At 33.0% G+C, this 57671-nt stretch carries 48 protein-coding genes (1 of these 48 running past the window's edge); 15 read left to right on the top strand and 33 right to left on the bottom strand.

Features of this window, described 5'->3' with window-relative positions:
* The 6 genes from B8T70_RS10240 to B8T70_RS10215 form a co-directional block, all read right to left on the bottom strand.
* A protein-coding gene (locus tag B8T70_RS10240) for a choice-of-anchor I family protein (protein WP_086894774.1) crosses the window boundary here: on the bottom strand, positions 1 to 2085 show its 5' portion. It extends 951 nt beyond the left edge of the window; 2085 of the gene's 3036 nt are visible here — the first part of the coding sequence; it begins with the start codon at positions 2083 to 2085; its stop codon lies beyond the left edge, outside the window.
* A gap of 212 nt (positions 2086 to 2297) precedes the next feature.
* Positions 2298 to 3050, bottom strand: coding sequence for a triose-phosphate isomerase (gene tpiA / locus B8T70_RS10235; RefSeq protein WP_039117635.1), 753 nt, complete (start codon positions 3048 to 3050; stop codon positions 2298 to 2300).
* A 42-nt stretch (positions 3051 to 3092) separates the two neighbouring features.
* Positions 3093 to 3587: a TlpA disulfide reductase family protein gene (locus B8T70_RS10230; protein ID WP_039117636.1), complete on the bottom strand. Its 495-nt coding sequence runs from the start codon at positions 3585 to 3587 to the stop codon at positions 3093 to 3095.
* Between the two features lie 305 nt (positions 3588 to 3892).
* A complete protein-coding gene (locus tag B8T70_RS10225) occupies positions 3893 to 4558 on the bottom strand; it encodes an alpha/beta hydrolase (protein ID WP_123912094.1) in 666 nt (221 codons plus the stop codon).
* A gap of 129 nt (positions 4559 to 4687) precedes the next feature.
* Positions 4688 to 5788 carry a BT_3928 family protein gene (locus B8T70_RS10220; RefSeq protein ID WP_086894772.1) on the bottom strand — a complete coding sequence of 367 codons (1101 nt, stop codon included), beginning with the start codon at positions 5786 to 5788 and terminating at the stop codon, positions 4688 to 4690.
* A gap of 30 nt (positions 5789 to 5818) precedes the next feature.
* Positions 5819 to 6367, bottom strand: coding sequence for a DUF1599 domain-containing protein (locus B8T70_RS10215; RefSeq protein WP_086894771.1), 549 nt, complete (start codon positions 6365 to 6367; stop codon positions 5819 to 5821).
* Between the two features lie 162 nt (positions 6368 to 6529).
* Here B8T70_RS10215 and folP point away from each other — a divergent pair, with 162 nt between their 5' ends.
* The 5 genes from folP (at position 6530) to B8T70_RS10180 (ending at position 11144) form a co-directional block, all read left to right on the top strand.
* Positions 6530 to 7354 (top strand): dihydropteroate synthase, encoded by an 825-nt coding sequence (gene folP / locus B8T70_RS10210; RefSeq protein WP_086894770.1) that lies wholly within the window; start codon positions 6530 to 6532, stop codon positions 7352 to 7354.
* A gap of 161 nt (positions 7355 to 7515) precedes the next feature.
* The gene (locus tag B8T70_RS10205; RefSeq protein ID WP_039117640.1) at positions 7516 to 8142 is read left to right on the top strand and encodes a hypothetical protein; all 627 of its coding nucleotides are present in this window, start codon (positions 7516 to 7518) and stop codon (positions 8140 to 8142) included.
* Positions 8143 to 8333: 191 nt separating this feature from the next.
* Positions 8334 to 8987: a hypothetical protein gene (locus B8T70_RS10200; RefSeq protein WP_086894769.1), complete on the top strand. Its 654-nt coding sequence runs from the start codon at positions 8334 to 8336 to the stop codon at positions 8985 to 8987.
* 1065 nt (positions 8988 to 10052) lie between these two features.
* Positions 10053 to 10346 carry a hypothetical protein gene (locus B8T70_RS10185; RefSeq protein ID WP_086894766.1) on the top strand — a complete coding sequence of 98 codons (294 nt, stop codon included), beginning with the start codon at positions 10053 to 10055 and terminating at the stop codon, positions 10344 to 10346.
* Between the two features lie 303 nt (positions 10347 to 10649).
* Positions 10650 to 11144, top strand: coding sequence for a hypothetical protein (locus tag B8T70_RS10180; protein ID WP_242667449.1), 495 nt, complete (start codon positions 10650 to 10652; stop codon positions 11142 to 11144).
* 161 nt (positions 11145 to 11305) lie between these two features.
* Here B8T70_RS10180 and rlmH read toward each other — a convergent pair whose 3' ends face one another.
* The 14 genes from rlmH to B8T70_RS10110 form a co-directional block, all read right to left on the bottom strand.
* Positions 11306 to 11779: a 23S rRNA (pseudouridine(1915)-N(3))-methyltransferase RlmH gene (rlmH, locus tag B8T70_RS10175; protein ID WP_035628752.1), complete on the bottom strand. Its 474-nt coding sequence runs from the start codon at positions 11777 to 11779 to the stop codon at positions 11306 to 11308.
* Positions 11780 to 11891: 112 nt separating this feature from the next.
* On the bottom strand, positions 11892 to 12194 hold the full coding sequence (locus B8T70_RS10170; protein ID WP_086894765.1) for an antibiotic biosynthesis monooxygenase: 303 nt from the start codon (positions 12192 to 12194) through the stop codon (positions 11892 to 11894).
* 3 nt (positions 12195 to 12197) lie between these two features.
* Positions 12198 to 13616: an adenosine deaminase gene (locus B8T70_RS10165; protein WP_086894764.1), complete on the bottom strand. Its 1419-nt coding sequence runs from the start codon at positions 13614 to 13616 to the stop codon at positions 12198 to 12200.
* A 414-nt stretch (positions 13617 to 14030) separates the two neighbouring features.
* Positions 14031 to 14315, bottom strand: coding sequence for a GNAT family N-acetyltransferase (locus B8T70_RS10160; protein WP_035628749.1), 285 nt, complete (start codon positions 14313 to 14315; stop codon positions 14031 to 14033).
* A gap of 5 nt (positions 14316 to 14320) precedes the next feature.
* The gene (locus B8T70_RS10155) at positions 14321 to 14716 is read right to left on the bottom strand and encodes an OsmC family protein (RefSeq protein ID WP_086894763.1); all 396 of its coding nucleotides are present in this window, start codon (positions 14714 to 14716) and stop codon (positions 14321 to 14323) included.
* A gap of 4 nt (positions 14717 to 14720) precedes the next feature.
* Positions 14721 to 15602, bottom strand: a complete 882-nt coding sequence (locus tag B8T70_RS10150) for a pirin family protein (RefSeq protein ID WP_039114549.1) — start codon at positions 15600 to 15602, stop codon at positions 14721 to 14723.
* Between the two features lie 15 nt (positions 15603 to 15617).
* Complete coding sequence (locus tag B8T70_RS10145) at positions 15618 to 16496, bottom strand: pirin family protein (RefSeq protein ID WP_086894762.1); 879 nt, start codon at positions 16494 to 16496, stop codon at positions 15618 to 15620.
* 622 nt (positions 16497 to 17118) lie between these two features.
* Positions 17119 to 19134: a heavy metal translocating P-type ATPase gene (locus tag B8T70_RS10140; RefSeq protein ID WP_086894761.1), complete on the bottom strand. Its 2016-nt coding sequence runs from the start codon at positions 19132 to 19134 to the stop codon at positions 17119 to 17121.
* Positions 19135 to 19136: 2 nt separating this feature from the next.
* Positions 19137 to 19748: a trans-aconitate 2-methyltransferase gene (locus B8T70_RS10135; RefSeq protein ID WP_086894760.1), complete on the bottom strand. Its 612-nt coding sequence runs from the start codon at positions 19746 to 19748 to the stop codon at positions 19137 to 19139.
* Positions 19749 to 19755: 7 nt separating this feature from the next.
* Positions 19756 to 20979 carry an efflux RND transporter periplasmic adaptor subunit gene (locus tag B8T70_RS10130; protein ID WP_086894759.1) on the bottom strand — a complete coding sequence of 408 codons (1224 nt, stop codon included), beginning with the start codon at positions 20977 to 20979 and terminating at the stop codon, positions 19756 to 19758.
* A gap of 11 nt (positions 20980 to 20990) precedes the next feature.
* Positions 20991 to 25307, bottom strand: a complete 4317-nt coding sequence (locus B8T70_RS10125; protein WP_086894758.1) for a CusA/CzcA family heavy metal efflux RND transporter — start codon at positions 25305 to 25307, stop codon at positions 20991 to 20993.
* A gap of 104 nt (positions 25308 to 25411) precedes the next feature.
* Positions 25412 to 25741 (bottom strand): DUF6660 family protein, encoded by a 330-nt coding sequence (locus tag B8T70_RS10120; RefSeq protein ID WP_086894776.1) that lies wholly within the window; start codon positions 25739 to 25741, stop codon positions 25412 to 25414.
* Between the two features lie 247 nt (positions 25742 to 25988).
* Positions 25989 to 27086 carry a DNA alkylation repair protein gene (locus B8T70_RS10115; RefSeq protein ID WP_086894757.1) on the bottom strand — a complete coding sequence of 366 codons (1098 nt, stop codon included), beginning with the start codon at positions 27084 to 27086 and terminating at the stop codon, positions 25989 to 25991.
* Positions 27087 to 27308: 222 nt separating this feature from the next.
* Positions 27309 to 28643 carry a triacylglycerol lipase gene (locus tag B8T70_RS10110; protein WP_086894756.1) on the bottom strand — a complete coding sequence of 445 codons (1335 nt, stop codon included), beginning with the start codon at positions 28641 to 28643 and terminating at the stop codon, positions 27309 to 27311.
* A gap of 415 nt (positions 28644 to 29058) precedes the next feature.
* Between B8T70_RS10110 and nadC the strand changes: the two genes are divergently transcribed.
* From nadC to priA, 5 genes are all read left to right on the top strand, one after another.
* Positions 29059 to 29916: a carboxylating nicotinate-nucleotide diphosphorylase gene (gene nadC / locus B8T70_RS10105; RefSeq protein WP_039114538.1), complete on the top strand. Its 858-nt coding sequence runs from the start codon at positions 29059 to 29061 to the stop codon at positions 29914 to 29916.
* Positions 29917 to 29992: 76 nt separating this feature from the next.
* A complete protein-coding gene (locus B8T70_RS10100; RefSeq protein ID WP_039114536.1) occupies positions 29993 to 30922 on the top strand; it encodes a YihY/virulence factor BrkB family protein in 930 nt (309 codons plus the stop codon).
* Between the two features lie 88 nt (positions 30923 to 31010).
* Complete coding sequence (locus B8T70_RS10095; protein ID WP_039114535.1) at positions 31011 to 31439, top strand: DUF2147 domain-containing protein; 429 nt, start codon at positions 31011 to 31013, stop codon at positions 31437 to 31439.
* A gap of 22 nt (positions 31440 to 31461) precedes the next feature.
* On the top strand, positions 31462 to 32217 hold the full coding sequence (gene bla-B1-FLAV / locus B8T70_RS10090; RefSeq protein WP_086894755.1) for a subclass B1 metallo-beta-lactamase: 756 nt from the start codon (positions 31462 to 31464) through the stop codon (positions 32215 to 32217).
* A 72-nt stretch (positions 32218 to 32289) separates the two neighbouring features.
* Entirely contained in the window at positions 32290 to 34740 is a 2451-nt protein-coding gene (gene priA, locus B8T70_RS10085; RefSeq protein WP_086894754.1) for a primosomal protein N', read from the top strand.
* Between the two features lie 4 nt (positions 34741 to 34744).
* Here priA and B8T70_RS10080 read toward each other — a convergent pair whose 3' ends face one another.
* Positions 34745 to 35443: a LytTR family DNA-binding domain-containing protein gene (locus B8T70_RS10080; RefSeq protein WP_035628734.1), complete on the bottom strand. Its 699-nt coding sequence runs from the start codon at positions 35441 to 35443 to the stop codon at positions 34745 to 34747.
* Between the two features lie 167 nt (positions 35444 to 35610).
* On the opposite strand from B8T70_RS10080, the gene rpsF reads away from it, so the two are divergent.
* The 4 genes from rpsF (at position 35611) to B8T70_RS10060 (ending at position 37377) form a co-directional block, all read left to right on the top strand.
* On the top strand, positions 35611 to 35952 hold the full coding sequence (gene rpsF, locus B8T70_RS10075) for a 30S ribosomal protein S6 (protein WP_035628733.1): 342 nt from the start codon (positions 35611 to 35613) through the stop codon (positions 35950 to 35952).
* A gap of 5 nt (positions 35953 to 35957) precedes the next feature.
* A complete protein-coding gene (gene rpsR, locus B8T70_RS10070) occupies positions 35958 to 36254 on the top strand; it encodes a 30S ribosomal protein S18 (RefSeq protein ID WP_002987043.1) in 297 nt (98 codons plus the stop codon).
* Between the two features lie 64 nt (positions 36255 to 36318).
* The gene (gene rplI / locus B8T70_RS10065) at positions 36319 to 36759 is read left to right on the top strand and encodes a 50S ribosomal protein L9 (RefSeq protein ID WP_039114527.1); all 441 of its coding nucleotides are present in this window, start codon (positions 36319 to 36321) and stop codon (positions 36757 to 36759) included.
* Positions 36760 to 36903: 144 nt separating this feature from the next.
* On the top strand, positions 36904 to 37377 hold the full coding sequence (locus B8T70_RS10060; RefSeq protein WP_086894753.1) for a DUF6495 family protein: 474 nt from the start codon (positions 36904 to 36906) through the stop codon (positions 37375 to 37377).
* A 39-nt stretch (positions 37378 to 37416) separates the two neighbouring features.
* On the opposite strand, the gene B8T70_RS10055 is transcribed toward B8T70_RS10060, so the two are convergent.
* The 8 genes from B8T70_RS10055 to B8T70_RS10020 all read right to left on the bottom strand — a co-directional run bounded on the left by B8T70_RS10055 (position 37417) and on the right by B8T70_RS10020 (position 50298).
* On the bottom strand, positions 37417 to 38055 hold the full coding sequence (locus B8T70_RS10055) for a helix-turn-helix domain-containing protein (RefSeq protein ID WP_052259481.1): 639 nt from the start codon (positions 38053 to 38055) through the stop codon (positions 37417 to 37419).
* Positions 38056 to 38572: 517 nt separating this feature from the next.
* The gene (locus B8T70_RS10050) at positions 38573 to 40030 is read right to left on the bottom strand and encodes a SusD/RagB family nutrient-binding outer membrane lipoprotein (RefSeq protein ID WP_086894752.1); all 1458 of its coding nucleotides are present in this window, start codon (positions 40028 to 40030) and stop codon (positions 38573 to 38575) included.
* A gap of 11 nt (positions 40031 to 40041) precedes the next feature.
* Entirely contained in the window at positions 40042 to 43236 is a 3195-nt protein-coding gene (locus B8T70_RS10045; RefSeq protein WP_086894751.1) for a SusC/RagA family TonB-linked outer membrane protein, read from the bottom strand.
* 630 nt (positions 43237 to 43866) lie between these two features.
* On the bottom strand, positions 43867 to 45162 hold the full coding sequence (locus B8T70_RS10040) for an aminopeptidase P family protein (RefSeq protein WP_086894750.1): 1296 nt from the start codon (positions 45160 to 45162) through the stop codon (positions 43867 to 43869).
* 4 nt (positions 45163 to 45166) lie between these two features.
* Positions 45167 to 46402 (bottom strand): FAD-binding oxidoreductase, encoded by a 1236-nt coding sequence (locus B8T70_RS10035; RefSeq protein ID WP_039114378.1) that lies wholly within the window; start codon positions 46400 to 46402, stop codon positions 45167 to 45169.
* 77 nt (positions 46403 to 46479) lie between these two features.
* Positions 46480 to 47490, bottom strand: coding sequence for a 4-hydroxyproline epimerase (locus B8T70_RS10030; protein WP_039114377.1), 1011 nt, complete (start codon positions 47488 to 47490; stop codon positions 46480 to 46482).
* 3 nt (positions 47491 to 47493) lie between these two features.
* Positions 47494 to 49077 (bottom strand): aldehyde dehydrogenase (NADP(+)), encoded by a 1584-nt coding sequence (locus B8T70_RS10025; RefSeq protein WP_039114375.1) that lies wholly within the window; start codon positions 49075 to 49077, stop codon positions 47494 to 47496.
* 300 nt (positions 49078 to 49377) lie between these two features.
* Positions 49378 to 50298 carry a dihydrodipicolinate synthase family protein gene (locus B8T70_RS10020; RefSeq protein WP_039114372.1) on the bottom strand — a complete coding sequence of 307 codons (921 nt, stop codon included), beginning with the start codon at positions 50296 to 50298 and terminating at the stop codon, positions 49378 to 49380.
* 163 nt (positions 50299 to 50461) lie between these two features.
* Here B8T70_RS10020 and B8T70_RS10015 point away from each other — a divergent pair, with 163 nt between their 5' ends.
* Entirely contained in the window at positions 50462 to 51328 is an 867-nt protein-coding gene (locus B8T70_RS10015; protein WP_039114369.1) for an AraC family transcriptional regulator, read from the top strand.
* Positions 51329 to 51361: 33 nt separating this feature from the next.
* On the opposite strand, the gene B8T70_RS10010 is transcribed toward B8T70_RS10015, so the two are convergent.
* The 4 genes from B8T70_RS10010 to B8T70_RS09995 form a co-directional block, all read right to left on the bottom strand.
* A complete protein-coding gene (locus tag B8T70_RS10010) occupies positions 51362 to 53731 on the bottom strand; it encodes a mechanosensitive ion channel family protein (protein ID WP_086894775.1) in 2370 nt (789 codons plus the stop codon).
* A gap of 456 nt (positions 53732 to 54187) precedes the next feature.
* A complete protein-coding gene (locus tag B8T70_RS10005; RefSeq protein WP_039114368.1) occupies positions 54188 to 54934 on the bottom strand; it encodes a succinate dehydrogenase/fumarate reductase iron-sulfur subunit in 747 nt (248 codons plus the stop codon).
* A 15-nt stretch (positions 54935 to 54949) separates the two neighbouring features.
* Positions 54950 to 56860, bottom strand: coding sequence for a fumarate reductase/succinate dehydrogenase flavoprotein subunit (locus B8T70_RS10000; protein WP_369827392.1), 1911 nt, complete (start codon positions 56858 to 56860; stop codon positions 54950 to 54952).
* A 7-nt stretch (positions 56861 to 56867) separates the two neighbouring features.
* Entirely contained in the window at positions 56868 to 57524 is a 657-nt protein-coding gene (locus B8T70_RS09995) for a succinate dehydrogenase cytochrome b subunit (protein ID WP_086894748.1), read from the bottom strand.
* Positions 57525 to 57671 lie beyond the last annotated feature (147 nt).

The following is a 57671-nucleotide window of genomic DNA, read 5'->3' as shown; positions in this document are numbered from 1 at the left end:
AATTAATACTTCACCGTTGTTATCCGATACATCAAATCCATTTCTAGGAATACTGATATCTTTTGTTCCTAATGCCCAGATATCGGTTATGGTATTATTGGTTAAATCAATCTCGGCAATAGCATTGTTTTCCTGCAAGGTTACCCATGCTTTTTTAGAGTCAGAATTTATAGTAACGTATTCTGGTTCTAAATCCTGAGATAGAGTACTCGTTAATTTCAGTTTTCGAACGCCTGACGCAATTAAAGTAGCTTCCTGAGCATTGTAAGCTGTAAATAGTAATGTTGTAACATTTGATTGGTTTAAAGCGGTAATTCCACCAGAAATATCAATTATACTTACAGAACCTTCTGGATCTACAGTATAATCAAGATTTGGTTGTCCTTCATTGGCGGTCATAACCTTTTTTCCATCTGGTGAAAATGTAATCATATCCGGTAAAGCACCTACGATTACTTGTTTTTGAAACACACCATCGGTATCAAAAAATACTACTGAACCATTAAGGGCTTCATTTGTATTTGGAGAAGCAACAGCTACAATTCCGTTTTTTACAGCAACACTTGTTACGCCACCATAAACATTCATATCTATGGATTTTATCACTTTTGGAGCCGTAGGGTCACTAAAGTTTATTACATCCAGGAATCCTGCAACTGCACTTGTAGTAAATAAGCGTTGAGAAGTTTTATCATGAACTACAATCTCGCAGGTACTAGTATTACTTCCTGATGGATCAAAACTGCCTATATAATTTAGTTCGATTTCTTTATTAGGAACAGGAGCTAAACGATCATTATCTTTAATGTAAATTGTTGCTGTTGATGTTCCTGTAATCGTAAAACCAACAGGATTTTCTAAACTCAATACGAAATATTCAGCTTGTTGTTCTTCTAAATTATCATCGATAATAGGAATTGTAATAGTTTGCGTTAAAGCGCTTAAATTGGTAAAATGCAAGATTTGTGTACTTAAAGTAAAATCATTTGCATCAGCGGTACTAAAAGGTGCTCCTTTTACAACTAAATCGACAGAACCAGTTATCGGACTTCCTAAATTGATTATAAAATTCAAGTTTCCTGCATTTTCGTTTACTGTAACAAAGTTGGAAGCAAATGAAACAGTTGGACTAGCGGTTGTAAATAATGATGATTGTGTTGTGGTAATTGCATTGTTGCTTAAATCTTCGATAGTATTTGGTAGTAATGCCAGATAATAGGTTTGATTATTAGCCAATGCTTGTGCTGGTACAATTGTGATTACCTTATCATTTACTGTTGCGGTAAATGGAATTAGGGTTCCAGTTGCATTATTTAAACGTAATTCTAGCAAAGATGCTACATTAGCGTTATCTATAGTATTATCATTGATTAAACGGATACTTTCGTTAAAAGTTATCGTAGGATTAACTGTAGTACTAATAGCTGTGCTTGCGTTTGCAGGCAAAATAGTTGCGACAGGAGCGTTTGTATCTCCGCCACCATTAGGAGTTCCTTCGGTTGTGAAATTATCAAAACGATTATTTCCGCCAGTTCCGCCAGGACCTTGAACAAATTCGACCTTTAATTTAAAATTCGGATTGTTGTTTGCGCCTGTAATTGCTGTAAAATCTAAAGTAGCTAAACCAGGATCACCGTTATTTGGGGTGACTGGAATAAAGGAGATATATGTATTTCCGTCAAGAGAGTAGAACCAATTTTGTGTTCCTGCTCCTTGTGCAGAGCGGCGTGTAGCAAATTTTACAATTATATCTTTATAGCCTGTGGTTGGTAAAGCAAATACTAGTGCGCCACCTATAGGATTACTAAAGCGGAGGTGAGTTCCTGAAACTTCACTATTACGTGAGTTTAGATTTAAGAGATCAAAATTTTGTCCAGTTCCTCCATTAAATTCTATAAAACTAGTTCCTCCTGCAATGGCAGATATAGTAGTTCCAGAAACCAGAGCAACATTTGGAGTTGTTATAGTTGCTACAGATGCAGGATTATTAAATGACCAGTAATTAATTAATGTTTGACTCCAAGAGTAAGAAGAGGTTAGGAGTAAGAAAAAATAAAGTAATCTTTTTGTGTAAAGTTTTTTCATAGTTTGTAGTTTAGTAATAGACTACAAACATCACTTAAAACTGTTATAATAAGATTAATATAAAAACAAGGAATGATTAAATCAAAGACCTGAACGTTTTACTAAAGGTTATTATTTGTAATTGTTATTCAGGTAATTATAAATTGATTGAATAAAAAAATGGTTTGAAAGTTTTACACTCTCAAACCATTTTATATGATATAACAGAAGTATTAAAGTGCAGTTACAATTGCAACAAAATCATCTGCTTTTAATGCAGCTCCACCAATAAGACCACCGTCTACATCTGGTTTAGAGAAAATTTCTTTTGCATTGTCAGGTTTTACACTTCCTCCGTATAAAATAGAAACTTCTTCAGCAATTTCTTTTCCAAAAGCTTTACGAACAGTTTCTCTAATAAATTCATGCATTTCTTGTGCTTGTTCTGGCGAAGCAGTTTCTCCAGTTCCGATAGCCCAAACTGGTTCGTAAGCTAGGATAACATTAGCCCAAGATTCTTTTTCTATTTGAAACAAACCATCAGTTAATTGGTTTTCAACCACATTAAAATGATTTCCTGTTTGGCGGTCTTTTAATTCTTCTCCAAAACAGAAGATAACTGTTAACTCATGTTTTAATGCAGTATCAACTTTATTAGCAATTAGAGCATCAGTTTCTTTAAAAATAGCTCTACGCTCAGAGTGTCCAAGAATAACGTAGTTTACACCAACACTTTTTAGCATATCTGCAGAAACTTCCCCTGTAAAGGCTCCGCTTTCTGCTTGGTGAACATTTTGTGCAGCAACCTCAATAGTTGTAAACTCTAAATGTGCAACTGCAGAAGCTAAGTTTACAAAAGTAGGAGCTACAATTACTTGAGCCTCACTTACAGTTGGTAATTTAGCAATTAATTCGTTTAATAAATCTTCAGTTTGCTCTGCGTTTTTATGCATTTTCCAGTTTCCTGCAACAATTTTCTTTCTCATCTCGGTTCGTTTTATTTTTTTATTTTTTGAAATTCTATACTTTTATTTTAAGCTTTGTAAAGTTTGATTGATTTTTTCAAAATCCTTTTCGATTGCACGATACAAAACAATTTTACCTTTTTTGTCCACAATGATATATCTCGGAATCCAATCCAAATCAATTGCTTTTCCAAAAACACCTTTCATACCATCATTCATCATAAAATGATCGCCTTTTATTTCGTGTTTTTCAATTCCAGCTTTCCATTTATCAGCAGTTTTATCCGCCGAAAGGAATAAGTAAGATACATCTGGATTGTTTGCTTGTAATTCTTTTACTTGTGGCATTGCTTTTACACAATCTCCGCACCATGAAGCCCAAACTTCGATAACCAAAGTTTTTCCTTTGTACTTTTTTAAGATGTCTTTAAAAGCAACCTGACTATTATCAGTCGCTAATAATTTTTCTGATAGCGCTTCTTTAGAAAAAGCAGTTTTTTGCGCATTTGTACAAGAAAACGTAACAAAAGCAATAAGCGATAGAACTATTTGTTTCATGGTTAATTATTTTTTACCAAAGTTAAACAAACAAATCGAAACAGAAATAGAGATTAACAAAATTTGAAGGCGTCCTTATTTTGTCACAAATTGAGAAGTTTTGGTTACAAAAAGGAAAATGAAATCGTAATAGTTACACCTCAAAACGAGTTTTTGGAGTGTTTTTTATTCAAGAGATTTCATGAAGAGGGAAAAAAAGCTGTTTTTTTATTTATTTAGATGATTTTTAAAAGTCAAAAAACGTCTAGGTAAGCTATAAAAAATGTCCAATAAATTCTCAGTCAGAATTATATTGAACATTATATTTATTTTAATTCGTAATTGCCATTTGCCCATTTTTTGCAAGGCACAATCCAATCATTTAAAGCTTTATATAAAAAACCATGTTTCAGACCTGTATTCAATTCAATTTCCTTGAAATGATTAATCTTTAATTTTGAAGTTTCTTTTCGCTTTATGGCTGAAACTCCGTAGATATCTGATTTCTCATAGATTGTCAAGATATTTCCACAATAATTTATAACTGGAATATTTTGAATATCAGATTCTGTAAAACAGCCGATAAATACAAAATTAACATTGGGATTTGCTAAATAAGTAGAAACGTATTGTGCAAGATAGCCTCCTTTAGAAGTTCCTATTACCGTTATTTTATTTGGTTTAACTCCTTTTTTAATTAAGCTTTTAATTTGCTTAACAACTTTTTTAGCATATCCATCAAAATCGGTATTCTTATTTCTTAGCTCACTAAAAACGATGAAGTTGTCATCTTTAAATGATTTAATGATTTCATTGTATTCTGCTCTTCCATATTCAGGATGCACAGCATTTAAATCATTTTCTTCAAGAAATTTATTATGTAAAAAAAAGATATAGGCCTGGGTTGTATCTTGTGCTTTGGCTTGACCAAAACTTAAAGAACTCAAAAGCATAAAAAATAAAATAAACACCAAATTATGTATTTTGCTCATTATGTTTTCGTTTTTTAAGTAAGAATGTTATTGACTTTGGTATTAAAAAAAACATAATAAGTGATGTAAATATAAGCATGACTAATCAGCATAAAACTTACACTACTTATTATGGTTAATCTCTTTATTTTATAATTTCAAATCTTTAATGTCGTTATAATGTACTTTTTGAGTAATAGTTCCATCATTTAAGATTACGATACTAGGATTTGCTCTTTCGATTGTTTTCAGCGTTATAGCATCACAAAAGTAAAAATCGACATTTAGTTTATATTGTTTTTTTGCAGCAGCAATTTCATCTTGTCCCGAAGCTGTCATGGCAATTACTTTATATCCTTTTGCTTTAGCTTCCTGATTTAGTTTTTCTAATTTTTCCATTCCAGATGGCTCAGAACGAGTTAAATCATAAGTAACAAAAATCATAAGTTTAGGCTCTTTTAGTAATTGATCTTTATGATCTTCACCATCTTTTTCCATGCTAAAATCATGAATTGGTGGTACATAACCTTCAGTGATTACTTTGTCTTTTCTGTCAACAAAAGTAGCTCCTTCTGGAATAGCCATTAAATCTTTCTCAGTAAATTCTTTGTTTACACCATTTACATTGTAAATAAAAATCATTTCTACAACAGATTGTGGTGCTCCTTCTGGAATTTCCATTCCCTTCTCGATGTTTGAACCTACTTTGTAAGGACGGAAATCTTTTATCGGTAAATGGTTCAATACCCAAACTCCCATAAAAATGCACAAAAAGATAGTTACGTAAGCAACAATGTTTTGAACAGGGTTGGTAAATAATGGTTTAATCAATTCTTTATTAATGAACAAAATCAAGATGAAGAATAATAAAACAATATCTTTTGTAAATGATTGCCAAGGTGTTAAATGTAAAGCATCACCAAAACAACCACAGTCTTTTACTACATCAAAATATGCCGAATAAAAAGTAAGGAATGTAAAAAGTATAATCAGGATTAATAAACTCCAGATTGTAGCTTTAGATTTGTATCCAATAAGTAACATTACACCTAAAACTACTTCTAAGATTACTAAGAATAAAGCCAAAGCCAAAGTTATTGGCTCTAAAAAAGGCATATTAAATACAGGTTCGCTAAAATATTCTGCCAGTTTATATGAGAATCCTACAGGGTCGTTTAGTTTTATTAATCCAGAAATAATAAATAATACTCCAACAAAAAGTCTAGAGAATTGGGTAATTATATTTTTCATAAAAAGTTTTTTTTATTTACAAATTGCAATTTATTTTTTTGTGTCCAAAGGGTTTAATATCAGCGCAAAAACAGCATAATTGATCATATCCTGATAATTAGCATCGATACCTTCAGATACTAAAGTTTTTCCTTTATTATCTTCGATTTGCTTAACGCGAAGTAGTTTTTGAAGAATGATATCGGTTAAAGAACTCACACGCATATCACGCCAAGCTTCACCGTAATCATGATTTTTGGCTAGCATTAATTCTTTGGTAAGTTTTACTTTGGTATCATATAATTCGGTAGCTTTTTCTACGTCTAAATCAGGCTGATCGACAACCCCTAATTCTAATTGAATTAATGCCATTATGGAATAATTGATGATTCCAATGAATTCTCCTTTTTCATCTTCGTCAACTTTACGAATTTCATTTTCTTGTAAACTTCTAATTCGTTGCGCTTTTATAAAAATTTGGTCGGTTAATGAAGGCAATCTTAATATGCGCCATGCACTACCATAGTCTTTCATTTTATTGATAAAAAGCGAACGACAAATCGCAATTACATTATCGTATTCTTGAGAAGTATTCTTCATTATTGATGTATATTTGTCTAAATTTCTTCAAAAATAGGGATAAATTTTTGAAAGAGTTTAAAGTTTCAGGTTTAAAGTTTTAAGTTGTTGAAATAGTTAATCTTGATTTCTAGGCCTCAAACTTTAAACCTGAAATAAAGAAAACATTAAACAAAATACAAAATGACAATTAACTGCAAAGGGCAACTTATTGATTTGTCAGTTCCTAAAGTAATGGGAATTTTAAATGTAACGCCAAACTCTTTTTTTGATGGCGGAAAATATGATAGCGACGAAGCTATAATAACTCAAGTAGGAAAAATGCTTGCCGATGGAGCAACGTTTATAGATCTTGGAGCTTATTCGAGTAAACCAAGTGCCGAATTTGTTTCGGGAGAAGAAGAACTAAACCGAATTGTTCCAGTTGTAAAGCTGATTTTGCAGCATTTTCCAGATGCATTACTTTCCATAGATACTTTTAGAAGTGAAGTTGCACAAGCTTGTATAGAAAATGGAGCGGCAATTATTAATGATATTTCGGGTGGAAATCTAGATGATAAAATGTTTGATGTTATAGCCAAATATAATGTTCCGTATATCCTGATGCATATGCGAGGTACGCCACAAACGATGCAAACCTTGACTGATTATGATGATATTGTAAAAGAGATGCTTTTTTATTTCTCCGAAAAAATAGCACAAGCCAGAAGTTTAGGTATAAACGATATTATACTAGATCCTGGTTTTGGCTTTGCTAAAACACTAGATCAAAATTATGAAGTTCTACAAAAAATGGAATTATTCAATATCTTGGAATTACCAGTTTTAGCTGGATTTTCAAGAAAATCTATGATATACAAGTATTTAAATACAAATCAGCAAGAAGCTTTGAACGGAACAACAGTTTTGAACACGATTTCTTTAACAAAAGGAGCTAAAATTTTACGTGTTCATGATGTGAAGGAAGCAATGGAATGTGTGAGTTTGTTTAATAAAATAGCAGTTTAGCGAATAAATTTAATTCAACACTTGTGAAAGGAACGCGGATTAAACGGATTTTATTCCGTCCCGACATTCTGGGATTTGCGTTCCCTTATAGACAATACTGAAAGTCGTACAGACAAAATAAATTTGTGACAAAAAATAAATAAAAACATAGAATTTAAAATATGAAATACCTTAGTCTTATTCTCGTTTTACTTCTTTTTTCTTGTGGAAAAAAAGAGGATGTTCTGTTGCCAAAATCGAATGTGTCTGTAGTGAAAGATGTGCAAGACCATTCGCCTATTTATATCTTTTTTAGAGTAAATGGAAAAGATACTTTGGCGGAAGTAAATAGAAAAAACAGTATTATTTCGACCAATTGGTTGTTTAATATAGACAAGCGTTTGCCTTTACGATTAGTTATTCCAGAAGTAGCAAAATTGCAAGAAAAGAAACGAGCTGACAAAGCACATGAAAATAAAAAAGCCGAAAATTATTATTCGTACGCAGATAGCATCGGAAAGAATTTAGCTTTTGTACCTTTTACGGAAGTGTATTATAAACTCGAAAAACCAAAACAAGAAGGATTAATCATCTTTTTTGAAAAGAATAATAAAATGGTTAAGGTGAATAACGAAACAATTAAAAGAGAAGAATTACTCAATTATATTGCGAGTCTTGATTTTGCGGTTAAACCAAAAATGCAATTTTGCTTTGATAAGAATATGAGTTATGAAAGTTATATTCAGGATAAAGTTTTAATTAATAAGTTGCAATCATTTGCAATGGTTATAGATGAATTTATCTATTAAAAATGAATAAATCTAGCTGTACGAAATCTTCAGGTTTTGTATTGGCAAAGAGAATTAAAAAGGAAAACCTTGCAGGTATGCAAGGTTTTTTTTTTTATGTCTTATTTTATTATAAATAAAATTGTAAGTAGTTTATTTAGTGTTTGTTAATTGATAATTTTGCAAGAATTTAGATAGATTCTATATTCACAATGGTAGCATGGTTTTTTTGTGCTAGAAATAGAATTTACAAAGAAAAAGAGAAAATCAGGAGTGTGAAGTCTGGTTTAATGGTTGGTTTGCTATTGATAAAATTCAGTATTATGGTAATGAAAAAAATAATGATTGCAGTTAGCATTCTTTATATATTTAGTTTTAGTATAGATGGAAATGCACAGTCTTCTGTTGTAGATTCATTAGAAAGTGTGACTATAAAATATTTGGATAAATATAGTAATAATATTAATAGGCAAACATATGTGGTAGTTAGATTTTGCTCTTTGTTTGGTAAGTATATAATATACATTGAACCCAGGCATGATAAATTGTGTAGAGACAGTGATGGTATTTACAAAATACAAAACATAGATGGATTTAAGAATGTCTATTTTTTTAATGATTTTATGAATTCTATTAAAATAGATGAAGAAAATAATCATTTTTTTCTAAATGATGAAGAATGTGAAGAAGCTAAAGGAACAATGTACCTCACAAATTTAATAATGTTATTGGTTGACAATAAATTTTCTATAGAAAAAGAAGTTAAAGGAATTAGTTATAGTGCTTTAAAAGAAGATTTATTATGTCCAACAGCACCTGGGTCTATACAAAGAGCTCGTATAATAAAAAAATATGGACATCTGTAAGTGTCAATCTTATGGCTTGGATGTGCACGCTATTAGCGTATAAAATCTCCTTGCTGATAAAAAACGATAAAGAATGAAAAAGAATGCAAAAAGAGGTTAATGCTTTTATAGATAAACATCCTGAGTTTATCTATATAATAATTGGAGTAATTGGATTTGTAATAATCGGAATTATCGATGATAGTTTAGATACTATGTTTATACTATTTTTAAGTGTTTTAGTGCTCGGTACCTTAGTAGGATTAATATCTTTTTTGATAAAAATATTTTTAAAATAGGATAATTTATATCGTTGTATAAGGTCTCCCGATTTGATACCGACTAAGAAAATAGAAAGTAAAACAGCGTATTATTAATAAGAGTAAAATATGATATTCATAAAACTGTTGTATTCAATATTATTTATTGTATTTACCTATATTTTATATTTAAAATACAATTATAAGGTAGAGATTAAGTACAAGTATATAATTGTGCTATTAATTTTTAGTATTGCACTATTTGTAATTAATAGTATATACGATGGATTATCGATTAAGTTATTACTTTTATTGTTCTTGTTTTCTTTTGCTCAAGTAATAATGCATTTTATGAAGAGGATGATAAGTATTAAAAATTCAAGTAATATTTTAAATGAAAATTTGCAGCTTAATAAAAACTACCTAGATTTTAAGGATTTTATTTTTGATAAGATTTTTATAATACTGATTTTGGGTTATCAATTATTACTCATTTGGTTTCCAGCAATTTTTAATAGAATGATTAGCGAATAAGTTGATATGGAATTATCATTAATATATAAAATACAATTAGTAAAAAACTAGAAATGATGAAAGAAAAGATCTATATTTTGGAGCATGTTTATACTGAAGATGAAATAGACGAGATAAAATTTATAGGAGTATTTTCTTCTAAAGCAAATGTTCAACTAGTAATATTAGAATTGAAGGACAAACCTGGATTTAAATAGGATCCTGTAGAATGTTTTATTATAAGTGAAGATATTTTAGATAATTATGGATGGAAAGAAGGGTTTGGATGGTAATAAATAAAATATAGTAATAAATGGAAAATAGTAAGTATTTATACAGTTTTATAATGCAATATGATGGGGGAACTTATATTGCTCAGGTTTATGCAACTAATGAACATGAAGCAATGCGTGTATGGTTAAATGAATTAGATGTTAAGCCTATAGACAGTTTCACGGAAAAAGATAAAAAAAGATTAATTATGGAGGATTTTGTTGATGAAAATCCTATTCTGATTTCAGGTTGTAAAAACATTTGGAATATCGGATTAAGAATAAGAAAAAATAAAATGTTAGCCATGATTAATATAGTAAAAACTATAGAATGAACGAGATTAAAGGATAGGGGTAATTCGTTTATAATAACGAGAAATTAGATAACCCAATGTCTCGGATATACCGCCCGATTGCGCGGAAATTTTTTCCGTGTCCACAAAGAGAATCTATAAAGAATAAAAAAAGAAAAACCTCACTGTGTGCAGTCAGTTTCAGGAAACAAACTGTACATAGTTTCTCGGCCTTGTACTAATATAAAATAGTGCAGGAATTTGAGAAACAATGACAACGGTATATAATATAATAACAGCTTTTAATTTAATTTAATTGAAAAAGCAAAATTCAAAATAAATAAAATGAAGAAAGTGATAATTGTGAGTGTGATATTGCTGTTTGTAAGTTGTAATGATAAAATAGCTGGTACTTTAGGTAGAGGATCCGCATATGAGTTTAAATGTAGTGAAGAAAAATTAAATATATGCTTAGATAATTTTCAGGAAAGTTCTAAGTATTTAGCAGTACCGGAAAAATGGAAGCAGTATGATAATTGGGAACAAATAGGTTATGGATTTCTTAATGGTAAGATTTTTTATTTCGAAGGTAATTCTGGATCACCAGAAGAAATGTACTACGTTACTGTATTAGGATCTGATCCTAAATTAAAAAACATCGCTAGTACTTCTATAAGATCAGTTTTTAGAATGGTCGGAGAAACACCGCGTTGGTTATATTTTGAAGATTTAAGCAAATCAGAGGCAAATGAAGTTGAAAATAGATTTCAAAAAATGATTTTAAATGAAATGATAAAAAGCGATTGTAATTGTAGTGATTATGTTATAAGCAATAGGTAATAAGCCTAACTCTTCGAAGAGTTCACAATCGCTCGTACATAAACAACGATTGCATGAAAATTCTTTCCATGCTCACAAACAAAATCGATAAAGAATAGGAAAAGACTAGAAAAAGAAAAACCTCGCATTGCGAGGTTTTTTATGTTTTATGAAGAAGAAATCTATTGATGATGATAAGGTTCGTTTCTTAAAATCGTAAATCCACGGTACAATTGTTCGATAAAAAACAAACGTACCATTTGGTGTGAGAATGTCATTAACGAAAGCGAAATTTTCCCTTGTGCTTTGCTATAAACGGTATCTGAGAATCCATAAGGTCCACCAATTACAAAAACTAAGGTTTTAATACCTGAGTTCATTTTCTTTTGTAATTCTTCTGAAAAACCAACGCTTGAGAAGTTCTTACCGTTTTCGTCTAATAGAATTAACTGATCAGTTGGTGTTAGTTTTGCTAGAATCAATTCGCCTTCTTTTTCTTTTTGCTGACTCTCCGATAAGTTTTTTACATTCTTGATGTCAGGAATAATTTCCAAATCAAATTTGATGTAAAAAGACAAACGCTTAGTATAATCGTCAATTAAAGTTTGAAGCGATTTATTGTCGGTTTTGCCAATGGCGATAAGTTTGATGTTCATTCTCAGAAATTATATTTTGTTTTGAGTTTTAAGTTTTTGCCACAGATTAAAAAGATTAGACCGATTTTATCCCGACGCTTCGGGATTGCGAGCTTTACGGTTAAAAAGCTAATTATATTTTATTCTCAAAAACAGTTTCAAAATGTTCTACAATAGGAAACGGCTCGTAGTAATGATGTAATAATTTCTTCCATTCCAGATATGCTGCCGATTCTCTAAAACCAATTGTATGGTCTTCAAGATTACGGCAATCTACCAATAAAAGATACTTATTGTGTTGTTCCATACATTTTTTAAGACTGTGTCCTAAATAACCTTCTATAGAACTTATATACTGACTTGCTTTAGCAAAATCATTTTCGAAATCCTTTTCTTGGTCTTTTTTTACAAATAAAACAGCCGCTTCTTGAATCATATTTTATTTCTCTGAAAATTTAGCTTCAAAAGTTTTAAATCTTGCATCAAGGTCTTTTAGCAATTGTTTTTTTACGGCATTATCCTGAATGAAACTGTAGTTGATACTATTGTAAACGTATTGTTTAATTGTCGCATAAGAAACATCCTGATATCTGCTGGCCAATAAAACATATTGCTCTGTCATATTTGTTCTTAAAATTCCTGCATCATCAGTACTAATTACAATTGGGACATTAAATTCTTTGTATAATGTAAAAGGATGACGTGCATTTTTTACTTTCAGGATAAACTCATTACTTACTAAGTTAATCTCAATCGGAATATTATTCTTTGCCATGTAACGCAATAAGTCATACGAGTTTTCTTCGTAAGCGATATCTACACCGTGACCGATTCTATTAGCTCCAGCAATATGAATAGCCGAAGTAATATGCCATGTTAATTCTTCTGGTTGTACAAGTCCTAATGTAAGTTCACCAGCATGAAGTGTATATTTTACATCTGGAAAACGAGAATGGCAGTATTTAAACATTACCATGTGTAACCAATAATCTTTCATAGACGTTTCGCCATGTTCTGGAGAAACGATATTTACACCCGCTACAAGCTTGCTTTTGTCAGCAGAGATAAAGGCAATCATAAGATTTTTGAATAAATCTACAGGCTCCATAAAACGCAACACAAAGTTTTGATAGCGCATTGTGAAGTTTGCATCATCAATTTTAAGGTCTTTATGTAATTTGGCTATAAAATTAGTATTGAAATCCTCAGCGTATTTTACAGCATTTTTATCTTGTAATGATTTATAAAGTACATCTAGAGATTTAAAAATTGCTTTTTCGTCTTTTTGAGCAGCAGCTAGTCTTAGTTTTGTATTAAAGTCGGCTAAATCATCCACATTCATATCACAAGGAATTGTGTTTAATTGCGTTTCGATATAGCTTACATTTTCTTTAATTGCTCTGTTTTTAAGCTCAAGCATACCTTCGGCAAAATGTCCGTCGATAGTTGGAGAAAATTTCTCGAAAGAGTCAAAGAATAAATCATCAGAAGGAACAGCAACACCATTATAGTCTTTTGCAGACCAAGTTTGCATGATTTGTTGCTTGTAATATTCTAGTTTTCCGCTGTTTCTAAGGGAAGAAAAAGTCTCCCAGTTTCCTTTTGCAGGTTTTGCTTTTAGAACTTGCATGGTTTCTAAATTCAAATAGAAATCTTCTGCGATAGCTCTTTCTAATAAAGGTTCGGCATAGATTGAGCCTGAAAAATGATGATGTAAATCACCGCCTTTTGGCATCTGAGAAAAGAAAGCAGTTAGTGCTGCTTCGTTATTTCTGATTTTATCTAAATAAGTTGCTGTTGATTGTGAAAAGCAGAGTTGTGCTATGAAAAAACTAAAAACTGTAATTATCCTCGTCATATAGTAAGTTTAAATTACATGCAAATGTAATTGATTAGGAGGACATTTGAAAATTAAGATGAAAATTGGTGAACCGACAGGTTGTTTTCTTATATAAATGTAAAAAAAAGACGCACTGTTGTGCACCTTTATAGAACCTTTTAAAAAAATAGAACGCGGATGACACAGATTTACTTCGTAAAGACGCAGATAAAAACAGATTTTTAAAATAACAATGAGAAAAAAATCCGTTTTTATCCGCGTTTTCGCCAAAGGCGAATCTGTATCATCCGCGTTCCATATTATGCGCAATTGGAACTCAGCATTGCTCTACGTCTCCGCTTAGTCTAACAAGGTTGTGACTTAGAACCTCAGCATCTTTGCAGCTCAAAACCTTTGTCCCTTTGCATCTCAGAACCTCAGTACCTTAAATAATTAGTGAAACAATACGTCTTTTATATCGTCTGTTTTATCAAATACGCTTTTCGCAAAAGGGCAAAGCGGAATGATTTTTAGATTGTTTTCGCGAGCATATGTTACTGCTGCCATAACTAGTTTTTTTCCAACACCTTTACCGTTAAAATCGGGATTTACTTCGGTATGGTCAATTATAAATTTAGTATCTCCAGCCCAAGTATAGGTCATTCTTCCACCTTCTTTTCCGTCTTCTACTGCTTTATAATATCCTTTTCTTCCTTCGTTTATTTGTTCTATTTCCATAATATTTAGTCTAAAGTTGTTTGTATTTGTATCGTGTTTGTTAGCGTTTTGTGAATTGGGCAACTATTGGCAATTTTTAAAAGCCTTTCCTTTTGAGCTTCATCTACATTTCCTGTTATCTCTATCTTGCGGTTTAATAAGGAAACGTTTTGTTCTGAGTTTCGCTCAAAATCTACCGAAATATTAATTTCTGTAACATCCCATTGTTTACGGTCAATATACATACGTAATGTAATCAATGTGCAAGATGCCAATGCAGAAGCCAATAACTCGGAAGGGGAGAAGCCCAAATTTTTTCCTCCCATTTCTTGTGGTTCATCAGCAATAACGATATTACCGCTTGCCGATTTTATTTCCGTTCGGTATTTTCTTGTGTCAATACTTGCTATTATCGTATTCATAAATTTATCGTATTTGAGGTTTTGGTAAAGGGACAAAATCGGTTTCACCAGGGACTTTTGGAAAAGTTTGTGCTTCCCAGTCTTGTTTTGCTTTTTCCAATATTTCTTTGTCTGATGAAACAAAATTCCAAAAAATGAAATGTTCTTCTGGAAAAGGAGTTCCTCCAAATATATAAACGGTTGTATTGGCAGCGATTTCAAATTCGCATAAGGTACTGTCGTTTGCAATCAGGATTTGTTTTGGGTCGTATGTATGCCCATCAGCTTTTATACTTCCGTCAAGAATATATAATCCGCTTTCGCCAAATAAATCTTTTCCGATGTTTATTTTTTGTGCCGTCGTACTTTTGATCTCAATAAAATATAACGGACTATACACGGGAACTGGTGATTTTTTTCCGAAAGCTTCTCCTGCAATTAGCTTATAAGAAACTCCATCTTTTTCCCAACTCGGAATATCACTGGCTTCTACATGCACAAAATTAGGTTCCATTTGCTCCAATTCTTTTGGTAACGCTACCCAAATTTGCAATCCATGAAGCGTTTTTTTAGATTCACGTAAGTATTGTGGTGTTCTTTCAGAATGCACAATTCCTTTTCCTGCTGTCATCCAGTTTACTGCTCCGGGTTTGATTTCTATTTCGGATCCCAAACTGTCTTTGTGCATGATACTTCCCTCAAATAAAAAAGTAAGGGTAGATAATCCGATGTGAGGATGTGGCGGAACATCTAAATTTTCTTGTTCGCTTAAATGAACCGGTCCCATATGGTCAATAAATACAAATGGTCCAACGGCTCTTTTTTGCCGAAAGGGCAATAATCTTCCTACCATAAAATTACCAATACTGGCAGCGCGTTCTTCAATAATTAGATTTACGTTTGACATATTATATTTTTTAAATTAATCTTCCAGAGTTCCAAATTTACCATTATTGTAATCATTTACAGCCTGAACTAATTCTTCCTGCGTGTTCATTACAAAAGGTCCGTGAGTAGCAATTGGTTCGTTAATTGGTTCTCCGCTTAAAATCAATACGATACCATTTTCTTGTGCTTCGATATGAAAATCTTCGCCTTCATTTTCGAATAAAACCAAATGATTTGTCGGTATGTTTGTAATATCGTTTACTGTAATACTACCTTCTATAACCAATAATGCAGTGTTGTAAGTTGCTGGGAAATTAAAAGCTGCTTTTCCGCCTTTAAGTAATCTTGCATTAAGTAAGTGCAAAGGGGTAAAGGTAGATGCAGTTCCTTTTACATCTTTATATTCTCCAGCAATCACTTCGATATGACCACCATTTTCAGGAAGTTCATATTTATTAATTTGGTCATTAGTGATTCCTTGGTATTTAGGTTTCGACATTTTGTCTTTAGCAGGTAAGTTTACCCAAAGTTGTACCATTTGGAAATCGCCTCCAGTTTTACTGAAATTTTCTTCATGATATTCTTTGTGCAAAACTCCCGATGCTGCAGTCATCCATTGTACATCGCCTTCGCCAATTACTCCGCCACCTCCGCTACTATCATGATGTGCTACTTTGCCTTTATAAGCAATAGTTACGGTCTCAAAACCACGATGTGGATGTACACCAACACCTTTTGGAGTATTTGTAGGCGGAAAATAAAATTTTGAATTATAATCTAGCATGATAAAAGGGCTCATGCGTTTCATACTTAATTGTGGTACACTTGGAATAAAATTGTGCACTCTAAATCCATCACCAACATAATGTGGTTGTCTTGGAGCTACTACTATTTCTATATTTTTAGTTTTCATAATGTATTTGTTTTATTGTTATACAAAGTTACTCTCATTATGAAAAATGTAACTTAATGTAGATTAAGAAGTGAGTTAGTATAAAAGTAAGGAATATTATTTAATTTTTTTTAGTTGTTGGTTGAGGGTTATTAGTTGTTGGTTTTTGAAATGATGAGTTTTAGAAAATAGGAGGTTTTGAATTGATTATAAATGATTTGGCTTTAGCCAAAATAATAAAGCTTTTTTAGGCAATTGTTACTAAAATTTTCACGCAAAGCCGCGAAGTCGCAAAGGAAAGGTGTGTAATCTTGGCGTTTTTGCGATGACTTTATTTGTAAGAGTATTAAAACGACATTAACCTATAAAAAAGGGATCAATTCAAAAATGAGAATAAAAAAAGGACGTTCATACAAAATCGTACAAACGCCCTTTATTAAATAGTATAATACTTTGAATTTAATTGTTTTTAACACATAGAGACATAGGCTTCACTAAAATGAAAGAGAATTAAAGAAAATCACAATTTCTTCACATAGCCTTATGCGGTTTATTTTGAGTGAAACGTCTTTTTTACAGTTTACATATTATATGCTATGTTTCTATTGTGTTAAATAAGATTTTATGGATTATTTAGCAATACCTAAAATTTCATTTTCTGAATCCTTACGGCATTTAAAATCGCTAATAAAGCAACACCAACATCTGCAAACACTGCTTCCCACATGGTTGCTAAACCTCCTGCACCAAGTATTAGCACAACAGCTTTTACAACAAATGCTAAAGTGATATTTTGCCAAACGATTTGTTTGGTTTTTTTACCAATGTTTATAGCAGTATAAATTTTTGTTGGTTGGTCGTTTTGGATAACGATATCTGCAGTTTCAATTGTAGCATCACTTCCTAAACCGCCCATTGCAATACCTGCATGAGCAAGAGCAACAACTGGCGCATCATTTACACCATCTCCTACAAAGGCAATTTTTAGGTTTTTATCTTTAAGTGCTGTTACTTTCTCGACTTTATTCTCCGGCAATAAATCTCCATAGGCTTCATCGATATTTAGTTCTTTTGCAACAGCATTAACAACAGCAGTTTTATCTCCCGAGAGCATAACTGTTTTTACGTTTATACTATGTAAGCTTTGAATCGCTTGTTTGGCATCTTCTTTAATTTCATCGGCGATTAAAAAGTAACCTGCATATTTCTGGTTAATGGCAATTACGATTATAGTAAACGGTGTATTGTCTATCTCGGAATCATAACTTATGTTGAATTTCTTTAATAGTTTAGCATTACCTGCCAAGATTTCGTTTCCATCAACTTTTCCTTTTAAACCATGACCTGCAATTTCTTCTACATCAGTAACAGAAACACCTTTTTCGGTACCTTTTGCATATTCGATTATGGCAGTTCCTACTGGATGCGTTGATTTGGTTTCGAGTGCTGCGGTATATTTTACTAAATCTGCTTCTGGAATATCTAACGCAACTACTTTCTGAACTTTAAAAACACCTTTGGTCAATGTTCCTGTTTTATCCATTACAACAACTTGAATAGCTGCCATGATATCAAGGAAACTAGAGCCTTTAAACAAGATTCCGTTTTTACTTGCTGCTCCAATTCCACCAAAATAACCTAGCGGAATAGAAATAACCAAGGCACAAGGACAGGAAATAACCAAGAATACCAATGCTCGGTACAACCAATCGCGGAAGATATATTCATCTACAAAGAAGTAAGGCAATAAACAAATTGCAATAGCGGAATACACTACAAATGGTGTATATACTTTGGCAAATTTCCTAATGAACAATTCAGTTGGCGCTTTCTTGGCTGTTGCATCCTGAACCATTTCAAGAATCTTAGATAATTTACTATCGGTATATAATGCAGTAACGCGTACTTCGGCTACTGAGTTTAGATTTATCATTCCTGCCAAAACACTTTCACCTTTGCTCTTGGTGTCAGGTTTACTTTCGCCTGTTAAAGCCGCTGTATTAAATGAAGCATTATCAGAGAGTAATTCTCCATCTAAACCTAGTTTTTCTCCAGGTTTAAGCTGAATAATAGACCCAATTTGAACGCTTTCGGCTTTAGTTATTTTTGGCTGATTATTTTCCAGAATAGTAACCTCATCAGGACGTTGGTCGAGTAATGATTTAATGTTTGCTTTTGCTCTGGTAACTGCCAGTGTTTGGAAAGTTTCGCCAATAGCATAAAATAACATTACTGCAACTCCTTCGGGATATTCACCAATGGCAAAAGCTCCGATTGTAGCAATACTCATGAGCAAAAATTCTGAAAAGAAAGAACCCTTTCGGGCGCTTTCTAATGCTTCTTTAACGACTGGAAAACCTACGGGTAAATAGGCAATTACATACCAAACGATTCGTATCCATCCCGTAAACCAGTTTTGTGGCAAATAATTATCAAAAACAATAGCAATAATTAATAAAGCAAAGCTAATTATTGCTGGAGCAAACATCTGGAAAACGGTTTGGTCTCCTCCTGAATGGTCGTGCCCGTCGTGATCATCATGAGTTTCTTGCTCATCATGGGAACAACATCCTGAATTCGTATTTTTTGAAGATTTTTTATCGGGGACTTTACAATCTACTTGCTTATTATTCTCGTCGGGTTTATGTTGATGGTTCATATTTATTTCTTTTTAAATCCACAAAATTGAAAATTCTGTGTTGTGTTAAATGGTGTAATATGATCTTCTGTAAAACATTTTATTGTTTCAAAACTTTTATTAAACGTATTTTTCATTGTCTTTTCAGAATATTGCTTTATTTCTAATCCGCTACATTTTAATGGTCCATTTTCTGAAAATGTGCCTAATAAAAAATGACCATTAGGATTGACTGCATTACTGATAATGGAGACATATTTATTGATACTTTCGTCATTAGTTAGAAAATGGAAAACGGCTCTGTCATGCCAAAAATCGAATTTTACATCAGGGATAAATTCTGTAATATCCGAGACAATCCAACGTACTGAATTAGCTTTTTCGCCTAAGCGTATTTTTGTTTTTTCTAGTGCAGCAGCAGAAATATCCAATATCCAAATGTTTAGAAAACCTTTGTCTAATAAAGCATCGACCAGATTACTATCACCACCGCCAACATCAATGATATTGGCAGTTTTTGATAGTTTTATGTTTTCTATATAATCTATTGCAGTTTTAGGATATTCTTGTGTCCAGCTTACTTCATTTGGAGTTTTGGTCGTGAATACATTTTCCCAATGTTGCTTATTATTCATATAAAAATTAATGTGTGTGTTCTCCACCGCCTTTTTGGGCTGCTAATAAGTAGAAAGCACCCTGTGTAACAATTTGACTATTCTCAGGGATTGAAGTTACAAATTTTATTTCGGTATATCCCATATCGGTTGTACCAGGAATAACTTCTATAGCTTTAAAGTGTATTTCTTCATGCTCCTCTTTGTGTTCTGCTTCAGATTCTTGTTTCGCTCCTTTTTCAGGATGAGGATGTGAATCTTCTTTTATGTAGATAAAAAATTTATCCCCATTTTTTACAACAGCTGCTTTAGGTAAAGATGGAACTGTGGCACTGTTTAAATTGATATTAGCCGAAACATACATTCCTGATATTAATCCTTTGGCATCATCTGGGTTTATTTTGGCGTGAACCGCAACAGTTTTACTTTCGTTAGAAAACGATTTATTAATACCAAATATTTTTCCTTTTATCGATTTATTAGATTGATTGGTAAGAATAAAATCGACTTCCTGACCGATTGAAATCGAACCTAAATCTTTTTCATATACGTTTAAATCTAAGTGCATCTGGCTATTATCAACAACTTCAAACAACGGGATTCCTGTATCTGCAAATGCGCCTTTGGCAATGCTTATTTTCCCCACATAACCACTTATTGGCGATGTAATAGGTATTAATGCGCTGTTACTGCTTGTGCTTACATTTAATGCTTGCAATCTATTTTTTGCAGCTTGTGCTCTTGCTTTTTCTACGGCTAATTTTGCTTTTACTTCCTGAAATATTTTTCGGGGATTTACATTTTCATCAGCCAATGTTTTCTGACGATTGTATTCCAATTGCAAATACTCGATATTGGCTGTAGCCGATTTATAATCTTCTAACATTCCAACAACTTCAAGATTTTGGATGGTTGCCAAAACTTTTCCTTTATTTACAAAAGTACCTTCCAGAACAAAGATATCTTTAACTGTTCCGCCAAGTAATGTAGCTATTTGAGCCGAATTTTGAGGAGGAACTGTTGTGTATCCATTGGCTTTAATAATGGTGTTGAGGTTGCGATTTTCGACTTTACCAAATTGAATTCCAACTGTCTTAAATTGCGCTTCGGTTAATGATACTTCTGTTTGTTCCTTTTCTTCTTCATGTGCTTCTTCTGTTTTCTTTTCGTTGCATGATGTTAAAGCCAGCATTAAAAAAGCAATTGGAAGTAGAGTAGAAGTTCGGAGTATTGTGTTCTTTATATTTTTCATTGTATGGAATATTAGTTATTGGAAATTGTTGGAAATTGTAATCGAATGGCACTTTGATTGTATGTATTCAAAGTCTCAGCATATTGTTTTTTGATATCAATTGCTTGATTTAAAAAACTGATATACGTCCAATAACTCATATCTCCGTTAGCATAACTTTTTTGTGCTGTCGTAATAATTTGTTCTGCATACTGCAAACCTTCTGTTTGATAATAATGTAACCCTTTTTCCTGTTTTTCAAATTCATTTTGTAGTTCCTGCATTTGTAATTCCAGTGAAAATTGATTTTTCTCTAATTCCAGTTGTGATTGCGCAATACTTATCGAAGCTGCTTTGGCTTTAGCCGTATTTACACCTCCAAACAACGGAATTTGTAAACCTGCCGTAAATCCCTGAAACATGGATTTAGTATCGATAGTTTGAGCAAAATAACCTAAACCTAATTTTGGTGTACGTTGTGCTTTAAACGTATTGGCTTCTTTTTGGAAAACCGAAATTTGTTGCTGATAATAATCATTCATCAAGCCCTCTACTTTCGATTTATTAGATTCCGTAAGAGAAGCAAATTGAAGCGGTGTAGTACTATCAGGCACAATGTTTTCTTTTGTTCGAACAAAAAACTGTAATTGCTTCTGGTAAATAGCCAAATCGTATTCTAATTGTGCTTTTTGTGTCTCAATTTCTTTAGATTTAGCCTTTGCGCTAATAACTTCTATATTGCCACTTTCGCCTGTTTTAAAACGAAGTTCTGCATTTTTTAGGAACAAAGCATACACATTGAATAATTCAGTATTTAGTTTTTGAACAGAAACACCGTATAGATATTGATAATAGGCTAATGTTACTGCTTTTTCGATTTCATATTCTGATAAAGCTTTTTGCTTTTCGGCCAGTTTTACCAGTTCTTCCTGCAATTGTCGGTTGGCTTTGGTAATTTTTCCGATAGGAAAATATTGCTGTACCGAAACATTATTATCATATGAAGCACTATTAAATTGCCCTCCCTGATATTCTACTTGTAAAGGGTCGGGTTGAAACGCTGTCTTTTTAAGCACCGTTTGTTTTTCTATCTCTTTATCAGCGATTTTTAAGTTAATACTATTAGTTTTTGCCATTTCGATTGCTTTATCCAAACCAATAGGTTGGTTGTTTTGTGCAAAAGAAAAGCTGCTAATAAGTAATAAAAGCACTGTTACTATAGGTTTTATCATTGTCGTTTTTCTTTTAATTTTTGTTTCGAATAATAAGTATAGTATCGGCAAAACAATAAGCGTAAGTAATGTAGCCGAGAATAAACCGCCTATTACAACAGTTGCAAGAGGTTTTTGTACTTCGGCACCGCCACTAGTAGATAATGCCATTGGTAAGAAACCTAAAGAGGCTACGGCTGCGGTCATTAAAACAGGACGTAATCTTGTTTTGGTTCCAATTAATACACGTTGTAAAGGATCTGTAATACCTTCGGCTTTAAGCTGGTTAAAGTAAGATATTAGTACAATTCCGTTTAACACTGCAATTCCAAATAAAGCAATAAAACCAATTCCTGCCGAAATACTAAACGGCATTCCACGCATCCACAATGCAAATACACCACCAATTGCCGAAAGCGGAATTGCGGTAAATATCAAAGCGGCTTGTTTAGTGCTTTTAAAAGTAAAATAAAGTAAAACCAAAATTAAACACAAAGCGATTGGTAAAGCAATAGAAAGACGCTTATTAGCTTCGATTAAGTTTTCAAATTGTCCTCCGTAAGTAACATAATATCCTGCAGGAAGTTTGAAATTGTTATCCAGTTTTTGCTGAATTTCTTCTACAACACTTTTTACATCACGTCCGCGAACATTTAGTCCGATAGTTATTCTACGTTTACCGTCTTCACGAATTACCTGTACTGGACCTTGCTCATAATCGACAGTTGCAACTTGCGAAAGCGGCACTTGCTGACCATTTGGTAACGGAATAAATAAATTACTCACATCGTTAATGTCGTTACGATTGTCTTTGTTCATACGAACTACTATATCAAATCGTCTGTTTTCTTCATAGATTTTACCTGCAGCTTCTCCAGCAAACGAAGAACGAAGAATTTTGTTTAAATCCTCGATATTCAAACCATACAAAGCGATTTTATCATAATCGTATTTAATGGTAATCTGAGGCAATCCACTTACTTTATCGGCTTTAAGGTCACCAATACCTTCAATTTTATTGATTTTTGAAATTAATTCATTGGCTTTTCTTTCCAGAACATCCAGATTATCTCCAAAAATTTTAATAGCAATATCACTTCGGCTACCTGTCATTAATTCGTTAAAACGCATTTGAATAGGCTGAGAAACTTCGATATTGGCTCCAGGAATTTTTTCCATTTCCTCTTTCATCATATGTGCAAGGTCTTGCCAATTATCTGCGCTCGTCCATTCTTTTTTGTCTTTTAGCACAATAATCAAATCTCCACTTTCTATAGGCATAGGGTCAGTTGGGATTTCGCCACTTCCTATCTTGGTTACAATGGTTTTAATCTCTGGGAATTTTGCTTTAAGCATTTTCTCATATTGCGTTGTTGTTTTTATCATTTGCGATAAAGAACTTCCTGTCATGATAGTAGCATTAATAGCCAAATCTCCTTCTTCGATAGTAGGAATAAATTCTCCTCCCATGTTTTGAAACGTTACAAGAGCAAGAACAAATAATGTAACAGCAATACCTAAAACAGCTTTCTTAAAACGCAATGCTTTATCTAAGAATGGAGCATATATTTTTTCGAACCAAGCCATCATTCTGTCACTAAAGTTAGGTTTATGCTCAGTGTTTTTAGATAAAAACATGGCACTCATCATCGGGACATAAGTAAGCGATAATATAAATGCACCAATAACGGCAAAACCAACTGTCATTGCCATTGGTTTAAACATTTTCCCTTCGGTTCCAACTAAAGCTAATATTGGGAGATAAACAATCAGGATGATGATTTCTCCAAAAGCAGCACTATTTCTGATTTTTGAAGCCGAAGCATATACTTCTTCGTCCATTTCAGATTGGGTTAATTCTTTTTTCTTCTTGAGTTTTTGCAAATGATGCATCGTGGCTTCGACAATAATTACGGCACCATCGACAATAATTCCAAAGTCAATTGCTCCAAGACTCATTAAGTTTCCGCTTACACCAAAGGCATTCATTAAGATTACAGCAAAAAGCATGGCTAGCGGAATCACTGAAGCTACAATTAGTCCTGCACGAAGGTTTCCTAAGAATAATATCAGTACAAAAATTACAATTAAAGCTCCTTCCAGTAAGTTCTTAGTAACAGTTCCTATTGCATTATCTACCAGTTTGCTTCGGTCAATAAATGCTTCGGCAACAACACCTTCGGGTAGCATTTTGTTTACCTCAATCATTTTTTCTTTTACACGCTCTACAACTGCTTTAGAGTTTTCTCCTTTTAGCATTAGCGTTAAACCACCTACAATTTCGCCTTTACCATCTTTGGTTGTAGCACCAAAACGAATGGCATTTCCTAATTGTACCGTTGCAACATCACGAACCAAAATAGGAGTAGCATTTCTGTTTTTAATAACAATGTTTCCTATATCTTTTATTCCAGATGCCATACCAACACCACGAATAAAATAAGCGAATTCATCTTTTTCGATATAAGCACCACCAGTATTTTGGTTGTTTTTTTCGAGAGCGTCAAAAATTTCTGTAATCGTAACTCCGGCACTATTTAAGCGGTTTGGGTCAACAGCAATTTCGTATTGTTTTACGCTTCCTCCCCAAGTGCTTACTTCGGCAACACCTTTTACACCTTGTAATTGTGGTACGATAATCCAATCCTGAATCGTTCTTAAACTGGTAGCATTGTATTTATCTTCGTAGCCTTTTTTGGCATAAACATCGTATTGATAAATTTCGCCAAGACCTGTTGTAATTGGAGCCAATTCTGGCGTTCCTGCATATTTAGGAATGTTTTCTTCGGCTTGTTTTAATCTCTGGAATACTTGTTCACGTGCCCAATAGGTATCGGCATTTTCTTCAAAAACAACTGTAACAACCGATAATCCGAAACGAGAAATACTTCTAAGTTCAATTACTTTCGGAATTGTTTTTAGAGATTGTTCTATCGGATAGGTTATTAATTGTTCTACTTCCTGACTTGCAAGAGTAGGAGCGGTAGTAATAATTTGCACCTGATTATTTGTAATATCAGGAAGCGCATCGAGCGGTAAATTTTTAAGTGAAAAACTTCCCCAGGCTATAAGAACCAAGGTTAGTAATAGTATAATGAATTTATTCTTTATACTAAATTGTATAATCTTATCTAACATTTTCGGGATATAATGAATGAGAAATCAGGACGAGAAATCGCCTGTTTTTTTGTGGTACACCACAACACATTTACCCGTATCCCGAAGCGTCGGGGCGGGCTACATTATACTATTTGGGGCGGTTGCCAAATACTTCCGTAGAAATTGGAAGCAAGAATTGAATGATAAGATGATAAAGGCTTTTTAATAAGAGCTGTCTCTTCAGTAAAAATCCATGTAATAGCAGGAGCTGCAGTTAAAACTTGAGCTGCGCAACAATTACAACTACAGAAAGGAGCACAAAGGTCCAATCCTTTTGTGTGAGATTGATGACCATTATCTTTACTTACTATTTCGCTTGTATGCGATTTAGTTTCGCTTTCCAGCGTATCTGCACAAGGCAAGCACGATAGCACGATTAAATAAACTGATAATATGATGTTAATCCATTTCACGGCAGTAAAATTACAGATAAAAGTCTGATATTTTAAAAAATATTTATGTTTTTTAGCAGAATAATAACATAGTTTTAGTGTAAAACCTTGAGGTATAAGTAAGGTCTTGCTCAGGAAATACCTATTTTTTTTATCTAAATTTAAAAAAAACGAACCATATAAGTTATGTAAGTTCATTTAAGGAAAACTTATATTTCCTTATATCACTTATATGGTTTTTAAAGAAACAACTGTTTTATTCTTAGTATTAAACCAATTTGAAATCTAATAATTCGCTTTCAGTGCCATTAATAATTATCGATAATTGATGTTTTCCTAAATGAAATACACGTGTTGTGATTACCTTAAATGATTGGTTTCTTTTAATCTTAACCAATTGATTTGGCTGATAAATACGCTCACTAATTTTGAATACTTTTTTAGCCAGATGGCCTTTTGATTTCTGATAATAAACGGCATATTCTAATCGAATAGTTTTACTCTCAGAGTTAGCATTATTCAATGAAAGCTGAAATTCTAGGTATTCGCCAATTTTTACTTTTGGAGTACCAATTTCAAATTCTGATAATAGGATATTAGTACTCTCTAAGCCATAATGTTTCAGGATATCTACATTACCTTGTTTTAGTAAAGTGCGAGAACCATGTTTGATAATAGCATCGGTTTCTGGGCTTATATTTTGCCATTTGGCAGCAATATCAAGTACAATTTCGGGATTGTCTTTTACAATGTCGTTGAGGTTGTTGGCAACACTACGACGAACATACTCGGACGAGTCAGTTTTTAAATTTTCTAATATTGGTAAAATTGGCGTAGGGTCTTTCTTTAAGGCAGGAATAGCCATTGCCCAAGGTAATCGAGAACGAGAACCTTCGCTTGCCAAACGTCTTACATGGTGATTTTCATGCAAAGACCATTTTATCATTTCATCAATCATATCCTGATGGTATTTAATAATAAATGGGCGAACGGCAAACTCGCAACTTATAAATTGCGTAATCATTACAAATGCTTTTGCGCTTGTTTTAAAATCATCAATACCATATTTCTCTATATAATCAGCAAAAAAGATAAAAGCCAGATTACCATCAGTAAATTTGTTTTTCTTTAAATTCTCGATAATATTCTCAATTGTTAAAACTGCTTTTCCAAAGTCTTTAGGCATAAATTCATGTAAGACAATTGTAGTATGCTGCATGCGATCTTTCCATTCTTTATTGACAAAATCAGCATCAAAAATCAAATTCATAAAGTGTTGTTTGTCAAACTCAGGAATGACTTTAGCTACACAATCAGTAAAATTTTCGTAAAAAGCAATCGAGTAAATATCTTTAATTAATCCCATTTGATAGTAAATTGAAGTTCAAAGATATTTAATAGAGAGCATACAAAAAATAAAAAAGCGAACCATTTTAAACCATATCTCTTAATGATGAAAAGAAGATATGAGTAATAATGTTTAAACCATTAAGGCATTAAGTTTCATAAAGTGTAAAGCTTAATCTTTCTTAATTTCTTAATGGTAAATAGAAGATAATCTTAATCCCTTAATGGTAAATTTAAAATATTATTTTGGCAAATAAGATAAGTCTTTGGCAATATCTAAATAAAATTTATTTAGCCAAGTACTAGTTGATTGTAAATAATCAGGAGCCACAATACTTAAGTGATCTTGCCCTTTAATAGTTGGATGCACATCCCAAACACCTTTTGGCGCCAACTTTCTGTTAAGCGGATCCATTAATACATAATCATGCCCAATAGGATATTGACTTGAAACTACACTTACTAGTCCATCATTTGGTCTCCAATTTAAAAAACCAAGAGGTAAGCTTGCTGTAGTTCGGCCTATATTAGCAGCTTCAAGTTTAAACAAAAGACTCATAGTAGAGGCAGGTGACCAAGTTCCATTAGTTTGCTCAACCATGTCATTAAATGTATATGATGCATAATAAACATTTGGCGAACTCTTAACCCATTCGTTTTGTACCTGCATTGCTTTTACACTCAAGTCATACATACAATTATCTTGCGAATTCCAAAAACGAGCCGATGATGGAGCGCCAGAAGATGTTTTGTCAAATATTCTGTCAAAATATGCCTTTACAGTTTCATTTTTTTGGCGTTGTAATCCCCATTGTCCAAGGTCAAAATTGTAAAATGTATTTTGCTCTAGTCCAATTCCTCCTATAGCACCCATTCCAAGTACCATTTTCATAAGATCCTCTCTAAAATAGCCAGAATCTACAGTTAAAGCACCATTTTGCACACCCGCAATTGACGTAAGACTTGCTACCCAATTTTTTTTATTTCCTTTAAATAAGTCCGAAGTCGGAGCTTCTTGACCACTAGGGACATAAGCTTTTTCTGCTGCATCTCCATTTTCTAGTAGCTGAATTAAAAATCTTGGAGACGCACCACCTAAACTATGACCAACAATATGTACTTTATTAGTAGCACTCCATTGTTTGTAAAATCCAGGATAAGTATCGCCATAACGGTTATGTCCATGTTTTAGAGCATGCGCAGCGCCATAATCTACTCTTCCGCCTACGATATTATAGTAAAGCTCAACAGCACGATCCCAATTACTAGATATCGGCCCTACCGATGCCGTAAAAGTTTTATATCCGTAAAGGTTTAAATAGGTTTGAGTATCTCCAAGTCCGCCCCAATAACGATAACCAAGCATTTCATCGCGTCCCCAGCCGCACATTCCGTGAACCAGTACGATAGGATAATTATTTTGTCGTTTGTTAGGATAAGCATCGAGACTGTTTGTCGTTACTTGTTTTGTAGTAAGAGATTTAGTGGTTGCGGTTGTAGCAGCCGAAGTCAAATCTTCTTTTTCACACGAAGTAATAATTGTTATGCAGAAGAGTAAGAGAATAATTTTTTTCATAAATAAGAATTTAATTTTTTTTAAAATTGAGTGTCATAAATTAGAATGAGTACTTTAAAAATGCACCAGTAAAACTTTTTTTGGACTAATAAATCAGCTTTATTTAGTCTTTTAATAGTAAGATTATATTTACATTGCGAATTTGTTTAAAAACGAAAAGACTATCTACTACTAAAAGTTTTTAAAAAAGTATTTTAAGACATTTTTTATTTCTGAAGTTCAGAGAATCAGAGGATTCAGTGTTGTGAAACTCATGGAGATTATTCAGAAATTTCGGGACAGAGATTGTATATTTTCGCTAAAGACTTTTTCCGTCAGATATTAATAAAAGTTGTGTTTTAAATTTTCAAATCGTCTAAATTTTCAAATCCACAAAATATATCCTACTTTAGCATTCTATTAAAATTCATACAAAATGATTAACGAAGTACAATTTCAGAACGAGTTACAATTGCTTATTTTTAATGCAATTCGCGAAGATGTAGGCACAGGAGATTATAGTTCTCTGGCTTGTATTCCTGCAGATGCACAAGGAAAAGCCAAATTATTGGTAAAAGAAGATGGAATAATTGCAGGAGTTGCTTTTGCTAAAATGATTTTTAATTATGTTGACCCAAGTTTAAAAGTCGAGACATTCATCGAAGATGGAACTCCAGTTAAATACGGAGATATCGTACTGCATGTTACAGGTAGTTCACAATCGATTTTAAAATCGGAGCGTGTTGTGCTTAACTCGATGCAACGTATGTCGGCAATAGCTACTAAAACAAACCAATATGTACAGCTTTTAAAAGGTACAAATGCCAAGATATTAGACACCCGTAAAACGACACCAAATTTTCGTGTTGCCGAGAAATGGGCAGTAAAAATAGGAGGTGGCGAAAATCATCGATTTGCACTTTATGATATGGTAATGCTTAAGGATAATCATATCGATTTTGCTGGCGGTATAACTTTGGCTATAGCCAAAACCCAAGCCTATCTTAAAGAAAACAACCTTGATTTAAAGATAATTGTCGAAGCCAGAAGTCTTGATGAAATTAGAGAAATTCTACAAAGTGATGGCGTTTTCCGTATTTTAATAGATAATTTTAATTATGAAGATACTAAAAAAGCGGTTGAATTAATCGGTGATAAATGCCAAACAGAATCTTCAGGTAACATTAACGAAAAAACAATTCGTGAATATGCTTTATGTGGAGTCGATTATATTTCTTCGGGCGCATTAACGCATTCGGTTTATAATATGGATTTGAGTTTAAAAGCATTTTAGTTTAAGTTTTAATTATGACTTACGACTTGTGAGTTAGAATTGTAATCTAAACTCAAAAATCTAAAATTTAAAAAGTATGTCTGTAGAAATAGAAGAGCGACTTGATAAAGTTCCTGTAGTACGCTATCTGGTTCGTCTCTTAAAGAATATAAAACTGCCATGGCTCGAAGGATTTTCATTGTATGATTTACTCGAATTATATACTATTGGAATCATCGAAGGAGCATTTTCATACCATGCAAGTGCTGTTTCTTTTAGTTTTTTTATGGCATTGTTTCCGTTTGCGCTGTTTATACTTAACTTAATTCCGTTTATTCCGATTGATGGATTTCAACAAGATTTTTTGCAGTTTGTACAGCAAGGAGTTCCGCCAAATACGTATGATGCAATTAGCAAAATTATTAGCGATATTTTAAATAATAGTCATTCAGGCTTATTATCATCGGGGTTTTTACTTTCCATTTTTTTAATGGGAAATGGGATTAACGGGATCCTTAGTGGTTTCGAATCATCAAAACATGTCTTTGATAAACGAGGTTTTTTTCGTCAATATTTAGTAGCCTTAGCAATATCGCTTGTCATGACAATTATATTATTTGTAACCGTTGCTACAATTGTTGTTTTTGAGGTATTTATCCAAAAAACAACAATTCAGGATGTTCTAAGCGATAGGATTCCTCTTATTATCATGGGGCGTTACTTATTTGTAATCTTAATGATTTTGATAACATCTTCTATATTATTGCGTTATGGTACCAAGCAGTATAATAAAGTGCCGTTTATAAGTATTGGTTCCGTATTTACAACAATCCTAATTGTTATATCTTCATACTTTTTTGGGATTTGGGTTATAAAATTCTCAAAATACAATGAACTTTATGGCTCAATTGGTACATTATTAATTCTAATGTTTTACATTTGGATAAACTGTATGATTTTGCTTTTGGGTTTCGAACTAAATGCCACAATCAGAAAATTAAGACAAAAAAATAATAATAACATTTAGAAGCTATTCCTGCTTTCCGCTATATCTTTATCCCTAAAAGAATCGGGATAAAGGATGTCGCTGTAATCAGGGCTAAAAAACAAACATCATGAAAAACTGGATCTTAACAATGGGCTTATTATTTGTAGTAATAGGCAACGTACAAAGTCAAACTGTAATCGGAAAATGGAAAACTATTGATGATCAAACAGGCGAAGCAAAATCGATTGTAGAAGTGTATGAACAATCAGGTAAAATTTATGGTAAAGTAGTTGAGATTCTTCGTGAAGATCACAAAAAAGATGTGTGTACTTCGTGCTCAGGAGCGCTCAAAAACAAGCCTATCTTAGGAATGGTAATCATAAATGGTTTAAAGAAAGATGGTGATGAGTACAACGGAGGAACAATTTTAGATCCAACAAACGGTAAAGTGTACAAATGTTATATTACATTAGACTCTGCAAATAAATTGAAATTACGCGGATTTATTGGGTTTTCTCTTTTAGGAAAAACACAATATTGGGTAAGAGTTAAATAAACTTAATTGAGTTATAAAAAAAATGCGAAATAAATTAATGATATTATTTTTGCTCATAGGATTTACAAAATCTTTTGGACAAACAGAAAATAATAAATTACAAATAAGTCATCTTACAGGTGACTTTTATGTTTATAAAACTTTTCACGATTACAAAGGAACCCTGATTTCTGCCAACTCCATGTATCTGCTTACAGATAAAGGTGTTGTGTTATTTGATGCCCCTTGGGACGAAGCACAATTTCAGCCATTGCTAGATAGCATAAAAGCTAGGCATCATAAAGATGTTGTTATGCATATTGCAACACATTCGCACGAGGATAGAGCAGGAGGCTTGGGATTTTATAAACAAAAAGGTATAAAAACATATACTATAAAACTAACCGATCAGATTCTTGAAAAAGAAGGTAAAAAAAGGGCTGAGTTTATAATACCAAACGATACTACATTTACAGTTGGGCAGCACCGTTTTGAGGTGTTTTATCCAGGTAAGGGACATGCGCCAGACAATGTTGTAGTTTGGTTTAATAAAGAAAAAATACTGTACGGAGGATGTTTTGTAAAAAGTACCGATGCAACAGATTTAGGTTACTTAGGAGATTCTGATGTAAAAGAATGGGAGCAATCTATTAAAAAAGTTCAGGCAAAATTCAAAAAACCAGTATATATCATCACAGGACATGATGATTGGAAAGATCTCCAATCTCTTAACCATACCTTAAAAATGGTAAGAGAATATAATGCAGCAAAAGCTTCTGGGAATTCAGATAAAAAGTAAATTTGCTTTAAAATTAAAAACTAAATAATAGTATTTCAAATACTATTATTTTAAATCATACATATCTTTAAAATGCATTTTGTAGAAGTCATTTTACCACTTTCATTAGCCAAAACGTTTACGTACCGTATTTCCGAAGCAGAGTTTAATTTTATTCAGAAAGGGATGCGTGTTGCTGTGCCTTTTGGTAAAAGCAAAATGTACACCGCATTAGTTCTGGATATACATCAGGATGAACCAACGCTGTATGAAGCCAAAGAAATTCATCAAATTCTGGATGAAAAACCAATCGCTACCGAAATTCAAATAACGCATTGGCTCTGGATTGCTTCTTATTATATGTGTGCTATTGGCGATGTATATCGTGGTGCATTCCCAAGCGGATTATTACTAGAGAGTGAAACAGTGATTTCGCATAAAGCAGATGTTTTTATTGATCAAACTGTTTTAACAGACGAAGAGTATTTGGTTTACGAAGCATTGCAACATCAGAGTTCACTTAAAGTTCAGGATATCGTTTCGATTTTAAATAAAAAGAATATTTTTCCTATTCTTCAAAAATTAATAGATAAAGATATTGTTGTACTTCAGCAGGAAATACAAGAAAGTTACAAGCCAAAATTAGTTCGTTATGTTAAGTTGCATAGCAAGTATGATTCTAACCAGGGATTAAGTGAGTTGCTAGACGTGCTTAAAAATGCTGCCAAACAAAAAGAAATTGTTATGGCATATTTTCAGTTAAGTGCAGCCGAAAAGAAACCAATAACGGTTAAGAAATTGGTAGAAGCCTCACAATCATCATCGGCAGTTGTAAAAGCCTTAATTGAAAAAGAAATCTTTGAAGAGTATTTTTTACAACAAGACCGAATTAATTTTACAGGAAAAAGTACTGAAAAAGAACTACAACTAAGTTCGGTTCAGCAAATAGCTTTCGAAGATATCAAAACTAGTTTTATCGAAAAAGAAGTTTGTTTACTTCATGGAGTAACTTCCAGTGGTAAGACCGAAATTTATATAAAACTTATAGAAGAGTATTTGGCAACAGGAAGACAGGTTTTATATTTGTTGCCCGAAATTGCACTTACGACACAATTAGTAAGTAGATTACGAATTCATTTTGGGAATAAAGTAGCTGTTTTTCATTCTAAATATAGCAATAACGAGCGTGTTGAGGTTTGGAATCAGACTTTAGGAAATGCCGAAAATGCGCAAATAGTAATAGGAGCAAGATCAGCTTTGTTCTTGCCATTTGCAGATTTAGGATTGCTAATTGTTGATGAAGAGCATGAGCAAACTTTTAAACAAGTAGATCCTGCTCCGCGTTATCATGCGCGCGATGCAGCAATTGTTCTGGCAAACTTTCATAAAGCAAAAGTTCTTTTAGGTTCGGCTACGCCAAGTTTAGAAACTTATTTTAATGCACAATCACAGAAATTCGGGTTAGTAACAGTTACAGAGCGTTATAATAATGTTCGGATGCCAGATATAGCCTTGGTCGATTTAAAAGATAAGTATTTTAGAAAACGTATGACGGGACATTTTAGCGATGTTTTAACCGAAGCAATTTCTGAAGCGATAAGTTTAGGTGAGCAGGTTATATTGTTTCAAAACAGACGTGGATATTCACCTATTATAGAATGTATTACTTGTGGGCATGTTCCGCAATGCCAGCAATGCGATGTAAGTCTTACTTATCATAAACATAAAAACCAATTGCGATGCCATTATTGTGGTTATAGCATGGCAAAACCAACAAATTGCCATAGTTGTTCTAGTATTGATTTAACTACCAAAGGTTTTGGTACTGAGCAAATAGAGCAGGAGTTACTTGCGCTTTTTCCTAATGCCAAAACAGGCAGAATGGATCAGGACACAACTCGAGGCAAGTTTGGGTTTGAGAAAATTATCGATAGTTTTAAAAATCGGGAAATAGATATTTTGGTAGGAACACAAATGCTTGCCAAAGGATTAGATTTTGATAATGTGAGTTTGGTAGGGATAATGAATGCTGATAATATGTTGTTTCACCCTGATTTTCGTGCTTTCGAAAGAAGTTTTCAGATGATGATGCAAGTTTCAGGACGTGCAGGACGCTCAGAGAAACAAGGTAAAGTTGTAATCCAGACCTATAATCCAAATCATAATACAATTCAGCAAGTAACTAATAATGATTATGCCGGGATGTACAAAGAGCAATTGTATGACAGGCAAATTTATAAATACCCTCCTTATTTCCGACTGGTTAAATTAACGCTTAAACACCGTGATTTTGATAAGTTAAAAGAAGGTTCGATATGGTTGTATCAGGTTTTGAGTCAGAATTTGAATATGCCAGTTTTAGGTCCGGAAGAACCTGTTATTAGCAGAATAAGAAATGAATATATACGAACGATTCTAATTAAGATTCCGCAGAATGTGTCGTTAGGAGGTACAAAAAAAACTATTCAGAAAATACTGAATAGTTTTGAGGCTGTTGCGCAATATAGAGCGATAAGAGTGGTAACAAATGTCGACTTTTATTAACGTTTTAGTGTGTTATAGATAAAGCACGAACGAGGTCTTCTTTTTTGTTTCGACTTAACGGAATTTTTGTGATTCCGATTTCGGCAAACTTGCTATTAAAACGTTCTACTTTGTCGATATTGATGATATACGATTTATGTACTCGAATAAATTTTTCTTTTGATAAATCATTTTCAAAAGACTTCATTGTCGAAAGTACAAGATTACTATCATCTTCTGTAACAACTCTTACATAATCACCAAAAGCTTCGATCCACTTAATTTTTGCAGTGAAAATTTTAAGTTTTTTTAGATTACTTTTGATAAAAATATGTTCTCCTTCATCTTCTTTTACATCTGTACGTAAGGCATATAGGTCTAGTGCTCTTTTTACAGAAGCATTAAAACGATCTATTGCTATTGGTTTTTGTAGATAATCGGTGGCGTCATAATCAAACGCCTTTAAAGCATATTCTGCTTTAGACGTAATGAAGATAATTTGAGGTTTTGTTTTTAGACCATCTAAAAAATCAAAACCATTTATAACGGGCATTTCGATATCTAAAAATATCAAATCAATATTATTTAAAGAGATACAACTTCTAGCTTCAATCGCATTAGAAAAATCTCCTATTAAGTGTAAATTCGGATGATTATTGACTAATTTTGAGATAATAGTTCTTTGGATAGAACTATCGTCTACTACAACACAATTTAGTTTCATAACATTTAAATTTAGGGAATGTAATAGTAAATATAGATTTATTTTTAATAAAAAACTAGATTTAGAGCTTATTTTTTGTCATACGTCGAATAAAAGCAAAAAAGTGTTGGATATATAAAATAAATGGTTACTTTTGCACCCAATTTTAACAAATAAATATTGTATTTATGAATCATTATGAAACTGTTTTCATTTTAAATCCCGTTTTATCTGAGGTTCAGGTGAAGGAAACAGTAACGAAATTTGAAGAATTTCTTACTAGTAGAGGAGCTGAAATGGTATCAAAAGAGGATTGGGGTCTGAAAAAAATGGCTTACGAAATCCAAAACAAAAAAAGTGGTTTTTATCACTTATTTGAGTTCAAAGTAGCAGGAGAAGTTCTTATTGCTTTTGAAACTGAATTTAGACGTGACGAGAGAGTTATGCGTTTCTTAACTGTAAGTTTAGATAAACACGCTATTTCTTGGGCTGAGAGAAGAAGAACAAAATTAAAATCTACAAAAGCTTAATTATTATGTCTACAATAGAGCAATCAGCAAAAGGAAAAAAAGACGGAGATATCAGATATTTAACGCCTTTAAACATAGAAACTAACAAAACTAAAAAGTATTGTCGTTTCAAAAAATCTGGAATCAAATATATCGATTATAAAGATGCAGATTTCTTATTGAAATTCGTTAATGAGCAAGGAAAAATTCTTCCTCGTCGTTTAACAGGAACTTCATTAAAATACCAAAGAAAAGTGTCTGTAGCTGTTAAGAGAGCACGTCACTTAGCTTTAATGCCATACGTGGCCGATTTATTAAAATAATATTAAACAACAGTTGTTGGTTTCCGTCAAACGAACCTAACTTCTCAAATATAAGGACAACAACATGGAACTTATTTTAAAACAAGACGTACAGAATCTAGGATTTAAAGATGATGTAGTATCTGTAAAAGCTGGTTACGGTCGTAACTTTTTAATTCCTCAAGGTTTTGCTTCTTTAGCAACTCCTTCTGCAAAAAAAGTATTGGCTGAAAACCTAAAACAAAGAGCACACAAAGAGGCTAAAATTGTTGATGACGCTAAGAAAATAGCTGAAGCATTGAAAGCACTTGAAATTAAAATTTTCGCAAAAGCTGGTGGAGAGAAACTTTTTGGTTCTATCACTAACATAGATATTGCTGAAGCTTTAGAAAAAGCTGGTAACTCTATCGAAAGAAAATTTATTACTAGCGGTATCGTAAAACGTACTGGTAAATATGCTGCAAGCATTAGATTACACAGAGATGTTGTAGTTGAATTACCTTACGAAATTGTTGCTGAAAAGTAATAGTTTTAATTTATAATATGAAATCCCGATGTAAATCGGGATTTTTTTGTTTAAAAGAGATAATAATTAATTAGACTTAAAGTTATTTGCACAAAGCATCTTGCTTAAAGCTTATAGCGTAAGGCATAAAGCCTAAAAAAAAAAATGAAATACGCAAGATTAACAAAAGAACAATTTGATGAATTACATGCCGAATTTGCTAACTTTTTAGGAACGCAAGCAATTGATAAGGCAGAGTGGGATTCGATCAAAATAAACAAGCCTGAGGTAGCTGAGCAAGAGCTAGATGTATTCTCTGATTTAATTTGGGAAGGCGTTCTCTCAAGAGCCGAATTTTTAGAACATTTTTCTAAGAATCATATTTTCTTATTTCAATGTTTTGATACACATGTGCAATCAATAGTTTTGAAATCCTTAGTTCCAGAAACTGATTTCCTGACTAAAGAAGGTTTACAATGGCTTAGTGATAATATGTTTACTGAAACTATCGAAATGAAAGTTGGTAAAAAAGTTTTTGCCGATGATCGTAATACTTCAATTTTTGAATTAATTCAACAAGGAGCATTCTTGAGCGATGGTCAATTGTTTAAGCAAATAAATACGATTATCGAATCGTAATCGCTTTGATTGATTACCATTAAATAAATCTGGATTGAATTAAATTCTAATCAGTATATTCTTTACTGCCCAGATTTCCTTAATATCTTCAGAGTCGATAGTAGTGTTTTTAAAGAAAGCATTATCATTGCTTAAAGTAAAGTTTTTTTCTAAAGGGCTATCATTACTTATTCGATTAATGATTAGTCCTTTAGTTTTACTTATTATTACTACAATCGCATTTTCTTCTATTGTATTTATATCTGCAATTTCACAAACTACAAATGAATTTGCGTTTATAATAGGTTTCATATTATTACCAACTACTTCAAAAGCTCTTGAAATTTTGCTTTGGATAAACGGAAAATGATATTTGGGTAAAGTGTTTAATAAATCTTCATTTCCAAGACAATATTCAAACTGAATCTCTCTTTTAATTAAAGGGGTGTTGTTTAATATTATATTGTTAGTTTTTTCGTTGTGGCTTTTTTCTGAAAGTATTTTATTTAAGTCAATTTCATGAACATTGCAAATTGAGATTATTGCACTAAAATCTAAAGTATCCCTTTTCTTCCATGTAGAGATAGTGTTTGGTTTGATATTCAATAATTTAGATAACTCGATGTCGGTATTTATATGTAAAGCTTTTTTTAATCGTTTTAAGATTAAATTCGCATTTAGTGATTTTTTTACTTGCATATTCGAAAAAAGATTTTTACATTTATGAAATATTAATCATTAAACGATTGTTAATTAATCTTAAGACTGTTAAAGAAATAGTCAAAAAACGTTAATTACTCTCATCTTTTAAGTTAATATCTTAAAATTTGAATTATTGCCCAAAATCGCACAACACCGAAAGTCAGATATAAATCTGATTAAGTATAGATATTTCTCATATTGCGATTATTTGTTTTGAATAATATTTATCATTGAGTGTAATCCTATGTGATGGTATAAAACATATAGAAACATAGATTTTATGTCTAAAAAAGAATATAAAATGATAAATATTTCTTTGACATAGCTGTTTCCTATGTGGATTTTAAATAAGTGAAACGTCTTTTTTAGAGTTTGTAAAATGTATGTTTCTATGTTTTGAAATGTTTGTATCTAAGCTTAATAATAAACCCATAAAATTTGACATAAAAAAAACAGGCACTGTTAGGTGCCTGTTTCAATTCATGGAATTACTTAATATGTTACTAACTCAAAATTAAAATTTATCCCAGAATAATTTTGTGGTCATTTTGTCGCCACCAATCGCAGTTGCAGCTGCATTATAGTTATCTCTGTTTAATGTTGAATCAAAAAGGGAATATATGTTTCTTACAGGAACTTTTCCTTCAGCATCGCTAACAGCAGTTATTGGAGCGATAAGAATAGGGAAGTCTAATCTTCTGTATTCTGTCCATGCTTCAAAACCACGGTTGTAGTAAGCAATCCAAAGTTGGTAAGCAATTTTTTGTTTATCAGTTCCGAAAGCTGTTGCAAAAGCAACATCGGTTCTGGCTAAATAAGTATCAGCATCTGCAGTAGAAACTCCCCAGTATTTCATACTAGAACGAATTCCTTCTTCGTAATAATCAGCAGCAGTACCACCTACATTAAAACCTCTGCTAGCTGCATCGGCAAGTAAGAAACTTGTTTCTGTATGATCGAAAATTACACCAGGATTTGTTTTTTCTTTTAATTTTAAACCTACATTAGAGAAGTTTTTATAAGAAACTTGTTGTGCATAAGGCGCTCCTTTGTATTCGCCTGCAATTTTTGAAGCTGGGTCAAAAAAGATATCTCTTCTAGGATCGGATTTTCCATTTAACTCATTTACAAAAAATTCAGTAGGCATAATTTGGCTTTCATTTACCAAACTATTATACAATGGATTTTCATCTATTGTAGTTGAATAGTATTGAAATAAAGCATTTTCAGCATTATTCATTATCACACCTGAGGTAAATGCACTTTCGACCATAGTCTTAGCTTTAGCTGGATCAACATCTGCAAGGTGCATTCCCATTTTTAATTTAACGCTATTGGCTAATTTTTTCCATTTACCAACATTTCCTTTATAAATAAGATCTGCGTTTCCAAAACTACCGTAAGCATCATCTAGATTAGCAATTGCGATATCTAGTCTGGCAGCTAAATCTAAATAAACAGTTTTAGCATCATCATATCTAGGATTTGGAAAACTTTCTATATTTAAAGCTTGCGTGTAAACGATGTCTCCAAAAAGATCTACCAATGTTTGGTAAGTCATTATAATTTGAATCTCTAAAACTGCTATTTTATTCTTTTTAACAGCAACTTCTATTGGTCCTAAAGCTACTTCATCGTTTGTTTTGTTTTTGGCCATTACAAAATCTTGTAAAACATCTCTATAAAGTACTACATTATGAGAGTTACCTAAATTTCTTTTGGTTTGATTGTAATTTACCTCATCAGTATAGGTAGATGTAGTCCAATGTTGAGCATAACCTCTAAAGTTGTTGTCATTTACAGATGCATTAGTCAGGAAATAAGAATAATTTACTTGAGAGCTAGTCATTAAAGTACTAGGTAATGCAGTAGTATATGCTTTAGTATTCTCGTTTAGGCTATCGATATCGTCACAAGAAATTGCCGAAAGCAATAGTGCACTTGCAAAGAATATTATATTTAATTTTTTCATTTTTATATTTTTTAGAATTGAACTTTCATATTAAAGTTATACTCTTTTGATGTTGGCAATACACCAGTTTGAAAACCTTGTAAGTTTCCAGATGACATTCCAGCTTCTGGATCAGCATAAGGAAGATTTTTACTTATGATCCATAGGTTGCTACCATTTACAGCAAAAACAAGACTGTTAATAAATGTATTCTTTAGGTATTTTGATGGAAATCTATAGCTTAAACCAACTTCACGTAATTTTACATAAGAAGCATCATAAACGTATGCTTCCTGTGGCATTGTGTTATAAGTATCATAATCAGCTAAGACAACTGTAGTATTAGGTGAACCATCAGCTTTTACACCACCAAGAATAATTCCTCCACCATCTGCAATAGAATTTCTTACAGGATTTCCTAAATGGTTATTTCCTACTGTACTTTGGTATATACCTGTTGTATTACCATATTGTTGGTCTAAAGAATATACATCACCACCTTTTTTTACATCTATCAAGAAGTTGAATGAAAGGTTTTTATAAGTAATAACGTTATTAAATCCTCCAGTCCATTCAGGATTTACATCACCAATTGTTGCACCAGCTACAGTTTCATATCTTCCGTTTGGTTTCACAACTCTTTGTCCATCTAAATATTTAAATCCAGTTCCGATAAGTTGCCCAATTGGTTTTCCTACTTCTGCAATATATCCTACACCTTGAAATGATCCAATAGACATTCTATCGGCACCATCAAGACTAATTACTTCATTTCTATTAGATGACCAGTTGATTCTTGCTTCCCAAGAGAAATTTTGGGTTTTAAATGGTATAACATTTAATGAAAGTTCAAAACCTTTATTTTGTACATCACCTCCATTTATCCAAGCTCTGGAATAACCAGTTTGTACAGGTGTCTCGATTGATAAAATCTGATTAGTCGTGTTAGTTCTGTAATAAGAAAAATCTAAACCTATTCTGTTTTTTAAGAATTTAAGTTCAATACCAGCTTCAGTACCTTTAGTAAGTTCACTTTTTAGGTTACTATTAGCTTTGTTGTTTTCGGTAGAAAAACGTATTCCATTTGGTCCAAAATTACTATTCTTAGGGTATGTAGATTGAATTACTGCAAATTCAGCATCATTTCCAGTTTCTGCGTAATTTAAACGTAGTTTACCAAATGATAACCAATCAGTTTTAAGGTGATTGCTAAAGATGTAAGTTCCTGTAAGAGAAGGATAAGTATATGTGTTATTTTCTTTAGGTAATGTAGATGATTGATCTACCCTGTATGAACCTTCTATGAAGTATGTTTCATCAAAGTTGAAAGTTGCATTAGCATAGACACTATTTGTACCTATAGTTTCTAAGAACTCATTTGGATAATTAATTGGATTTACTGTATTACTCAACATGTATTTACCAGGTACAATTAAACCACCATTAGTTTCTACATAAGTATTACCATTTGAAGAACGTCTTGAGTTTGCTCCAACTAATCCGTAAAATTTGATTTTTTCTGTGATATTCGTTTTAAAATTTAAGATTAAATCTAAATTGATCTCACGGAATGTTTTGTCAAATCTAGAGTATTGTCCTAATGTATTTGGAGTTCTTTTTGAACCTACAGCAATGCGCTCTTCTTGTAATTGTTGGTAAAAATCTACAGATCCTTTTCCAACAACATTTAACCAACTTGTTACATCAGTGCTTAAAGCAAAATTACCAAAGAAACGATCTCTGTTTAATGAGTTGTAATTGTTATAACGTTGAAAATATGGGTTATCATGAAATTGAATTTTTAAGTCTGTTGGCCCACCAACACTCCAAGTTGTGTTTCTTCCAGTTATGTTATAAGCATCTTCTAAATCCTGAAAATCAGCACTCATATTATACCATTGTCTTACACTGCTTAAGTAGTTATTTCCACCATCACCATATCCGGTTTCATTCATTCCTTTAGCATATGATTTTAGGTAATTTGCAGAAGCAGATACTTTGGTTTTATCACTAATTTTATAACTTCCTGAGAAATTGAAGTTATCTTTTCTGTTGTTACTGTTTGGTAAAACACCTTGTACTTGGTTGTAATTTGTGTAACCAAATCTAAAATCACCGCTATCATTTCCTGCTGCAACAGCAATGTTATTTGTGTAAGTAAGACTATTTTGGTAAAAATCGTTAGGATTCTTTTTTACAGGAGCCCATGGAGTTGCAATACCATAAGTAGGTAATTCCGGGTAGAAAGAGTTCCAGTTGTAAACCAATAAACTAGGGTCGAATTTAGGTCCCCAAGAAGCATCGTCTGTTGCTGCATAAGGATGAGTACCACTTCCTAGATCTACAGTACCATAAAAATCACCATAACCACTACCATATTGATTTTGGTATTGTGGCAATGTCTTTTTATCTACAGATCCAATAGTTACACCAGAATTAAAAGAAATACCTAACCCTCCTTTAGATTTACTTCCTTTTTTTAGTGTTACAAGAATAACTCCATTAGCAGCTCTTGAACCATAAAGTGCAGATGCAGCAGATCCTTTTAAAACGTTAATAGACTCGATATCATCCGGGTTAATGTCTGAAGCAGCATTTCCGTAATCATAACCTCCTTTATTTCCTCCACTTTGTTGATTATCAGTATTTGTGTTGTCATTGTTCAAAGGAACACCATCTACAACCCATAATGCTTGGTTATCATTAGTTAAAGAAGAAGATCCACGAATAATAACATTTGTAGATCCACCAATGTTATTATTTCTTCTAATATCAACACCGGCAACTTTACCTGAAATAGAGTTTGCTACGTTACCGTTATTTATTTTATTTAAATCTTCACCTTTTACTTCCTGTGTAGCATAACCAAGAGATTTTTTCTCTCTTTTTACACCTAATGCAGTAACAACAATTTCGTTAAGAACAGTTGAACCGCCTGTCAATTTAAGGTTTACTTTGGTTGTAGTTGCAGGTAATTCTTGGGTTTTCATCCCAATATAGCTAAATAAAAGAACCTGAGTAGGCGAGGCGCTGATAGAATAAGCTCCATCAAAATCTGTTTGTGTGCCTGTTTTAGATCCTTTAATTAATACACTAACACCTGGTAAGGGTATTCCTGCATCATCTGTAACAATTCCTGTAACTAATCTTTCTTGCGCAAGAATTAGTTGTGTTGCAAATACAAAAAAGAGTATTGCAATTTTCCTAAAGTTAATTTTGAATTTCATATACTGGTTTTATTATTAATAAGTGCAAATATTTTGCATTTATAGCTTTTTTTATGCCAATATATTATCATAAAATCAGATTATGTTATCTAGTTTTGAGTATATTTTATCTGAGATATTGGGGTTTTTATAGATTTGAAAGTATTTATTTACCTAAAGAGGTTTTGGTGTTTTTTATCAGAAAAATTATTGGACAATATTTACCAGAATGATGAGGTATAAATCGAAGGTAAATCGCATGAAACAAGCCCATTTTTTTGATTGGAATTGTGTCTTTGGTAAAATTTAAAAATCAGGAATTTAAGAAACTTGCTTTCATGATTTTATGATTTTTTTTGTGCAAACAGACATAATATTGTCTTTTTAATATGAGGAAACTTAAAATGATATGGTGCAGACTAAAAGCTCGATATGGATTCCAAACACAATAAGATGTTATAGACCATAACCCACGGTTTCAAGCGTTGGAACGCACGCATTATCACGATGGTTAAAAAGGGCAAGGAACCTTGATTAAAGTTCCTTACAGCTTACCTGCAAGATCAAAAAAACCGTGCAGGACAAAAAAAAACAGCTACAAAATTGCTCTTGTAACTGTTTAAACTAATAGTCTTAAAGGAGGGTATAAGACTATTTATTTTTAATAAGTGTTTCTATATCTTCAATCTCTATTGGTAATGCTTCCGAGAGATTGATGTTTCCATCAGCTGTAAGTAGGTAATCATTTTCTAATCGGCAACCGATTCCTTCTTCTAATATATAAATTCCTGGCTCGCAGGTAAGTACCATTCCTTTTTCTAAAGTACGAGAATACAATCCTACATCATGAACATCTAGTCCTAAATGATGTGCTGTTCCGTGCATAAAATACTTTTTATAAGCTGGAGCATCTGGATTTTGATTGGCAATATCTTCGTTGGTAATTAATCCTAGTTTAATTAATTCTTTTTCAATTAAACCAGCCATTTGCTTCTCGTAATCACTATGTTTAATACCAGGTTTTAATAACTTAGAACCTTCTTTTAAGCAATGTAAAACTGATGAATATACTTCTCGCTGACGAGGTGAAAATACTCCGTTTGCAGGAACACATCTTGTAGTGTCTGAATTATAATTGGCATAACAAACACCAAAATCTACCAGAATCATATCATTCTCTTTGCATATAGCATCATTAGAATTGTAATGTAAAGCACACGCATTTTTTCCAGACGCAATAATAGGTTTGAAAGCATGACGTGTAGCTCCATTTTTTATCACTTCATAAATAAGTTCTGCTTCTAGTTCAAACTCATTTATGTTTGGTTTAACAGCACTAAGAAGTCCTTTAAAACCTTTTACACTAATAGCTACAGCTTTTTTTATTAGCGCAACTTCTTCGTCTGATTTTATTGGTCGTAATTCACGAGTTATCTTAGCAACTCTATCGTATTGATGCAACGGGTATTTCTCTTTACACCATTGTATCATTCGGTCTTGGCGAGTAGTCATTTCTGATGTTACTCTTTTTATATGCTCGTTGTGCCCTAAATAAAAGGCATCAGATTCAAAAGCAAAAAGTTGCAAAGATTTTTCAAATTCATGAATCCACTTTACGTTTTTTATACCCGATATTGCTGTTGCTTCTTCTTTGGTTAAGAAATCACCATCCCAAAGTTTAGTATGCTCACTTACTTCTTTTACAAATAAAATAGCTCGATTTTCTTCTTTATAAGCATCTGGAAAAAGAACCAAAATAGTTTCATCCTGATCGATTCCTGTTAAGTAAAACAAATCATTATTTTGTGCAAACCCCATAACATCATCGGCATTATTAGGCATTACATCATTAGAAACTAAAATAGCAATGCTATTTGGATTCATTTTTGTCGAAAAACGTTTTCTGTTTTCGATAAATAAAGAAGAAGGTATCGATTCGTATCTCATAATTTTATAATTGAAACATTTGTGTATTAACAGAGGTATTTTTTCCAGAAATAATTTCCGAAACAATTTTACCTGTTGCTGGTGCCAAGCTTAATCCCATCATGGCATGTCCAGTTGCCAAAGTTAAGTTTTTTATTCTTTTATCTCTAGCAATTATTGGCATTCCTGATGGAGTACAAGGTCTAAATCCGTACCATGTTTCTTCTTCTTTTGGCATTTCAATTTTTAAATCAGGGTAAAACTCATTAATGCTATTAACAATTCCCTGAACTCTGTTTTTATTGATTTTAGTATCGTTTGTATGCGTAATTTCCATTGTACCTCCAAAACGGATATCATTGTTCATAGGCGTAACAGCAACTTTTCCTTCGCATAAAATGGCAGGAATAGAAGGTTTTATATTTACATCTTTTAGAGTAAAACTATATCCTTTTCCTGGTAATATTGAAATGGAACGATTTAGCTTTTTTGCAATTTTAGGGCTCCATGATCCACACGCCAAAACAACTTCGTCGGTCATAAAAGGTCCCATATCAGTAAGTATTTCGGTTATAGTATTGTTTTTTATTACAAAATCTTCTACTGTAGTTCGGTTATGGATTTTTACATTCAGTCGGCTTAATTCATCTTTTATAAATTGCATGAATTTTTGAGGATAGATATGCGCATCACTTTTATAATGTACACCACCTATTACATCAGTACTAGTTCCTGTTTCTAGTTTTGTTACTCCGTCTTTAGAAAGGTAATCTACTTCCAGACCAAAACATTCGGCTAGCTTTCCTTCGTGATTTATTTCTTCGGCAGTTTTCTCTGTTTTATAAAGCATCAAAAGACCCTTTTTTTCATAAAAGAAAGAATTGCTTTCTTTTATAAAATCCTGGTACAATTCTTTGCTAAAAAGAGATAAATTACAAAGTGCTGGCATTGCTTTTTCTACATGTTGCTTATTGGCATGTTTGTAGAATTGTAATCCCCAGTTTGCCAAATCCATGCTTAATCTAGGCTTTACATAAAACGGACTTTGACTATCAAACATCCATTTTATTCCTTGTGTAATCATTCCTGGTTGTGCCAACGGAATAATATGCGAGGGAACAATCATTCCCGCATTCCCGTAGGAACATCCATCTGTCATATCCGACTTATCGAAAACAACAACTTGATATCCTTCTTTTGCTAAATAATACGCTGAACATAGTCCGATTATTCCCCCACCAATAATACTTACTTTTTTCATTATACTTATAAATTTAAAAAATCATCGGTAAGAATTATGCTCTCTAAACCAACGATTTATTTTGGATTATATTTTTGTTAAATTACCTGAAAACCAAATGCATACGGATCATCATCTTCATCAATGATTATATTGTTATAGCCATATACTTTTGCCCATCCTTGTATACTTGGCACGATGGCTTTAATATCTCCAATAGTAGTTTCTTCTTCAACTCTTCCTATAAATTTGCTGCCAATAAAACTTTCGTGAATAAAATCTTCGCCTTTCTTTAATTTGCCTTTCCCATGAAGCTGAGCAAGTCTAGCCGAAGTTCCTGTTCCGCACGGAGAACGATCAATGGCTTTATCTCCATAAAAAACAGCATTTCTTCCTGAAGATGTTGGATCAATAGGATCACCTGTCCAGAGCATATGGCTTACATCGCGAATAGTACTATTTTCTGGGTGAATAAAAAGGTTAGGATATTTCTCGTTGATGCGCTTGCGAACTTCCTGACTGTATTGAACAATTTTTCCTGCCGTAAAATCTTGCACTCCCGAAAAATTAGCTTGAGGATCTACAATTGCATAATAGTTTCCGCCATAAGCAACATCAAAAACTATTTCGCCAAGTTCAGGACAGTCTACAGTAAGTCCTTCGGCAGCGAGGTATGATTTTACATTAGTTAATCGTACCCAATCTACTTTTTTACCTGTTTGTTGGTATTCAATCTGAACCAAACCTGCCGGAGCCTCCATTTTTATTTTCCCTGGAATTTTAGGCGTAATCAAACCTTCTTCGATGGCAATTGTTATTGTACCGATAGTTCCGTGGCCACACATAGGCAAACAACCTGATGTTTCGATAAATAAAATACCAAAATCGTTCTCAGGATTGCTTGGCGGATAAAGTATGCTACCGCTCATCATATCATGACCTCGTGGTTCAAACATTAGCCCTTTACGAATCCAATCATATTCCTTCAGGAAATGTTGGCGTTTCTCGCTCATATTATTCCCAACCAAATTTGGACCGCCTCCGGCAACCACTCTTACTGGGTTACCGCAAGTATGTGCATCGACACAAAAAAAAGTTTTTCTTGGCATAAACTAAATAGATTTCTTGGTTATTATATCATTTACGGTTCTTGTAATTTTTAAGGGATTTAGGTTCTGTAATGCGCTCGGTAGTAATTCGTCTGGCCAATTTTGATAACTAAATGGTCGTACCCAACGTTTAACGGCATGGATTCCTACGGCTGTAAATCTAGAATCCGATGAAGCAGGATAGGGACCACCATGAATCATCGAAGCGCAAACTTCGACTCCCGTAGGTACGCCATTAAAAATTAATCTTCCAACTCTGCTTTGTAAGGCATCAATAATAGTATTAGAATTAGCTATCTCTTTTGGTTCTGCAAGTATAGTACCTGTTAACTGTCCGTCTAATTTATTAATAATTCTTTCTAATTCCTCATCATTTTCGCATTGTACTACAATAGAAAATGGACCAAATACTTCATGACTTAATGTAGCATTCTCCAAAAATGTTTTACCATTTACTGTAAGTATAGTTTGTGGCGCATAGTTAGGAGATATTTCACCTTTATATTCCGCAATAGTACTTACTCCATTTTGAGATTTGATTTTTTCTCTGCCATTATTAAAGTCGTCTTTAATAGATGGATGCAACATACATGAAGGTGCGATTTTTTCAATTTCTTCGGCTAATTGCTCCATAAATTGATTTAATTTTTCTCCTTTTATTCCTAATAGTAATCCTGGATTAGTACAAAACTGACCTGTTCCTAAGGTAATAGAATTTGCATAGGCAGTTGCCCATTTATTACTATTTTTTTCTAAAGCCTCTGGCAAAATAACCACAGGGTTGATACTTCCCATTTCTGCAAATACAGGGATAGGCTCCGGACGTTGCGATGCTAAATTAAATAAAGCTCTACCGCCATTAATACTTCCTGTAAATCCTACCGCTTTTACAAGTGGATGTTTTACTAAAGTTGCTCCAAGTGTTACACCACTACCAATTAGGTTTGAGAAAATACCTTCGGGCATATTGTGTTTTTTGGCTGCTTTTATAACTGCCGAGGCAACCATTTCGCCAGTTCCTATATGCATAGAGTGGCTCTTTACAATTACTGGACAACCTGCTGCCAATGCCGATGCTGTATCGCCACCTGCTGTAGAAAATGCAAACGGAAAGTTACTAGATCCAAAAACAACAACTGGTCCTAATGGAACTAACATTTTACGTAAATCATCTTTTGGTAAAGGTTGTCTATCTGGAATTGCAGTATCTATTGTTGCTTCAACCCAGCTCCCTTCAGCAAGCATATTTGCAAATGAGCGTAACTGAAAAATTGTACGACCTCGTTCTCCTTCGGCTCTGCCTTTTGGGAAACCAGATTCTGTACAATACACCTCTAATAATTCATCGCCAAGGGCAAGGATTTCTTCAGCAATTGCATTCAGAAAATCTGCCTTTTTTTGAGCTGGACAATTTCTATAAACTTTAAAAGCATCATTTGCTAATGCTACAGCTTCATCAATTTCCTCTGGAGTAGCTTCTGTAAATGTCCAGGGATTTTCTATGTTTAACTGTGGGTTTATTGTTTTATAGGTTTTTGTTCCATCAGCTTTAAGCTTGCTTCCTATATAATTTTTTCCTGTAATCATTTTTTATGTATTAAGATTATAATTAAATCCAGACTTGTTAAAAAAAATATTATGTTTTATGAGCTGGCTATCTACTCTAATAACCAGCTCAAAAACAAACCAAACTAAAAACAAATCTAACTAAACTTAAAAAAGAATATTATTGTTAACTCCGTTGTGGAGGATTTTGTAAAAATAATTTTGACGTATTGTACTACAAGTTTTACTTATTTGCATTTACATAATATAATTACAAATCAATTTTAACGAATAGGTTTTTACGTGTTAAAATATAATCTACCTCAACGGGTAATGTATGCTTTATAGTACTATGGATTTATAATCTGGAAGAGTTGGTCTTGTACGCAATGCTTCTGCAATGATTGCCAAAACTCTTTCTCTTTCTGCTCCATGAAGTGGTAATCTTGGTGCACGAACAAATTCTGTTCCCAGACCAGTAGCAACTTCTGCCAGTTTTATATTTTGTACCAATAGTGGGTTAATGTCTAGTTCTAACAAAGGCAAGAACCATCTGTAAATAGCCAATGCTTCTTCGGCTCTACCAGCTTTTGCTAATTTAAAAATAGCGACAGTCTCAGCTGGAAACGCATCTACTAAACCAGAAACCCATCCGTCAGAACCCATAAAAATACTTTCTAATGCTAATGTATCAACACCAGATAATACTTTTAAACGACCTTTAAAGCGGTTTATAATTCGGGTAACATTAGATATATCTCTTGTAGATTCTTTTACTGCCTGAATATTATCAAATTTCAAAATTTCTTCAAACATATCCAATGATACATCAATTTTGTAATCAATAGGATTGTTGTAAATCATGATAGGAAGTGAAGTACTTTTTGCTACTTCAGAGAAATAAGTAACTGTTTCATGACTTGCTGCATTGTAACGCATTGGAGGTAATAACATTAATCCTTTTGCACCATTTTCTTCTGCTTTATTAGCAGCTTGAATCGCAGCCCGAGTAGTTTGCTCGGCTATATTCATAATCACTGGTACTTGCCCGTTAACTATATTAATAGTCTCTTTGATTAATTCTTTTTTTTCATCCTCTAATAAAGTGCTTGCTTCTCCAAGTGTACCTCCCAGGATAATCCCAGAAACACCTGCCTCGAGCTGAGCTCTTACATTTACTCCAAACATGTCGAAGTCTAACTTGTCATCGGCAGTAAACTTTGTTGTAACTGCTGGCATAACGCCTTTCCATTGAATACTCATAATTACGATTTTAATTTTTTCAAAAATATTTATAACCTGCAAATATGTAATTAGGTAAGTTATCACAAAAAGATACTATATTATCCGATTTTATACTAATTTTTAAAATTATTACTTAATATGTATACATTTTTTTATATTTATAGAATATAATTAATCCGTTATGAAAGTATTTCCATTTAAGATTCCAAAAACTAAAGAAGATTCGCTCATTTATCAAGAAGACGTAGAATTTGTTTTTTATGATAAATTGCACCAACACGAAGAAATACAAATAAGCTATATCGAGAATGGCGAAGGAACCATTTTTGTAGGCGACACAATTTCTCCATATCAAAAAGGAGATGTTGTAGTTATTGGTAGTAATTTACCACATGTATTTAGAAGTGAAAATAATACCAACGAGCTTTCGGTAATGCTAACATTGTTTTTTACGACTAACTCTTTTGGGAAAGATTTTTTTACGCTTCCTGCTCTAAAAGACATTCAGCCATTTTGGGAAAACAGTAAGAATGGTTTTGTGGTTAATAATCCTTCAAATAAAGTTGTTAAGGCATTTAAAAAAATAAAAAAGGTAAATGAATTTGATCGTTTTATTCTTTTTCTGGAAATAACAAAGAAGTTATCTCAAGAGAATAAAACGCCACTTTCTAGTTATATATATGATAAGAAAATCACAGATAATGAAGGAAAGCGAATGCAAACGGTTTTTGAGTACGTTATGACTAATTTTCAGAAGAATATTACTCTGGAGGAAATTGCTGCATTATCAAATATGACTAAAAATGCTTTTTGCAAATACTTTAAAGTCCGGACCAACAAGACATTTTTTCAGTTCCTGATAGAAATCCGGATTGAGCGGGCAGGGAAGTTATTATCCAGATCACAAGAGTTATCTGTACTGGAAGTTTCAGAATTATGTGGGTTTAATAATATTTCAAATTTCAATAGAAAATTTAAAGAAATAAAAGGAATTTCTCCCCTTGCATACCGCAAATCTCAAATGTTAAAATGGAAAGAAAAAGCATAGCTATGATTTTAAAATCCATTTTTTAAGTGTTTTTTATGTTGAAAATTTTAAACCTTTAGCTTTAAAATTACTAAACAATACTTGGCGTGCACTACTAATAGTTTCTTCGGTGCGATAAATACTGCACCAGAATTTCACTAGTAATTTATAATTACCATCAGATATGGCGGTATAATAAATTTGTGGAGTTCTGGAATTGTTTATCAATGTTTGAGTTTCAAGTGCTTCAAGTACAATTAAATTAATATCATCTGGAACAATGTCGCCTTCAACATCAAAGGAAATTTCGACTAGTTTAAAGTTATCAGTATAAGTCCAGTTAGTAATATTTTGAGATAATAAGTTACCATTTGGAATTATTATTTCGGCACCGTTTGGAGCATTAATTTTGGTTGTACGAAGTCCCATTGCTTTTACACGACCCGATTGTGAGCTAATTTCGATTACATCGCCAATTTGTATTGGTTTATCAAAAATCAAAATAATACCCGACACAAAGTTGCTTACAATGTTTTGCAAACCAAGTCCAACACCAACTCCTAAGGCACCCAATAAAATACTTAGTTTGTCCAGCGGCATTCCTGATGCGGCTACAGCCAATAAATAACCTCCAATTAATACCACAAGACGTGTTATTAATAATTTAGAATGTTGGCGTTTGTTTACATTTTCTTCGTTCTCATCATCGACTTCACCAAAAAAGTAAGCAACGTATTTTTGCAGAAGGTGAGCCATCCAGATTATAATAAAAAACAAAACAATATTACCCAAGGTAAATGTGATACTACCAATAGTATTTGGGTGAGTTAATAGTGATGTAAATGATGCACGTAGTGATTCCCAAATGTTTAAATTGGATGCAATCACCACCAACCACATATAACTGATTATTATTATAAAAGGTCTTTTTAGATTATCTGATAAACTCTCATGATCAAAAATGGTTTCGATTCCGCGTTTGATTCTTGTCGTATATATTTGTAAAAGGATAATTTCAAGAATTATTTTTAATAGTACGCTAAGTGCAATAATTTGAGTAATTGCAATAAAGGCAGTAAGGCTTAACATATTTGAAAGAGAAACTCTACCGTAAATATTAAAAATAATAGCCAAACCATTTAAACTTATGAATATTATACTTGCCCATTTAAAGAATCCCTTTATGTATAATTGATCCTTAATACTCTTAAGCTGAACTAATCCATAACGTATTCCGAAGACATTAATTAGGATAAAAGCACAACGTTGGAACAAGCCAACCCCGATAAATAAATCCAGGAAACAAAGCGCAGAAAACAATCCTACTAATAGAAATAAGTTTCGCATTGATTCTTTAGACCAATGATTTTTAAATAGAAAAGTAAGTACCACAAGCAGAATTAGCTGTAATGATTCTATAAATAGGGCGGGAGCATATAAATTACTCACGATGGCAATATTAAGCCCAATTACAATTACTGGAATAATAATACCACTATTTAAGTATTTAAAATTTAGTAATGTAAGGTTCTCAAAGTGATTATTGTTTTTTAGGTATTTAAGATTACGAGAAATGTACCAAGCTAATAATCCCATAAAAAATGTAAGAGTGATTAATCCGCCGATACTATAATTTAAATAGTACGATACCACGCTATTCTCTATAGCTACTTTTGCTTTAATATTCTGCGATATGTCTTTTTTGGCAATCGTATCGCTAGTATTCCATATAAAAGGATATTCTCTGCCAAGAATACTTATTCCAGATTTTTCAAGCTTTTTTTCTACAGTTAATAATGCACTCGAAACAGCTATTTTCCTTTGTACCGTTAGTCTGTTTTTGGTATTAAGAACCTCTAGATTGTGGTTCATGAGGCTATCTGTACTTAAATAAGTCTTTTTAAGATTTAAAAATTCGCTCTTAAATTGCTTGCGAAGTATGGTATCTTTTAATAGTGTAATTAGCGCTTTGTCTTTGCGTAAGTCAGCAAATCGACCTTTGATTTTATCAAGGTTTTTGTTGCGTAAATTAATGGCAGTATTTTGTTCGTCTAATTCCTGACGAATTTCTTCTAATACAATACGATACATTTGCTGATTTCGCACATTTGGATTAGCTCCTTTTAAATTAGCTAGAATAAGATCTAGTTTATTTTGGGTTCTATCTATTTCTGCAAACAGATGAAATGTACTTCCTTCAAAAACAGCGTCATTATAAGCAGATTGTAAAACCTCACCAGCTTTTTCGATAGCCATAAGATAGTCACTATCGGTCTTGGTCGAATCTTCAAATAATTTTCCACTACCTTGTGTTTTAGCAGTATCTGGAGTAGCCGTTGTTGTGGCTTGTGAGTAAGCAAACGGTGAGAAGAACAGTATCGTTAGTAAGGATAAAAGACAAATAAAATTTCTGTTATGACGCATAATATAAATCATGTATTTAAGACGTCAAATTTAGAAAAATATGCTTACAAAATCCAAACTTTAAGTTTTGTTTGGGTCAAAAGGAATCATGCTTATATCTTTAAACCATATAAGTAATGTAAGTTCATTTAAGTGAGTTGTGTAAAAATAGCTGGATAACGGATCGCATCCACAAACAACATCTTATAACCATAGCCAACGGTTTCAACCGTTGGAGCGCAATATATTATCGCAATCTGAATCCCACGGTTGAAACCGTGGGCAATGGTTGAAATAGGAGAGGATTAATAAGCTTATATTTTCTTAAACGCTTTATATGGTTTAAAGTAATCATGCTGTATGAATTAAAAGTCAACCATATAAGTGATGTAAGTTCATTTAAGCAAGGTATCTAAAAACTTATATTTTCTTATATAACTTATATGGTTGAAATCTTAAGTTTTGGTTGGTTTAAAATTATTTCTTCATAACCAATGCTTTATTATACTCATAATTCATTTTAGCAATAGAAAGTACCGATATACCTTGCGGACATTCTACTTCGCATGCTTCGGTGTTAGAGCAAGCTCCAAAGCCTTCAGAATCCATTTGGTTTACCATTGTTAAAACCCTTTTTGATGCTTCTATTTTTCCTTGTGGGAGTAATGCTAAGTGTGTTATTTTGGCACCAACAAATAATGCTGCGCTAGAATTCTTGCAAGTTGCAACACAAGCACCACAACCTATACAAGCTGCCGCATCAAAGGACGCTTCGACGGTTTCGTAGGATATAGGAATACTATTTGCCTCGGGCGCCTGTCCAGTTGAAGCTCCGATATAACCACCAGCAGTAATAATAGAATCAAAAGCGGTTCGGTCAATTTTTAAATCCCGAACTACAGGAAAAGCTGTTGCTCTAAAAGGTTCAATATATATAGTGTCGCCATCCTTAAAACTTCGCATATGGAGTTGGCAAGTTGTAGTATGTTTTAATGGGCCATGTGCTCTACCATTAATCATAACGCCGCATTGTCCGCAAATACCTTCTCTACAATCATGGTCAAATTCTATAACGCGTTCCCGTAGTTGGATAAGTGATTCGTTTAAAAGATCGAGCATTTCTAAGAAAGACATATGTTCGGTTACACCATCTATTTCATAATCTACCATTTCTCCTTTGGAATTGGCATTTAATTGGCGCCATATTTTTAGATATAATTTCATCTCTTTTAGTTTTAATTATTTGTAGCTACGTACTGCAAGTTCTACTGATTCAAATACCAAAGGCTCTTTGTGTAGTTCAGGAGGATTTGATTCTCCTTTCCATTCCCAAGCCGACACATAACAAAAATCGGCATCATTTCGTACTGCTTCTCCTTCGTTACTTTGGTATTCTTCTCTAAAATGCGCTCCGCAAGATTCCTCTCTTTGTAATGCATCGTAACACATAAGCTCAGCTAATTCTATATAATCGGCTACACGTCCGGCTTTTTCTAATTCACTATTTAAAGTATCATCACCAGTTATTAGTAAGTCTTTTTCAAAAGATGATTTCAAAGATTTTATGGCTACAATTGCTTCTTCAAGATTCTGTTTGCTTCGGGATAATCCGCATTTTTCATACAATAATCGTCCTATGGTTTTATGGAAATAATCGGTTGATAAATTCCCTTTGCTTTGTAAGAATCTGTTTAATTGATCTCTAACCGTTTTTTCTGCTTCCGCAAAAGCGGGATGGTCGGTACTAATTCGGGAAGCATTTAGTTCCCCTGACAAATAATTAGGAATAGTGTAGGGAGCTATAAAATAGCCATCAACACAAGCCTGAAGCAGAGAATTTGCACCAAGTCTATTTGCACCATGATCTGAAAAGTTGGCTTCACCAAGAGCAAACAACCCAGGAATTGTAGTCATAAGTTCATAATCTACCCAAAGTCCGCCCATCGTAAAATGCGCAGCTGGCGAGATAAGCATTGGTTCCTTATAAGCATCGATTCCGTTAATTTTTTCATACATAGCAAAAAGGTTGCTGTATTTGGCTTCGATGTTTTTCTTGCCTTGTACAGCGATAGCATCCGAAAAATCCAAATAAACAGCATTCTTCATTGGTCCGGCACCATGACCAGAGTCAATTCGTTCTTTGGCAGCTCGTGAAGAAATATCTCTAGGAGCAAGATTACCAAAGGCAGGATATCGACGTTCTAAATAATAATCTCTTTCTTCTTCGGGGATAGCATTAGGAATTCTATCGTCTCCCGCTTTTTTAGGAACCCAAATGCGACCGTCATTTCGCAACGATTCAGACATAAGAGTAAGCTTCGACTGATTTTCTCCATGTTGAGGAAGACAAGTAGGGTGGAACTGAATCCAACTTACGCCAGCCATATAAGCTCCTTTTTTGTGTGCTCGCCATATTGCCGAACTATTGCAGCCCATAGCAAGCGTAGAAAGATAATATACCTTACCATAACCACCTGTTGCAAGTACTACAGCATCGGCAGCATGACGCTCTATGGCTCCAGTTTCTAGATTACGCGCTATAATTCCTTTGGCTTTGCCATCTACCAAAACCAATTCGAGCATTTCGTGACGCGTATGCATGGTAACTTTACCAGTGTTTACTTGGCGAAGAAGTGATTGATATGCTCCAAGCAAAAGTTGCTGTCCTGTTTGCCCTCGGGCATAAAAGGTTCTGGAAACTTGTACACCTCCAAAGGATCTATTGTTTAAGTAACCTCCATATTCTCTTGCAAAAGGCACACCTTGAGCAACCGATTGGTCGATTAAACTAGCTGAACATTCGGCTAATCTATACACATTGGCTTCGCGAGATCTAAAATCTCCACCTTTTATAGTATCGTAAAACATTCTATACACGCTGTCGCCATCGTTTTTGTAATTCTTAACAGCATTTACACCACCTTGTGCAGCGACTGAATGCGCTCTTCTAGGCGAATCCTGAAAACAAAATGATTTAATGTTATATCCTTGTTCAGCAAGTGATGCCGCACAAGAAGATCCTGCAAGTCCTGTTCCTACAACTATAACAGTAAGTTTCTTTCTGTTAGCAGGATTTACAAGTTTTGCTTTGGCTTTATAATTATTCCATTTATCAGCAAGTGGGCCATCTGGTATTTTTGAATCTCTCATTTTCATACTATTTTAAATAAATATAAAGAGGAATTGCCATGAAACCTCCTGTGATAATTAGGGTATATCCCCATCCAAATACTTTTATAACTTTTACATATTTAGGATGATAAAGTCCCATTGTTCTCGAGGCACTAAAAAAACCATGTAATAGATGGAAACCTAATGCTATAAATGATACCTCATAAATTATTACATACCAAAGTTGCGAATACGATTGTACAACAATCTCATACAAATCCTTATTTCCTGCTGCATCTACAGGCAGGTTAGTAAATTTATATACATACCAAAAATCCTTAAAGTGTATGATAAGAAATAGGAGTAGGATGGTACCTAATATGCCCATGTTCCGACTATTCCATGCACTGGCAAAATTTCTTTTGTCATAATGGTAGTTTTGTTTACTTGCAGTATTATTTTTTATAGTAACAATTATTGCATAAATTGCATGTCCGATTAAGGATAAATACAAAACCCAGGAAATAATTTTTATAAACATATTGCCTGACAATAATTTAGAGTACCAATTGAATTGTTCTCTTGCCTGATCTTCGGGTAAAAAAAGTTGTAAGTTACCAAGCAGATGTATCACAAGAAAAAAGCATAAGAAAAGGCCAGTAGCTGCGATAATCATCTTGTTTTTTAAAGTAGTAGATTTCATTATTTGCAAGATTTTTTAAGACTTAATATTAAGGGAATTCTAATTTACTATAATTCATTTAATTTTAGATTGATTCTTTTAATTAAAAACGTAAAATGGAATGGGTGTAAATAATCAATATCCTATTTTTCTGAAAAAAAATACCTA

It is taken from the genome of Flavobacterium sp. AJR (assembly GCF_002156885.1).
GTDB lineage: Bacteria > Bacteroidota > Bacteroidia > Flavobacteriales > Flavobacteriaceae > Flavobacterium.
The sequence above is the reverse complement of the archived record's forward strand: the minus strand, read 5'-3'. Positions and strand labels throughout refer to the sequence as shown.

What these genes read in the sequence shown, in the direction of transcription:
- tpiA (WP_039117635.1), bottom strand. Translation starts at nt 3,050, where the DNA reads ATGAGAAAGAAAATTGTTGCAGGAAACTGGAAAATGCATAAAAACGCA.
- B8T70_RS10230 (WP_039117636.1), bottom strand. Translation starts at nt 3,587, where the DNA reads ATGAAACAAATAGTTCTATCGCTTATTGCTTTTGTTACGTTTTCTTGT.
- B8T70_RS10225 (WP_123912094.1), bottom strand. Translation starts at nt 4,558, where the DNA reads ATGAGCAAAATACATAATTTGGTGTTTATTTTATTTTTTATGCTTTTG.
- B8T70_RS10220 (WP_086894772.1), bottom strand. Translation starts at nt 5,788, where the DNA reads ATGAAAAATATAATTACCCAATTCTCTAGACTTTTTGTTGGAGTATTA.
- B8T70_RS10215 (WP_086894771.1), bottom strand. Translation starts at nt 6,367, where the DNA reads ATGAAGAATACTTCTCAAGAATACGATAATGTAATTGCGATTTGTCGT.
- folP (WP_086894770.1), top strand. Translation starts at nt 6,530, where the DNA reads ATGACAATTAACTGCAAAGGGCAACTTATTGATTTGTCAGTTCCTAAA.
- B8T70_RS10205 (WP_039117640.1), top strand. Translation starts at nt 7,516, where the DNA reads ATGAAATACCTTAGTCTTATTCTCGTTTTACTTCTTTTTTCTTGTGGA.
- B8T70_RS10200 (WP_086894769.1), top strand. Translation starts at nt 8,334, where the DNA reads ATGGTAGCATGGTTTTTTTGTGCTAGAAATAGAATTTACAAAGAAAAA.
- B8T70_RS10185 (WP_086894766.1), top strand. Translation starts at nt 10,053, where the DNA reads ATGGAAAATAGTAAGTATTTATACAGTTTTATAATGCAATATGATGGG.
- B8T70_RS10180 (WP_242667449.1), top strand. Translation starts at nt 10,650, where the DNA reads ATGAAGAAAGTGATAATTGTGAGTGTGATATTGCTGTTTGTAAGTTGT.
- rlmH (WP_035628752.1), bottom strand. Translation starts at nt 11,779, where the DNA reads ATGAACATCAAACTTATCGCCATTGGCAAAACCGACAATAAATCGCTT.
- B8T70_RS10170 (WP_086894765.1), bottom strand. Translation starts at nt 12,194, where the DNA reads ATGATTCAAGAAGCGGCTGTTTTATTTGTAAAAAAAGACCAAGAAAAG.
- B8T70_RS10165 (WP_086894764.1), bottom strand. Translation starts at nt 13,616, where the DNA reads ATGACGAGGATAATTACAGTTTTTAGTTTTTTCATAGCACAACTCTGC.
- B8T70_RS10160 (WP_035628749.1), bottom strand. Translation starts at nt 14,315, where the DNA reads ATGGAAATAGAACAAATAAACGAAGGAAGAAAAGGATATTATAAAGCA.
- B8T70_RS10155 (WP_086894763.1), bottom strand. Translation starts at nt 14,716, where the DNA reads ATGAATACGATAATAGCAAGTATTGACACAAGAAAATACCGAACGGAA.
- B8T70_RS10150 (WP_039114549.1), bottom strand. Translation starts at nt 15,602, where the DNA reads ATGTCAAACGTAAATCTAATTATTGAAGAACGCGCTGCCAGTATTGGT.
- B8T70_RS10145 (WP_086894762.1), bottom strand. Translation starts at nt 16,496, where the DNA reads ATGAAAACTAAAAATATAGAAATAGTAGTAGCTCCAAGACAACCACAT.
- B8T70_RS10140 (WP_086894761.1), bottom strand. Translation starts at nt 19,134, where the DNA reads ATGAACCATCAACATAAACCCGACGAGAATAATAAGCAAGTAGATTGT.
- B8T70_RS10135 (WP_086894760.1), bottom strand. Translation starts at nt 19,748, where the DNA reads ATGAATAATAAGCAACATTGGGAAAATGTATTCACGACCAAAACTCCA.
- B8T70_RS10130 (WP_086894759.1), bottom strand. Translation starts at nt 20,979, where the DNA reads ATGAAAAATATAAAGAACACAATACTCCGAACTTCTACTCTACTTCCA.
- B8T70_RS10125 (WP_086894758.1), bottom strand. Translation starts at nt 25,307, where the DNA reads ATGTTAGATAAGATTATACAATTTAGTATAAAGAATAAATTCATTATA.
- B8T70_RS10115 (WP_086894757.1), bottom strand. Translation starts at nt 27,086, where the DNA reads ATGGGATTAATTAAAGATATTTACTCGATTGCTTTTTACGAAAATTTT.
- B8T70_RS10110 (WP_086894756.1), bottom strand. Translation starts at nt 28,643, where the DNA reads ATGAAAAAAATTATTCTCTTACTCTTCTGCATAACAATTATTACTTCG.
- nadC (WP_039114538.1), top strand. Translation starts at nt 29,059, where the DNA reads ATGATTAACGAAGTACAATTTCAGAACGAGTTACAATTGCTTATTTTT.
- B8T70_RS10100 (WP_039114536.1), top strand. Translation starts at nt 29,993, where the DNA reads ATGTCTGTAGAAATAGAAGAGCGACTTGATAAAGTTCCTGTAGTACGC.
- B8T70_RS10095 (WP_039114535.1), top strand. Translation starts at nt 31,011, where the DNA reads ATGAAAAACTGGATCTTAACAATGGGCTTATTATTTGTAGTAATAGGC.
- bla-B1-FLAV (WP_086894755.1), top strand. Translation starts at nt 31,462, where the DNA reads ATGCGAAATAAATTAATGATATTATTTTTGCTCATAGGATTTACAAAA.
- priA (WP_086894754.1), top strand. Translation starts at nt 32,290, where the DNA reads ATGCATTTTGTAGAAGTCATTTTACCACTTTCATTAGCCAAAACGTTT.
- B8T70_RS10080 (WP_035628734.1), bottom strand. Translation starts at nt 35,443, where the DNA reads ATGAAACTAAATTGTGTTGTAGTAGACGATAGTTCTATCCAAAGAACT.
- rpsF (WP_035628733.1), top strand. Translation starts at nt 35,611, where the DNA reads ATGAATCATTATGAAACTGTTTTCATTTTAAATCCCGTTTTATCTGAG.
- rpsR (WP_002987043.1), top strand. Translation starts at nt 35,958, where the DNA reads ATGTCTACAATAGAGCAATCAGCAAAAGGAAAAAAAGACGGAGATATC.
- rplI (WP_039114527.1), top strand. Translation starts at nt 36,319, where the DNA reads ATGGAACTTATTTTAAAACAAGACGTACAGAATCTAGGATTTAAAGAT.
- B8T70_RS10060 (WP_086894753.1), top strand. Translation starts at nt 36,904, where the DNA reads ATGAAATACGCAAGATTAACAAAAGAACAATTTGATGAATTACATGCC.
- B8T70_RS10055 (WP_052259481.1), bottom strand. Translation starts at nt 38,055, where the DNA reads ATGCAAGTAAAAAAATCACTAAATGCGAATTTAATCTTAAAACGATTA.
- B8T70_RS10050 (WP_086894752.1), bottom strand. Translation starts at nt 40,030, where the DNA reads ATGAAAAAATTAAATATAATATTCTTTGCAAGTGCACTATTGCTTTCG.
- B8T70_RS10045 (WP_086894751.1), bottom strand. Translation starts at nt 43,236, where the DNA reads ATGAAATTCAAAATTAACTTTAGGAAAATTGCAATACTCTTTTTTGTA.
- B8T70_RS10040 (WP_086894750.1), bottom strand. Translation starts at nt 45,162, where the DNA reads ATGAGATACGAATCGATACCTTCTTCTTTATTTATCGAAAACAGAAAA.
- B8T70_RS10035 (WP_039114378.1), bottom strand. Translation starts at nt 46,402, where the DNA reads ATGAAAAAAGTAAGTATTATTGGTGGGGGAATAATCGGACTATGTTCA.
- B8T70_RS10030 (WP_039114377.1), bottom strand. Translation starts at nt 47,490, where the DNA reads ATGCCAAGAAAAACTTTTTTTTGTGTCGATGCACATACTTGCGGTAAC.
- B8T70_RS10025 (WP_039114375.1), bottom strand. Translation starts at nt 49,077, where the DNA reads ATGATTACAGGAAAAAATTATATAGGAAGCAAGCTTAAAGCTGATGGA.
- B8T70_RS10020 (WP_039114372.1), bottom strand. Translation starts at nt 50,298, where the DNA reads ATGAGTATTCAATGGAAAGGCGTTATGCCAGCAGTTACAACAAAGTTT.
- B8T70_RS10015 (WP_039114369.1), top strand. Translation starts at nt 50,462, where the DNA reads ATGAAAGTATTTCCATTTAAGATTCCAAAAACTAAAGAAGATTCGCTC.
- B8T70_RS10010 (WP_086894775.1), bottom strand. Translation starts at nt 53,731, where the DNA reads ATGCGTCATAACAGAAATTTTATTTGTCTTTTATCCTTACTAACGATA.
- B8T70_RS10005 (WP_039114368.1), bottom strand. Translation starts at nt 54,934, where the DNA reads ATGAAATTATATCTAAAAATATGGCGCCAATTAAATGCCAATTCCAAA.
- B8T70_RS10000 (WP_369827392.1), bottom strand. Translation starts at nt 56,860, where the DNA reads ATGAGAGATTCAAAAATACCAGATGGCCCACTTGCTGATAAATGGAAT.
- B8T70_RS09995 (WP_086894748.1), bottom strand. Translation starts at nt 57,524, where the DNA reads ATGAAATCTACTACTTTAAAAAACAAGATGATTATCGCAGCTACTGGC.